Raw genomic sequence first — 46,173 nt, 5'->3', positions numbered from 1 at the left:
GACAGGCCGGTGCCTGGGGCACTTATCACCTGACCGCTCAGGGCGAAACCTCCTGGTTCGGTTTCGCCCAGGCCATCGGCGAAGCGCTGCGGGAACAGGGCAAGCCTTGCGCAAACCTGCTGCCGATGCCCTCCAGCGACTATCCGACACCGGCCGTTCGGCCACTGAACTCGCGCCTGGATTGCAGTCGCCTGCAACGCGAATGGGGCGTCAGTCAGCCTGACTGGCAAACCGCGCTGCGCGAGTGTCTAGACTCGCAATTGTGAGTACAAACTAGCGAATGCTAATTAAAAACCCCACACTTCTCTAAAGGCCTTTTTGAACATTCACAATTTGCGATTTTACTTTAGATTGATGCACAAGCGAGGGGTGAACAGCGCGCTTGGGTACAGCAAGCATGTCATAATTAAAAAACGCGAGTAGAAATTGTAGCCCTGCAAGCAATGGCAATGCAGCTAACATTACTGCACCCGCCGAAGCAAGGGGACCACCGTGCGCTGATATATACCAACGTGAAGCGCCGTAGATTGTGCCAAACAATATCAATATCAAACCTAAAAAAAACTCGAGAGTTGCGAGCGAAAAATCTCTTAAGATATAGCGATATAAAAATCTTTTACTGGCATTCCTGCAATGTTTTAACAAAAATTCAGGAATTACCTTCCTGATATTTAGATTACTTTCCTCATCTGCGTAATGAGCAGCCATTGGAAGATCATAAACCACCGCACCTTGAAGCCCTAAACGGAACAATACATCAGTTTCGAAAAAGTAGCGCTGGCTAATTTTGTGAAAGTGAAGATGCTTGGCAACTTCCGAATGAATAGCAGTATACCCGTTAGTGGGGTCGAACAAATGCCAATAGCCGGTAGAAAGTTTTGTAAAGAACGACAATACAGCATTTCCAAACAAACGAATGAAAGGCATGCCGGTGAGCGATTCCGGGTCAAAAAATCGATTTCCCTTCACATAGTCTGCATCTCCTGAAATAATTGGAGAGACGAAACTAGGAATTAAGGCAGGGTCCATTTGCCCATCACCGTCAATTTTTACAAAAATATCGTAACCATCATTAATCGCAGCACTATAACCCGACATTACTGCACCACCCACGCCGAGATTCATACTATTATAAATAACGTTAACACGAGGATCTTTGCACTCGACTTTAACGTGATCACCAGTGCCTTCGGGACAACAATCATCGACAACATAGATTGCACAAACCTCTGAACCAATACGAGCTATCAGGTCCAAAATATGCTTCTTCGTTTTAAAGCAGGGTATGACAACTGCAATTTGTGCCGACAAGTGTGTGCTATTGAGCATGAGTAGACCCAGCCAGTGAAGTACGACAGCATGATATAATGATCATCAATATAACCATTCTTACTAAGGCCAAATATATTTAAAGACTTCATAATTAGGAGTTGTAGGCGGCAGCTCTAAGTTTTTAAAAAACGCATTCCCCATAGGAACATGAGCGCCGGTCCTTTTTGCATGCAATGCAAATTCGCTGAATAACGGTATTGATTCATCGTCAATGTCCAGCGTCGTTTCTGAATCCGCCGCTCCCCAGAACGCAAACTGGTAAAACAGCCGTGCGGGCTGCCTAACATCTATTTCAATTGTGAATGCCGAAGAACCATCAATCAGCGCCTTTCGCAATCGCGTCGCTGCATGTTGACATGCTTCAGCGGTCGAAAAAAAAGCATGCCCATCATTGGTCATACATTGCTCAACTCGCGTCGGCTGCAACCCGATGCGCTGTAGAAATCCTAAAGGATTGATCTGCCTATAGCAGTAAAATGCATCTTCGCTAACATTTTTTTGTGTGAACGCATTGAGCACAAGCACCCGCTCACTTCCACTCTCCGCTAGTAACAATCCTAAAATCCTATCTAGAAATGAGAACACCGCGCGGGAACTGTCATCGATTTTATTTAAACTTTTCCAATCATGATGCTGGAAGTGCGCTATGAGATTTAAAAATACGAAACATACGTCAGGGTCGTGCTTTTTTCTAAACTTCAAAAACATCCGTGTCGACAACAACTCAAATGCGCCAAATAAAAAACACGTATTAATTCTAGACCCGCGAATATGGCGGAGCAGAAACAAAAAGTCTTTCCACAAGATCCAAAATGGTAGTTGCCTAACAGTAGAAACCAGTGTGATTAGCGCAGCTTTCAGGGCACGCAAAAAAGACAAATCCATGTAATTTTTTGAATAATACACTGGCAATGCGAAAAAGCCGGCAACTGCCTCAGGGAAAGGGAGTTCTGTAAAGTTCCATGGATCTGTAGTAAAGAAATGGTTTAGCTTGGCATCATTGCGTCGAGCGTTCATTACCCCCCACACACCAGTACTGACTCCTTTCTCTCCCAAGCGCTCCCAAATTTGAGCATACTGAAGCTTATCAACATCCCCTAGACGAATAACTTTGTGGACCGAGGAGGGCAGTTCCGAGTGTATCGATACCCATTGACACCAAGGGTCAAGCCCTTCGTGCTCTTTGTCGTGATCGGCATACGTGTCACAATGGGACCAACTAAGAACAGACTTTACATGCTCCAAGCCGAAGCGTTCAGCTGCCTGCTGCAAAAGCCCGACATTAAATTCATTAAGTTCGATCACCAGTGTTCGCTTCATTGTATTAATCTCCATATCAAGAAATACCATGCCGCGAGAGTGCAGCCAAGGAAATGCCTGCCATTATCAACACAGATGATGCCACGTTAAGCCAATCGAACCGCTCCGAAAAAAATAGCGCGCTTGCGATTGGAACTAATAAAAATGTAATAGACATGAATGGATAGGCTTGGGAAAGCGGGACATGTCGCAGCACGTAGATCCAGACCAGCGATGAGATACCATACACTGAGAATGCCAAAAATAGCCATGATACGGTACGAATGGCTAACATACCGCACTCATTCCAGGAACTACTTGCCACCTTCATGAGCACTTGACCGGTCGCAACTGCAACTGCGCAGCCGATGCAAACCAAAATGTTAGCTTGATTCATATATCGCTTTACGCCCTCACCTAAATTAATCAACTCACAACTCAGCACTATCACTTGGCAACAAGCTAAATGCAAGGCTCAAACCCTACCACTTTACAACACTTTGACTAGCAATCATTAATGCTATGACTTAATAAAACCAACCAATTAAGCATGAATAAATTACTACTGAACCATTGCTAGTTTTTTCAAGGCACCATATTAATCTTTTTTTTTATATGAAACCATCCCCAGCATCCCACGGCCCCGCGCATCTCATTGCCAACGCCTAGGTAGCTTGCGCCTTGTCATATCGAGCAAAACTGCCGCGCCGCAGACTTTCTCAAAAGCCGTCCCACTGGCGAGGACCGTGCCAGCGATTTGCATACCACGCACTTCGTCGAAAATGGATCTAATACTTGTAGAATGGAACCACTGCGATTTTCCATCGCTCAAAGTGGTATGCACGATCGACTGGCGAAATCCGCCAGCCGGCCTGCCCTCAAGGAGAGCCCTTATGCCCTGGTATGCCTGGTTGATTCTGGTCGTTGCAATCGGTTCGATCGTTGGCGGTTTAATGATGCTGCGCGACACCGCCACCAAGGTCGATCTGACCGAAGAGCAACGTAAACGCGTCGCTGAACGCAATGCGGAAATGGATGCCAAGGAAGCGCAGGACCGCTAAGACAAAAACCCTGTCATTCACAATGAATGACAGGGATTTGCGTTTCTACTGCTCCCAATCGGCTTTGGCGATTTGCAAGCCATGCAGTCCTTTGTACGCTGCACGCTCCGGCTGACTCCATCCTTCAAGCAACGACTCTTCCAATCGATAAATCTCCACGCCCAGGGGGCGACACACGCTCAGAGGATCCTGCGCGTCCGGTCCCCACATGGCCAGCGACAGATCGCCGCCGGGGCAAGTCGAGAGTGCGCAGAGCAAATCGATCTCCGCAAAAAGCTCAAGGTAATCACCCTTCTTCGCCGGGCAGGCTTTCATGAAATACATGTCGTCGTGGTTGAGGCCGGTGCACTGAAAAATATTCAGCACGTCATGCACGTCAAACTCGGTAAGACCATGGGGCAGTACAGCGCGCGTAAGGTTGGAGTGGCAGTGATGATGGAAATCCTCACCAGTGAGCATTTTGTTCACATAGGGATCACAGCGAGTACCGAGCAAATCGTGCAAGCGACCACCATGTTCATCAATGCCATAACTGGCCAGGCTATCGTCCGTTATGGTCAGCAGTGGACGCAAAAACGGCAGGTTCGACCAGAGTCGGTCATGGGTGCTGACGTGAGCGCCCTGCAACTGCCGGGTCCGCGCGGCCCATAAGCGCTCGCGTGGGTCGTTGGCATTCCAGACGTTGAAGTCGCCCACTTGCGGGCCCACGGGTGTGGTGACACGAAATACATGGCCCGCCGGCACCTTCCAGGCACGGCCAGTGCGGATCGGCACTTCAAATTGTTCGATCAGCGTCCGTCCGCCCTTCTGGTCCCGGATTCGCTGGTAAAAGGGTTTGTCCACCTGCAAGGCGGAGCCCTTACTGACTTGATAGGCCGCAGGATAGTCTTTGTACATCGCAAAAATCCTCGATCAATAGGGCAGAGAAAGATTTAGCTTAGGACCGATTTCGGCGCATCTGTGTGCCTTTCAAACGTAGAAGTACTGTCGCCATCCAATTTGCATTGGTTAAGATGGGCCATTGTTGCGGAGATTCGACATGCGTTACTCGCAGGACCATAAAGCTCAAACTCACCAACGCATCATCCGGGAAGCCGCAGCACGCTTTCGCCGCGACGGAATCAGCGCGACCGGTCTGCAACCCTTAATGAAAGCCCTGGGTTTGACACACGGAGGCTTTTATTCGCACTTTTCCTCCAAGAACGAATTGGTTGAGAAGGCCCTGCAAGCCGCGGGCGAACAACTGGACGCGCACTGTGCCATGCTGTTTGCCGGAGAACGCCCCCTGGACGCGTTCATCGAGAGCTACCTGTCCGAGTGGCATCAAACCTCGCCTCACGAAGGCTGCCCGCTGCCGACCATGTCTTCGGAGCTGGGCCTGCGGGGGCAGCCGAGCCCAACCACCGATGTCGTGCTCAATGCCAGGCTTGAACAAGTGCAAGGCACACTCGAAGGAGATAATGCCGCAAATCAGAGCATTGTTATCATGTCGACGCTGATCGGCGCGCTTTTATTGTCGCGCAGTGTCGAGAACCCCGAGCTGGCTCAGCGGATTCTCGACGTTACTCGCGAATATCTCAAACAATCACAGGCTAACCCTGCCAGCGCTTGAACAATACGCTGGCGTTAACCCCGCCGAAACCGAAGCCATTGGATAGCGCGTATTCGATAGCCATAGGCCGCGCCTTACCGTGAACGATATCGACCCCTTCTGCAGCCGGATCCGGATTGTCGAGGTTAAGGGTTGGCGGCACGATCTGATCGCGAATGGCCAACAACGTGAAGATGGCTTCTATGCCACCCGCAGCTCCGAGCAGGTGCCCAGTGGCCGACTTTGTCGACGTCACCGCAATCTTGTTGTCTGCACCGAACAAGGATTTGATCGCGGCCAGCTCTCCAAGATCGCCGACCGGCGTCGAGGTAGCGTGAGCGTTGAGATGCTGCACCTTCTCTGCTGAAACGCCGGCTTGAGCCAATGCGAGCGACATCGCCCGTCGTGCACCGCTGCCATCTTCGGGACCAGCGGTGAGATGATAGGCATCGGCGCTGGTCCCGTAACCGACCAGTTCGGCAAGCGGTTGAGCACCCCGGGCGAGTGCATGTTCCAGAGATTCGATGACCAGAAGGCCTGCCCCCTCCCCCATGACAAAACCATCGCGACCGCTGTCAAAGGGGCGCGAAGCACGTTCAGGGGTTTCGTTGTAGCCACTGGACAAGGCACGAGCAGCGGCAAACCCGGCGAGGCTGACACGATCGATGGCCGCCTCCGCACCACCACATACCGCAATGTCTGCTTCACCGGTGCGAATCAACCGCGCAGCGTCGCCAATCGCTTGAACACCCGCCGCACAAGCTGTCACCGGGGCACCCAATGGACCTTTGAAACCGTGCTGGATCGACACATGGCCAGCGGCAAGATTGACCAGAAATGACGGAATGGTGAACGGCGACAAACGCCGCGGACCACGGCTGTCAGTGGTACGCACCGCATCGGCAATCGCGCGGAAACCGCCGACGCCTGAACCGATAATGGTTGCAGTGCGCTCCTGAGCATTGGCGTCCTGCGCTTGCCAACCGGCTTGTTCTAGTGCCTGACGCGCCGCCTCCATGGCAAACAAAATGAAGCGGTCCATTTTCTTTTGTTCTTTAGGTGGCGTCGCTTGATTCGGGTCGAACCCAGCTTCGGCGTCTTCGCCAAGGGTCGGCACACTGCCGCCCACTTTCGCCGGCAGATCAGCAACCACCTCATCAGGCAGCTTCCTCAGACCGGACCGCCCGGCCAACAGTCGCGCCCAAACCGCTTCCACACCGCTACCCAAGGGCGACACCAGGCCCATGCCCGTGACAACTACTCGACGATCACTCATACCACTAATACCTCCAGCCGATAATTGACGCGTTACTTGTAACGCACGGCGGCCGTGCTTTGGGAAAGGTTCGGCGCCATTACCAGGCGGGTATTTACAAAATCGTGCCATTGAGCCGCATCAGGCAGCGATGGAATGGTGATCAGTTCACTTTGATCAAGACCCGACAATGCGGCATCGACCATTTCTCCGGCTTCCATGACCATATCCGCTGGTATCTGGCTTGCATCGATGCCCGAGCGCTCCCAGATCTCGGTACGTGTCACACCAGGCAAAACGGCTTGTACCTTGACGCCGGTGCCGTTCAGTTCTGCATTCAACGACTGAGTTAGGCTTAACACATAAGCTTTGCTCGCGCTGTACGTCGCATTGAAACGCTCAGGGAACAACGCGACTACAGAGGCGATATTGATGATTGCCCCCCGGCGCGCCTTGGCAAAACTGGCGGCCGCTGCGGATGCCAAACGAGTGACGGCAGTGACATTCAGCTGGATAAGCTTCTCAAGCTGATCCATGTCGGAATTCGCCAGAAGGCCATCTGCGGCAACGCCTGCGTTGTTCAACAACAGACTGATACTCGAATCGCTACGCAGGCGTTGCTCAACCTTCACCACATCATCTTTGTGTGTCAGATCCGCCTTGAACACTTCGACCTGAACGCCATGTTTAGCGCGCAACGTATTCGCCGCGGCCTCTAGTCGTCTCTCGTCGCGTGCCACCAGCAACAAATCGAAACCACGCGCTGCCAATCGCTCAGCGTAAATTTCACCGATACCGGAAGAAGCACCGGTGATGAGGGCTGTACCTTGGGATTGCGTGGACATCATGACTGTGCTCCTGAAAATGCTTAGGGGAGTAGCCGGAACGTTAAAATACTTCAGCGCGTCCGGAATTTAATTATAGGCATAATTTAAACCGCATATGATAGCCATAATTTTCCATGCGCCGATAAAAGGTGTTTGTTTTCCCGATCGCTATAAACCAGAAGGGCCAGTCATTGACCGGCCCTTGGCGTAGAGCTACAAGCTTAGTTCACCTCAAGCTTTTCGCGGTTCTTGTCCAAAATCGCTTTGCCAATCCCCTTGACCTCAAGCAATTCGTCGACCGACGAAAACGGCCCATTACTCTCACGATATGCAACAATCGCTTTCGCCTTCGCCTCCCCGATACCGGCCAGCTCGCGCTGCAGTGTCAGCGCATCGGCTTTATTGACATCGACTTTGCCAGCTTGCGTGATCGGGGAAACTTCCATCACCAAAGGCGCGGTACCAGCCTCGAGTTTTGCCGCAGGCGCGGCAATTACGGCGATTGAAGCGCTGGTCAATAGGGCGAAAACCAGAGAGTAGAAATAGCCAGTACGCATAAGTGAAGCTCCATAACATCAGTTGAGAAAGCAGCTTTTCCGAAGCTGCTCTCCAAACTTAGGCTATGTCCGCGGCTTGTCAAAAATGCGTCTGTTGCGAGATGTGAAATAATCATAGACGCTCCATGAAATCTACGTGAGCGCTCCATAAACCCGACCGACTTCAAGATGGGTAACGCGCCTAGCTAGGCGATGCCGGCGAGCAGTTCCACGGCAACAGCGCTTCGTAATCTTCAACCGAGGTCGCCAGTGGCAGCCGTTCTACTGCGTGGCGCAGCCACGCATAGGGCTCTTGGCCGTTGGCTTTGGCAGTCTCGACCAAGCTGTAAAGCTGAACACTGGCCGTCGCGCCTTTGGGTGTGTCGCTAAACAACCAGTTCTTTCTTCCGATGACGAAGGGCTTGATCGCACGCTCGGCGGGGTTGTTGTCAATCGGCAAATAGCCTTCCTCGGCGTACCGTTCCAGTTTGCTCCAGTTACTCGCCAGATAGCCGATGGCCTTGCCCAAGGCGATCTGAGACGTAACTTGTGGCTGCGTCTTTTCCATCCAGCTTTTTAACTGAGCCAGCACTGGCAGGCTCCGATCATGACGGCCGGTTTTACGATCATCGTCGCCCGCATCCTTCAGATCACGCTCGACGCCATAAAGCTTGTTGATCAAGTTCAGTGCGATATCCGCACGTCCTGTCTTGCCTTTCGGCTGCACTTTTTGCGCTTCAACAAACCTACGCCGCGCGTGAGCCCAGCAACCTAGACGTTCCACTCCGGCCTGCGCGCCAAGGGCGTTGTAACCGGCGTAATCGTCGGTCATCACGTAGCCACGATAGCTATCGAGCAGGCGTGTCGGCACCTCCTGCGCGCGACTGGTGGAGTAGTCAAAAAGGATCACTGGTATATCTGGCGGGCCGCCGGTTTGCACCCACATCCAGGACTGGCTGCTTGGGTCTCGGTCAGGCTCTTTCAACACCTGTACCCGTGTTTCATCGCAGTGGACAACACGGCTGCCCAACAGGCTATCGCGCATTGCCCAAGTGGGTCAGTTTTGAACCGGTAGGGTGGGTCAGTTTTGCATCGGTACTGACACCTAGCTGAGCGCACTACTCAGATGGGAGTCGGTGGGATTATGGACTGTCCATCACAAACTCGACGATGCCTGTCAAATATGAGCGGAGCAACGATCATGGAATACGACGATAAACTGATTGAAGACGCCGTGCTTGCCCTGTTGGCAACCTTCAGTTCCGACAAAGGCAATGCCTGGAAAGGGTTCGACTTCGAGACCATGAATCGATTGCATGAACATGGTTTCATCGTAAGCGATCCATCACCTACACATTCAAAGCCGTTTATTGAAGCCTGATGCTGCGCTCCCGATTTCTTTCTGGAGCACGTCCGCCATGATGCGACCCGACGCCAAAGTCGAAAAAGTGTACCTCTACCCCAAACCCGTGGATTTTCGAAAATCCATCGACGGCCTTGCCGCTCTGGTCGAGCTGGATATCAAGTTCGCGGTATTCGACCCGGTACTTTTTGTTTTTCTGAATCGCCCCCGTAACCGGGTGAAAATACTCTATTGGGAGCGCAACGGCTTCTGCCTTTGGCTCAAGCGCCTGGAATCCGAGCGATTCAAAACCTCGCCTGATGCGGCCGACGAGGCGATCTTCCTGACAGTTCAGGAACTAAACTGGCTGCTCGACGGTTTTGACCTGTGGCGCAACCGCCCGCATCAGGTTTTGACGCCGCGATTTGTTGCTTGATTGGGTATAATCCGGGCCATGATTTCCATGCCCGACAACCTTCCCGATGACCTGACTGCGCTCAAGCAATTACTTGCTCAGATGCAGTCGAAGGTCGTTCTTCTTGAAGAAGAGAATGCGCTACTTCGTCAACGCTTGTTCGGGCGTAAGTCCGAGCAAACCGCTGATCTGGCGACGCCACAGCTGCCGCTGTTTAATGAAGCTGAAAGTATCGACACGCCGGCGCCCGTTGAAGCTGAGGAAGAAGTTGTTGCCCCGACCAAACGCCGTGGCAAACGCAAGCCACTGTCGGCGGACTTGCCACGTATCGAGGTCATCCACGAACTCCCCGAACACGAACTGACCTGCGTTTGCGGTTACCGCAAACACGCCATCGGTGAAGAAACCAGCGAACAACTGGAGATCGTGCCGATGCAGATTCGGGTGATCAAACATATCCGTAAGGTCTACGGCTGTCGTGGTTGTGAAGTGGCACCGGTCACCGCCGACAAACCCGCGCAACTGATCGAAAAGAGCATGGCCAGCCCCAGCGTGTTGGCGATGCTGTTGACCACCAAGTACGTCGATGGCCTGCCATTGCACCGTTTCGAAAAAGTCCTCGTTCGTCACGGTGTCGATATCCCGCGTCAAACCTTGGCGCGCTGGGTGATCCAGTGCTGCGAACACTTCCAGCCACTGTTGAATCTGATGCGTGATCGGTTACTGGAAAGTCCGATTGTTCACTGCGATGAAACGCGAGTGCAGGTGCTGAAAGAGCCAGGTCGAGACCCGACCAGCCAATCCTGGATGTGGGTGCAAGCCAGCGGCCCACCTGAGAGCCCCGTCATTCTTTTTGACTACACCACCAGCCGAGCGCAGGAGGTGCCGTTGCGGCTGCTCGGCGACTATCGCGGCTATCTGATGACCGATGATTACGCTGGCTATAACGCCTTGAGCGCGCAGCCGGGTATCGAGCGCTTGGCCTGTATGGCCCATGTACGACGCAAGTTTGTCGATGCACAGAAAGTGCAGCCCAAGGGCAAAACCGGTCGAGCCGATGCGGCACTGACGATGATCAACAAGTTGTACGGCATAGAGCGTGTTTTGAAAGAGATGACGGATGAACAGCGCTTTGCCGGTCGCCAGGAGCAGAGCTTGCCGGTGCTCACCCAGTTAAAAAGCTGGCTGGAGAAAACCCAGCCACAGGTCACTGCGCAAAGTGCCTTGGGTAAAGCAGTCAATTATCTGGCCAGTAACTGGAGCCGGCTGGAACGTTATATCGAGGCTGGTTTTTTACCGATCGACAACAATACCGCTGAAAGAGCGATAAAGCCGTTTGTGATCGGGCGCAAGGCTTGGCTTTTCAGCGACACACCCAAAGGCGCCACCGCCAGTGCGCAGATCTACAGTTTGGTCGAGACCGCCAAAGCTAACGGCCAGGAGCCCTATACGTGGCTGCGCCACGTACTGGAGCGATTACCGCAGGCTGAATCGGTTGAAGACATTGAGGCGCTACTACCCTGGAATTGGAGGCCATCATGAGTATCAATATTGATCATCTGAGTGTCGATGAGTTAGTGACGCTGAATCATCACATTATCGAACGGCTGAAGATGTTGGAGTCGTTGGAGGCTCATAAATTAATGATGCAGTTCCATCCAGGAGCACGGGTTAGCTTTGACTCACCCAGTGGTGAGCGCCTGTCCGGGACCGTCATGAAGTTCAATCGCAAGACCGTCACAGTAGTAACCGACACCGGCCAGCGCTGGAATATTTCACCGCATTTGCTTTCCCCGATCAAAAACGTACAAGCGGGGATGGTGGTGAATATCAGGCCACAAAAAATGGAGTAACTGCGCCACGAACCGCCAGCATGATTTGATTCCCCCTCACACGCCGTCTGCTTGGATAGGTGGGGTTTATGGATCAGTTACAGTCCACCGGCTTGGGGTACAGATACACTTTTTCGACTTTGGCATCGGGTCGCATCATGGCGAGCTGGCTCCTGAGGGAATCGGGAGCACAGCATCCGGGATCAGCTAAGCGCTTTGAATGTGGGGTTTATGGAGCGCTTACGTTTCATCGCTGTGGATGACAAGTCCAGATGTTTCCGAGCTTAGAACCTTTATTTATGGCTTCCCTGCAACAATGATAGAGAGAGTCAAACGCGACTAAAACGACCCCGCTCATTTCTGCGCGATCAACACGTAAAATAATGGCGTCATTCCAATACCATCGCGACGCTCATCGTGTATCCCAGCCATATCAAACTATGAAAAATGACATCGTAACGCATTGCGTCATGTGAGCCCCCTATATTTGAAAAACCGACTCAAGACGGTAATAGCCGCATAGTGGGTGAGATTCAATTCCTAAATGAAGTTGTTGAAGAGCCCGCTAACTAACTTCAGTTTTGTGGCCAGATCGAAACGTTGAAGCCAATATAACAACTGAAAGAGTGGTTGCAATGACGCACCAATATACATATCGAAAATCCACTGAAGGCACCGCTATCAACAGACTAAAAAAACAGCCTAATGCAGATATGTTTAGAACAGTGATTTGCGTTTTCTCAATGGAAGCCGGAGTCCTGCTAACCCAAACAAGTATGATTGCCGCGAGCAAGAGCCAAACATAAGGTTTGAATAATTCACTCAGTACAGTTTTGTTAGTCGATATCATGTACTGCTCTAAAACCCCTGCCATCTCGGGATTCATCAACTTAATATTCATATCATTTTTCGCGATACCGTAAAACCATGTGTACCCGGGCAGTGCTTGTGGGGGGCGTAGAAAATAAAAGAACGCCTCAACTCTAACTAAGGCATACTCCAAAGGATATGAGAGAATTGTTTTTTTCCATAATGAATACGTTTCATCATATGGTATATCGACAACCAAACTGCCACTTGGATCATAGCCCTTACCTATAAAACACATCGCACGTTCGTAAAGAATCGGGGGGGCAGAACAGGTTGTTAAATCGTTATCTTTTACCCACGGGAGTAAATTTTGATGGGTTTTTGCAGAGATCGTTGCGATGTCATCCCCCATCAAAAACGTTTCATAATGTTTTTTTTCTGCATTTATAAAACTATATGTCACAGTAAAAACCGTGAGCAAGAAAACACCTGTAAGTAATATTGTAGTAAGGCAGCCCAACCAGATAGGTGCCTTCGGAAAATAATGTCTGAAAGCCAAGAACATTATAGGAATTACTGCGAGAACCGCATTGTGCCTGACCCCAATGGCATAAAATAGAAATGGCATTGAAAGGAGCACCAGCCACATGCTTTTACGACGGGTGAACAATAACCCCGTAGCAATGAGCAGGGAAAATGCCATTCCAACATCCTTCCATAGAACTCCCGCAAAATTGATTACCCAAGGAAGCATAAACAAAGCAGGAATTAGCAGACTCCAAATGGAGTTCCTGAAATTTGCCTGCCAAATAAACACTCCAACCGCTAACAGTGTCAAATGCAAATATAGCAAACTCTGCGGCCCAGGTACCAACTGCATACAAAGATGCCAGACATAAGACATTATAGCGGGATGACTATCAGTATAATGCTGGTCTAACGCGCTTTGGTATTGTACAACTGAATCATAGGACATAAAGCCAGGAGCGAAGCATGCCCAGATCGAGACGATGAGACCAAAGACCAAAAGAAACGAAAGCGCGGGCAGTAATATTTTTTTCATATTTATATTAAAACCATTGAAGTAATAACAAACTAAAATGGCATGCCTGTCGAAAACAGGCTTGCCATGAATCTCTCGAACGGTCATCGTCGCCGATCTCATAACGCAACATGAGGGCACCTTTTTAATATACATGTGGACCTATGAAACATAGTTTTGACTATTCCTTCAATCAAAACGAGAAGCGTGTGACTCGCAAATTTCATAAAAAGCCGAGGTCAAATCTAACTTTGACCTAAGGCTTTAAGTGTCGCTGCTGAAATATCCAATCAACAATCTCTCCCTCTGGAGCATAGCCACTTACAGTTTCCAGCAGAATTTGGCGGACCTTGGTGTAGTCATGCCCAGCAATCGCGGTGAGAAGCCCTGACAGTTGTATTTTAAGTACGTCCCAAGCCAAGTAATCTTCATTGGCACACATAATCATTGGATGATTTGTCGCAATGACATTATCTCCAATCAACAACTCCTCATAAAGCTTTTCACCCGGACGCAATCCGGTGAATTCAATGGATATGTCACCACGGGGATTACTTTCAGATCTAATACTGAGCCCAGACAGATGGATCATTTTTTCTGCAAGCTCGACGATTTTAACCGGTTCCCCCATGTCCAAAACAAAGACGTCGCCTCCCTGCCCCATCGATCCTGCTTGAATCACAAGTTGGGCGGCTTCTGGAATAGTCATAAAATAACGAGTGATTTTTGGATGAGTGACCGTTAACGGTCCGCCTGATTTAATCTGCTTATGAAACAACGGTATCACTGACCCGGAGGAACCGAGTACATTGCCAAATCGGACCATCGTGAACCGAGTTTTGTTAACTCTTGATATCTTGGAATTGTCTGCAAACATCACCGGAGCAAGCTCACGGCTAAGCGCCTGCAAGGTGAGCTCTGCCAAGCGCTTGGTACTACCCATAACATTAGTTGGGCGCACCGCTTTATCTGTGGAAATTAAAACAAAGTTTAATACACCAGACTGCACCGCCGCTTGCGCAGTATTTAATGTACCAAAAACATTATTCAGTATTCCTTCAGCAATGTTATGTTCAACCATCGGCACATGCTTATAGGCGGCAGCATGATAGACTGTTGTAACACTCCATGTCTTCATAGTATCTAATAACTTATCTTGATCACGCACAGACCCTAATATTGGGAGCACCTGAACAGATAATGACTCGCGTCTAACGCGCAACTCTAATTCGGACATAATGGTATATAAATTATATTCACTATGTTCAAATAGCAGTAAAGTAGCTGGAGATAAAGAAAGAATTTGCCTGCATAATTCCGACCCTATCGACCCTCCTGCCCCAGTCACAAGTACCACTTGACCTCTAACACAATGCTCAAGCAGGTCTTCCTGTGCAGGCACGGCATCACGTCCTAGCAGGTCTGCAATATCAACTTCTTGTATATCATCTACTTTGACTCTGCCACTGGCCAGATCCATAAAGCCTGGCACGCTTCTAACATGCAACGGAAAACCTTCTAAATATCCAAGTATTTCTCTCCGGCGCGCGCGCGAACAAGACGGCACTGCTAATAAAATCTCTTGCGCGCCAGTAACGTCAATCATGCGTTGAATATGTCCAGGTTTATATACCTGTAAGCCAGAAATTACTCGATTCGAAATACTCTCATCGTCATCAATGAATGCAACTGGGCGCATCAGACGTCCGATACGCAAAGCCGCTACGAGTTGATTACCCGCCGCACCTGCGCCATAAACGGCTACCTTTGGCAAACCATCGTCCCGGTTAGTAAAAGGCACGTGCTGTGCGGCTGCAAACCAGTCCCCAAGGAAAAACTGGCGCATGGCTAGCCGTAGCCCGCCAATCATGACCAGACTCAACCACCAATAATTAAAAATTATTGAGCGAGGGACGATATTTTGATGGTTACTGTACCAATAAACAGTGAACCCAAGAATTAATGAAGAAAAGCTTACAGCTTTGATAATGGCAATCAGCGCATCGTTACCGAAATAACGCATAACAGCTCGATACATACCAAATCTGACAAATAGTGGAATGGCAACCAAAGGGGCGATAGCGAAAAGCCAGAGATGAGTTGCAACTGGGTTGACCATCTCGTCAATACCGAGTCTTACCATAAAAGCCAGCCACAGCGCGCCCCAGACTAAAATAACGTCGGTACCGACTTGAAGCAATCTTTTGCGACGTCGTGGCAGCGCCAGTAATAAAACTCTTAATTTATCCATCGCCTCTTACTGACCCCTCTGATCAAAATCGAAAACAACACACTATCTACTTAGCCTTGCTATATTATTCTAGGCAAATAAACAACAGAAATAAACCATCAAGATTTTTCTGATGTACCAGAATGATATTTTACCGCCAGCAATACCAATGGTATATACGCAATTATTAACCCAATAAAACCGTCTATATCTAAGAGTATTACGCATATCGCAACGGGTAAGAGCCATAAAATATTGATTGCGCCGACCGTAATGGTGACAGGTAGATGTTTACCGAATTTCCGAGCAGCAAATTGGTAAGCATGGCTACGATGCGCCTCGTATACTTTTTCTCCACGTAACAGACGACGAATTAAAGTGAACGTTGCGTCGACTATGAAAACACCCATCAATATTAACCACACCCAAAGGAGGCTAGGTAACTCCCTTGCGGCCTGAAGCGATAGCACGCCCAGGATGACGCCCAAAAATCCGCTACCGGCATCGCCCATAAAAATTCGAGCAGGAGGAAAATTCCAGTATAGAAATCCTAATACAGCCATGGAAAGAAGGAGTGGTGCCCAGATGAGCTCTTCGTAGCCGGATAACCAGTAGATAACGCAGGCTGACACACAGACACTTATCGCCTGCACACTGGCAACACCATCAATTCCATCCATGAAATTATAGAGATTCAGCATCCAGACGAGGTACAAACCACCAACAAGATTTAATAACCATATTATTTCAAAATCAAACCCAAATATGATTATTGGAGGCATTCCACCTAACCATAGCAAAGCCCAAATTGCAGCGCTGAAATGCCCCAAGAGGCGCCAACGAGCGGCGATATGTCCATGGTCATCAAGAAAGCCCAATACTGCGACTATCAAGCCAGCGCCTGCTAATGCCCACGTGACTGACCAAGATAACCCACCGCCCATAGCCAAAAACAGAAGTCCAACAAGGTAGCTAATAACTATGGCTACGCCACCACCCCGCGGTGTAGGCACAGAATGGGAGCTTCGAGTATTAGGGATATCAAGAACGCTACGATGCAGTGCATAACGTCGCAGGACCCACGTAAGTGTAATGGCGAGGACGCCAACAACCGGAATTAACCAAATCAGCCCAAACATTAAAAACTCCATTAAACACCCAGCCTGGCATTGAAAAAAATGGGTATTTACAGTCCCTTCGTAAAATCGTGAGCAGTTTTAGCAAGCGCTTCATCAACTCCGTATGGCGGTTTCCAATGTAACAGGGAACACGTTTTACTGATATCAACTTGAAGGGACCCACACAACCTTTTCGCTACAGCCGAACGACCGACTAGTGCAGCACACAAATAAAGAACCCAAGACGGCACGGGGATCAATCTGGCAGGTTTGTCAAGAACTTTTCCCATCCGAATTAGAAGCTCCGGCGTGGAGACATCCTCCCCGTCACTTGCTAAAAAAGTTTGATTAGCTGCGTTGGGATGTGAAATGCACGTCGCAATCAAGTCAACTAAATTATCTAGGGCTACCAAACTCCGTTTGTTGCGAATAGACCCAAGAGGTAGCGGAACTCCTCGACGTAACGAAATCATCATACTACGGAAATTCGACTTCACACCTGGCCCATAAATTAGAACTGGGCGAATGATGACAACCTCCATACCTGTCTCTTGGGATAGCTTTCGTAAGCCTTGTTCTGCCTCCATTTTAGAGACACCGTATGGATCGCACGGTGCAGGCAAGTCGTCCGCAGAAAATAACTGTCCAGGCTTGGTGGACTCTCCATTAACTTTAATAGAACTAATAAAAATGAATCTTTTAACCCCACTTTGGGCGGCCGCTCTAGCCAGATTCAGAGTGCCCATTACATTTATTTTTCGAAATTCAACCAATGGATCGGCTGCGGTCTCGTTCATCACATGCACACGAGCGGCGCAATGGATCACTACATCTTGATTATTTACTAAATCCAACCATTCAGATTGATCGTCTAAAGAGTTTATTATTCTAGCGTCCACTTCATTTGGAAAGTTTTCTACTCCAGACCTAACAGCAACGGTGCATTGTTGTTTATCAGATATCAGGCGCTGAAGGACCGATTTCCCTAAAAAGCCTGACGCACCGGTTAACAATACTTTAGACATTCAAATCAATCTCAACGTTAGTAAATCCCGAATATCACGATAAGCATCAAAAGAACCTGATCGCGAAATCTACGACGCATTTTATTTAGATTGGCAAACATAAAATACTTTGGTATCAACCCGCCCTTAATTAAGCAGACTGGTACATCCGGTATCTGATCGGCCAATAAACGCGCGATTTTTGAAATCTCACATCGGTACCATCCCGCTCGAAGTAAGCGGAATCGAGCTCTGATCGCTTTTAGACCGGAATTCGCCCCTACTTGGTTGTTACCATGCTGCCGATAGAGCATTTTCGGGGTAGGATCAATGTACCACTTCAATCCACTTGATCGAAACCACGCGTATATTAACCAGTCATGCAAAGCTACCTTATTAGCGAGGTCCCAGCGCCTTATAAGGAAGTCTTTAAAACACAAAGCGTCGGTAACTTTAAGAACGTAAGTACAACCAGGACCAGCAGCTTCAAACAAAAAATCGTACTTTGTCTGTTTTTGGGCTTTATCAATTAGTGATTTTCGCCCATCAGGCCAAAAGGCGATCACATTCCCGGAGTATCCAGATAAGCCGTCTTTGACAATTTTTTCATGAGCTGTCAACAGCTTGTCTTCAAGCCATACATCGTCTTGATCCGCAAACGAAATATAATCATAACTAGAGAAATCGACATCGCGAATCAAACGGAAAAAGTTTTTGGCAGCCCCGCCAAACTGCTCTCCGACTGGCAAAATTATTATATTTGAATTTGTAGCGGCTAGTTGCCTAAACCAAGATTCGGTTGTATCTGAGGATCGATCAATACTTACGAAAATCGTCACTCTTACGTGGCGCTGAGATAATATCGTCTCGATCTGCGGTGCCAGCCATTTAACACCATTATAAGCAGCCACCAAAACTGCAAAATGTGGAATAGACGGTGAATAACTCAATTACTTTCCCCTAAACTTAAACAGCATTACCCGCAACGGATATTTCATGCGCTCGCAAGTCGCAGCCATTAAGTATTCAAAATATCTCATGTTTTTCTCTACTAACAGACTCTTCAAGACATCTAAATAAGCCACGTGCATTAACTTAAGTGAACCCGATAGCCCGGAAGCACCAATCGGCGCTTTAAACCCCCCAGCCAAGTCCGATGAAAGAAGGGCGAAGGTTCCATTGCAAAGATTTTCATACCAACACTTATAATCATCTACCCTTCGATAACGCTCATCGAATGAGATAAAGCATTCGCGACGAGCCATAACCGTGGGAGTGAAAAACGGGTTACCCAAAATAAAATTATTACGATTTATACTGGTATGCTCAGAAGATACGGTAGCTTGAAAGTTCTGATTATACAGATTAAACATGTAACCATGCCCGGAAAGAAACATCTCGTTTTTTTCCATCACAGAATATTGAAGTTTTATTTTTTCAGGGTGCCAAACGTCATCAGAATCTAAGAAAGCTATATACTTACATTTACTGTGTTTGATACCAGTATTTCTTGCATGAGCTGCACCACGATTAACATCCGACTCTATTAAAACAATATCGATAATACTCTTGTAATCCAAAACTAAAAGCTTTAGCTTATCTACCGCCGGGCTTCCGTCGTCAACTATTATTAGCTCGCCAACTGAAAGCGTCTGACTCACAACTGAATCTATACTGCGCTTGATAGTATCGAGCGCGTTATAATGCGGCATTATTACGGAAACAGAAGCTTTCATTTTCTCTCCCAATAGAACTGATACGGGATGAATGGTGATTCTCCGCTATCAACACCATCAATCATATTTCTTGATTTTGAAACGAAGCCTAGAATTCCAATAAAGAAAACAAGACATAAAAATATTGCCCTATTGCGAGAATACATCACTGAACATCTAGGCACAGTGCATAGAAGCGCAAAAAGGGTTAAAAACTGAAACCGCAGGCCAGCATAACTAAACTTCGCCAATACAAAAAATGCTATTTCCAACACAAATAAGAAAGTTAAATAAACAACATTCCTAAATGACAGCACTACCATTGATATATATATCATGGCAAATAATAACAGAGGCGCTAAGCCAGATAATCCACTAGGCGCCTCAAGTTCGCCATAAGCTGAAAATTTAAAGAGCAAGCGATCAAAAAATATTAATAGCAAAATCCCCGCGCACAAACCTCCCATTATCAAGTGTTTAACGCTCAGCCGACGCGCCATTAGCAGTACTAAGAGTACAAAACCTGATAGATGAAAAGAGATGGAGAGCAAAGTCATTATAGCAAATGTCTTTTTCTTACTACTCTCGAAAGAATCATATGCAATCTTCGCCAGACAGAATGAGACTCCATATCGAAGGCCGTTCATGGTCATATCATAGAAGAAAATTGGAAACACCAGCAAAGCAAATACTAAAACATCATCCTTAGTTCGTGAGAACGCATAAATAACCAGCGCACAGACAAACCATGAAATAGCTACAACAACTGCTTTACTTGAAAAGCCTAAGTAAAGTAGTGCTTTCGAAAAATATTCAAAGCCTATTTCGACCTCGCTAATTCCTGCTGAGTCCCCGAACTCAGTGGAAAAACTATCTATAATTCGCATATATGACGCGGTATCAGTGCCTACATCGCCACGCAGAACAACAATGAAAAAAGCAGGAACCAGACATAAAAACAATAACTTACGATTATCCAGACCTGCAATTTTCCCTAACCCAACAGTAACAATTAAATACAGGTAGGGCGCGAAGTAAGGTATTAAATCCAATGTCACATAATCACCATGAATCACCAAATATATATATAGGTTTATGCGTTGAATACTTCAAACTACGAATAGGCCATATTTACAAACTACAATATCACCGCACCATTTTTATCAATAAGCCTAGATCGACATTAAGACAAATTGAGCTTGATACTTTTCTTTTTCAAATACAGTTCGAAAGCAAAACTTGCATCTAAGGACGTTTCAAGATTGTAAATAACATCAACTTCTTTCTTAATGTAGCGGGCTTTTATTCTGTTAATCACTCGCGAAGCGCCCCATAAAAATTCTGTACCGACCGATGCCAGAATTTTCATTGAAAATTTCAACACCCCAAATTCGGCGAAAAGATTTTTAAGCGCGACTGAGTTCTCACGGTAAGACTTTGGGTGATACACAAAGCATTTCAATATCAAGCGGCTAAAGTTTGGATCAACTTTTTCTCCACCTATCCTTTCCACCTGCTCTATAGCCTGCAAGAGGGAATAAGACCAAACCGTTGGAACTGAATAAAATTCAGGAATTCGACTATCCCATACTAAATTTTTGAATGGAGCTATATGTGGATTATCCCTCAACTTCCCATAATGCGCCCCTGAATTACTTTGTCCCGTTGTACTGAGGCCCGAGGCACCTGGTATAATTACTGGATAGTCTATCCATTTACAATTTTTAGCTTCGTTAGAAATAAGAAAAGAACTATAGATATCAGGGCTTACTCCCCCAAACAAACTTCCATACTTTTTAACAATACTAGAAGCCAACGAAGAAGAGATCATCCCCGCATACGCCCTTGGCATATCAAAGACACCGCCCCCAAAATTATCTAACGCGTAAGATATGGATTTTGAAATATCATGATTACTAACGGCGCCAGTAAATGGGCTGACATGAAGAGTGCCCGAGTATGAATCACCTCTAGTGGCATGCGTATAGTCGTGCCAATAATACAGGGCTGAGAAATTAAATTTGAGGGAGTCAACTTTATTCAAACTTGCCCACTTCGCAACCTCGACAATTTCCTTAGTCACGAAATCATCATCACCTATAAATACTAAATACTCGCCATCGCAGGAATCCAAACCAAGGTTGAAATTTTCTACTACGCTGATTCCTTGCTCTGATCTAACTAACTTAAGTCGAGATTCGGGATAAAGGTTCAAAAAGTTTGGAGTTATTTCATCTATCGGACTGGAGTCACATACGACAATTTGAACGTCATCCGGTAACGCCAATAGAGTTTTGATAGTTTGAACCGCGCAACTTGCCCGGTTGTGTGTAGGTACAATAATACTAAGAAGTGTCATAGATTAAGAGTCGAGACTGTCTTGGATATAAGGAAGTGTCAATAGCAGGGATTTGATTTGCTCAATATCTAACAAGTTTGTATTGTGTGACGTATAGTCGTCTACATCATTTGCACTTGGCTGACCTTGAACTATAAATTTATCATAATTCAGATCCCGGTTATCGGCTGGAACTCTAAAATAACGCCCCATATCGACTGCTTTGGCCATTTCTTCACGTGACACTAACGACTCGTAAAGTTTTTCTCCATGTCGCGTACCGATGATATTAACTTCTGTATCGCTTTTAAAAAGCTCCTTCAACGCAATTGTCAAATCCCCAATGGTACTTGCGGGCGCTTTTTGGACAAAGATATCACCTTGCTCTCCATGCTCAAACGCGTGAAGGACCAAATCCACAGAGTCTTCTAAAGACATTAGAAACCTGGTCATATTAGGATCTGTAACTGTGAGCGGGAGGCTTGATTTTATTTTGTCCACAAAAAGCGGGATTACGGAGCCTCGCGAAGCCATCACATTGCCGTAGCGAGTTGCACAAAGCACTGGCCCCCCCTCGCGAACTGTACGAGATTTGGCAATTAATATTTTTTCACCCATTGCTTTGGAGATTCCCATCGCATTAATTGGATATACAGCTTTGTCCGTGCTTAGCAAAACCACTCGTTTGACATTATTATCAATCGCAGCGTTCAATACATTTTCGGTACCCATAACATTAGTCAGCACAGCTTCCATGGGATAGAACTCACATGAAGGAACCTGCTTAAGCGCTGCGGCATGGAAAACGTAATCTACATTGGCCATCGCACGATTAATACTGTCATAATTCCGAACATCACCAATATAAAATTTAATCTTCGGATTGTTTAGTGCAATTCGCATATCTTCTTGTTTTTTTTCATCTCTGCTAAAGACAATAATTTCTTTAACATTGGTGTCCAAAAACCTTTTAAGCACTGTATTACCAAATGAACCAGTGCCACCGGTAATCATTAATACTTTGTTGTCAAACATAGTTAACTCCATAGTTCAAAACAGCAAAAAACTAGAAAATCCGATAATCGAAACAAACACGGTCGTAAGGGACACCGCTATAATTCCTGCATATCGAGCGTATGGCCTCGTCTCTGGGAGAATAATAGCTCTGCACCAAGACCCTAACGTCGAAAAAGCATGATAAAGGGAATAGATTATACAAATTGCTTCTACGTTTTGCTTCTTAGCTGCAAAGGTAACCAAACATAGGGTTATTATAGTCAGACACGCAGAAAAGATAGCTTGGAAACGAAAATCTTTCGCAAATACTAATAAGTTATAGGGAACAAAACCCAAAGCTCCCACTGCTAATCCAGGAAGTAATATTTCTACGTATCTAGATAAAATGACATTATCGCCACTTTCTCCGACCCAAATATCAATAATTGGCGCGCGAAACCACCATAATACTAGGGTTGGTAATGCTGTAACTAAAAAGATCGAATAGACGAACCTACCAGTCAACTGTTTAGCACTAGCACTGAAACCGTTCACCGCCTCCTTCAGAAACAAGGGTTGGAAGTACTGACTGACAGGACTTGCCAATATAGAGATGGGCGTCATGCACAAGAGACTTGCCAAGTAATATGGAGATACGCTTGCAGCGGAAACAAACATAGAGATTATGGGTTTGTCCAATTGAGTCACTGCGGCTCCCGCAGCTGAAAACAACACAAGAGCACTACCTGCACGGGTTAACGCTAACGCATCCGAAAATTTCGGCCACTGCAATTCAGGATCAGACGATTCGTTTTCTGATATTTTTTTCATACAGTAAATACGTGACACCCACCAATGGATGAAACCGAAAATTAATTGCGTGATAATGAACGCCTGCAAAGATGCAGAGTGAAATGATAGAACATACGCAGTGGCACAAGCGCGAGCAGCTACACCTATAACCTGTACAAAACTTCCGACGGCATAATCGCGATTCGCGATTAACAATGAATAATACAGATTTTGCAATACGAGCAACAAAAACAATAATACGACGCCGCTTATGACAACTGATCCCGTACCGATAAACCAGCCTAAATTACTGGCGAGCAAGGCTCCAAAAAGTATAATCGCGTAGAATACTGATAAACTTAGCTCCGCAGTGCGAATTAACTTTATACACGAGCTTTCTCTGCTCGAAGCGACAGCAACTTCCCTGCCGACTAAAGTTGACATTCCCAGGTCCATCATCACCAACAGAGCCTGTAGTGACAAAATAACGGCTACAACTCCAAATTGCTCAGGACCTAACAAGCGATTGTAAAGTGGTAAAAAAACAAACGCCACTAACAGACTCGAAGTTTTCCCAGCATATAACATCAGCATATTGCCGATAGCAGCGTTGCGTAATCTCATGCATCATTCACATTTTTGTCGGCCATTACGAGAGAACTCGCTTTTACCAGAGCGTTGGCAATTTGTTCTATTTCTTGCTCTCCCAACCACCAACCACATGGAACACCGATGATGTGATTTTGAAGATAATCAGTATTGGGTAATTGTATTTTTTTCGTAACACCGAAACCGCTATAAATGTCGTTACGTTGATGTATTGCCGAAGCCATAATACCTTGGCTCTTAAGGAAAGATATGACTTCATCGCGATTGTACGCAAAAAGCAGAAAGACCCAATAAGCAGGTGTTCCATTTTCAATTATAGAAACAGGCTCAATACCTTCTATATTTTCAATCAGTGACCGCAACTTTCTTACATTTTCCGTCGTTTTTTCATACCTGTTCTTCACCGAATCTAACTGAGCGCATCCTAAGGCACAACACAAATTATTAAGGGTTATCCCCCAACCAATCTCAGGAATATCCGAAGCAGCATTTATTTCGCCGTCAATCCCGCGAAACGTGTTGAAATTAATACCAAACCGTCTCAGCTTGCGAGCTCTATCTGCCATTTCATTATTTTTACATACTAACGCACCGCCCTCCGCAGTGTTTATTTGTCTATTTGGATAAAATGAGAAAATAGCAAAGTCACCGTGTGATCCAACTAACGTGGAATCCCGAGCCGCAAAAAGCGCGTTATCACAGTCTTCAATCAAAATTATATTATGTTTTTTACACAGTGCTGCGATCTCTCGAGCAGGCCCCGGATAGCCAGCTACATGGTAAAGGATAACTGCTTTGGTTCTTGGGGATATTTTTGATTCTAAATCCGCTATGTCCATTTCTACAGTCATCGGCTTAAAATCAACCCAAACTGGAGTCGCATGACACTGAGCTATAGCCGAATTTGTCGATAGACATGCAAAAGCGCAAGTCAGCACCTCATCGCCTTCACTAACTTCGGCCAAGTGTAAGGCCAGAAACAGCGCACTCGTCATGTCTATAGTTGTGACGACGTTTGGTAACCCTACCAAATCACTAAGCCTCGTCTCAAATTGACTGACAAACTCTCCGCTTGCTAGCCTACCGGATCGTAAGACATCCAAGGCAACCATTTCCATTGCAGGAAGATTGACAACGCCATAAAGCGGGATTGTTTTTGTCATATCAACCTCCGTTTAACCACGCTTTAACGTACTAACAATGCGTTCCCTGTCTTCGTCCGACACCCACCAGCCACATGGGATATGTACTAGTCGATCATAAAATATTTCGAGTTCTGGCATAGGAGTTACAAATGGTTTGAAAACCGAATGCAAATGATTTGGACGATGAAGTTTGGAAGCCATAATCCCCTCCGATGTCAGGAGTCGCTCAACCTCATCCGAGTCATCTGTAAGTAGAGTGTATAGCCAGTACGCTGGTTTACTTAGCGAATCAACACTCGCTGGAGCCATGCCCGCTATATTGTTAAGCATTTGATCGAAATACCGACCATTATCGTAATGTCGCTGCAGTATCGGTGAAATTCCATCCAACTGATTTAAACCAATCACCGCAGTCACATTGTTCATATTATATTTAAAACCGACAGTGGTGATATCTACTTCGGTACGGGGTACACCTTTCGATAGACCAAACCAGCGAAGACGACGGGCCTCACTGACTTTTCCAGGGTCTTTCATGGCAAGAATGCCACCGTCTATAGTTGTCATATGTTTGATAGCCTGGAAGGAGAATATTGCATAGTCCCCTACGCTACCAATCGGTTGGTTATCATATGCTGCGCCGAGAGCGTGAGCACAGTCTTCGATCAAAGACAAACCATATTGGTCAGCTAGTTTTCTGAGTTCGTTCAAGCGAGCAGGGTACCCTGCATAATGAACTACGCAAATCGCCTTTGTGCGTTGTGTTATCAAAGACTCAACAGAACTCGGGGATAAATTACCCGTAGTAGCATCGACGTCTGCGAAGACAGGCTTCGCGCCCACTTGCAAAATTGTGGTGTTTGTCGGCTCAGCAGTCATTGAGGTAGTAATCACCTCATTTCCAGGTCTGACACCGGAAAGTAGAAAAGCCAAATGCAGAGCAGCAGTACCGCTACTCGTGGCCAGCACATTAGCTAGTCCAAATTGCTGCGAAAATCTTTCCTCAAATCGATAGACGAATTCTCCCTCCGCAATCATACCGCTGTACAGTACTGATTCGAGGGATGGCATCAGCTTTTCACGCGGCGGCATAGCCACTTTAACTAACGGTATAGAAGGACGGGAATTTGACATAGTTTAGACTCGATCAAGAAATTCAATAGTGTTTAATAGTGTTATCGATGGTTTTTTCAAATTCTTGACCATACGCACGGCTGCTGGCATGAGGTCAATTTTAAACTGTCTCTTCCGCAACTCCTCAACTAATGCATCGCCCTCTGATATATTTACTCCCCACTTATCAGGCAACGCACACTCTACCAGATCGGCAACATCTTCTTTCCGGCCGATCCACTTCACCAGCGTCACGTCGCCATCCAGGGATTCAACAATGACCACTTTTGCGTGTTCAGTTGAGATCAATCTGCCGCCAATTGAAAACGGGGGTAGACCTTGCTGATTTTGAATACCCGTTGAATCGGGCCAACCTTCGCTGGTAAAAGCCATTGTAATGATAGACTTCTTACCCCTTAGAGCGCATCCAAAGAAATCCTGCCCATCGATAACGAAATCCTGACCAATATATACGTTTGGCTTTTGTGTCCATAGAACAAGTGCGTGAAGGTGTAGGTTCTGCCCGAGCTTCGTCGCTTCCAATAACAACCGCGAACTTTGATTCTTACCCCGCCAGTCTTCAGCGACACATACTAAACCTACGAACCCGACCTGTTGATGCATCGAAACATCGACCGTCTTTATTACTAAGGCGCCAATTACCTTCTCTCCTTTCGGAAAATGCGCGTCGAGTAAGCTGATACAAAAAACATTGTCAGTACTGTCTATCCATGGAAAGTGAGCGGGCAAACTAACACCGCGTCCTCTTGATGCAAAGAATACTTCCCATAGGAGTTCTCGAGCAGGTGCAGGAACACCACTTGTAACAACCACTTTAAGACTTGAAGGGTCAGTCACAAGCTTCAACTCCTGATTGACAATGAAAAACCACTCGGGACTTCGATTTTAAATGAGAGCAGTACATTAGCTAAAGACCATCAACAAAAGTGTGTAAGATTTTTCTTAGACTACAGCATCACAAATTGAACTGGCTCGACAGGAAATTATCCGGTGTGCATTAAGACATTTTACCACATACATCTCGAATAACAGCCCTTCAACGCTTATTGACTTCGATACAAATAACTGCTAAACAGACGAGGTGAGTTGATTCAGACACGCTACCGCCCCAGGATTTAACGTTGATTTCCTGAAAACGCCGCCTCACCATTTACACGCACCTACGTCACAACGATCCTGATAAGCCTCTGACGCTTTCGATGCTTGCCAGAGGTACGGTAATTTGCTGCTGGCGATTCAGAAGGTTTATCAACAGAATAACCCGTTCATCTCCATCCAACGCCATAAAAATTGCATCGACGTCAGTGAAGCCGTTTTCCATGATTCGCACGTTATCGCCTGACTGTAGCTCCGATTGCAAGGCGGTTTCTCCCCGCGCTTGAAGGTGCTTAACGATGCCTTCACTGACTGCCACTGGCAGTCCACCAAATGCCACCACACGGCTCATCCCGCGGGTCGAGCGCAGAGGTGCCCAGTTTGACTCTGCCGGCAGATTGATAAACAAGTAACCTGGAAATAATGACCCCACTTCCCAGCGGTGTTGTCCACGAATCAACCTCTGATACCGACATTTTGGGCGAAAGACTTCGTAACCCTGACGCGACAGATTATCCTCAGCACGCTCGTCTTGGCGCGGCTTGCACTGCACGAGATACCAGTTTTTACACTGAGCACAGCTTGAAGCGGCCTTCGCGGAAAAAATTTTCATCTCCAATCCATCACTGACATCACTTCAATTCATTGCGTACTAACTGCGGAAACACGTCAAGCATTCCCCGCTGTTCGGTGCTAGCCTAGACTACCAAGCGGTGGGGCCGTGGTAGTTATTTCCACTTTCGTCACCATTGACTTCTGATAGCGAAGGCATTTCTGAAAATCGGGCTAGAGCACTCGTTTGCCGCGCGCCGCGTAACGATCGACAACCAGCAAACAAGCCTTCGATAAATTCTACCAGACCTTGCTGATTTTCACGCACGAAGTAGCCGTCAATCGCGCTCTCACCGCAACGATGGGCTAGCGCTCACGGCCTAGTTAAAAATGCTTTCGAACCATGCTTCGAATTAGCTTTTCCCTGCTTGCACTTGGTCTAAACCGGCAGTAAGAGTGCATTATGGCACTTCTTCGCCGAGCAAAGCATCTACCCCCATCGAGGGTCACTCACCGGCGCACATGCTGCTATCTGGGGTACATCGAACGACCGTCGCTTATGACGCGGCCAGCGTATGCATGTTTTTGCGGTTTGCCGACGAGTTATCTGGCGGAAGATTTACTAGACCGTCGCTCGCTATCCATACGCTTCGCTCCTGCATTCAGACTACCTGATAAAATTTGATAAACAGAAGCCCGCGGGTCAACCCAGTATTTACCAGGCTAAACCACGGACTTAGGGGATACGCGATTCACGACTAGATGAGCTTTAGTATTTGCCGATGTGCAGGAGGTCTAGCACGCGTTGCTGTTCACAGACGTAACTTGACACCAAGTAAACACTCCCCGCACTAGCTTTCCACTTTTAGAAATGCGTGCATCCTTGCAGAATTAGCTAACAGCTAAATACCATTGGCGTTGTGTTTTTTAAGAAAACTACGCATCAAAACAACTACACATCCAACGAAAATACCGGCAAGTAAACCTAACAAAATGATGAGTATTTTCTTGGGCTTGACTGGAGCAGTTGGCTGAGCGACCAATCCATCTTGCCGAAATACAGAAACTTTGTACTCGCTGGCTTCCAACCCCTTGTAAAAGCTATATTTAGCCTGGAGTTCTCTTAACCCTTTGATAAACGAGTCATTGGACTGCCGGCTTTCTATATTTTTCAACTCGGCTTCCAATGCTTTACTCCCTCGCATATACGCAAAGTCGCCGGACATATTGCCCGCAAGCTTCGAGGAACTCTCTCCCGTAAATGTCACAGAATTTTCTATCCCGCTTGCCTTCGCGACAGCCAACGCCTCTTTCAACTGGTTAGTGGCATCTTCTCTTACTTTCTTACCCGACTCTTGCAGTGAAGTTATTTCCAATTGCATGTTTCTAGCTAAAACAGCCGCTTCTTTAATAGCACTGTTAACGACTTCGCGCTCAGCTCGTTGCCCTGCATAACTCACATAAAGACTAGCCCATTCAGTGATTTTCTCGGGATTCTCCCCCTGAATAGAAACAGACCAACGCTCATTAAGCTCTTTTCCAACGGGAGCAATATTCAAACTTCTAGAAAATTCATCATAAATGTTTCCCGGCAATTTATCTCCATCACTTAGTTTCAGCTCTGGACTGTAATACTTTCGAAAAAAAGATTGGCGAAGATCTTCAGACTGCAAATTACTCAAAAAAACCTTATATACATCGACGACTGTAAAAGAGCCAAGGCCTGACTCTCGGGTGCGCCCATAGTTTAGATTGGCAATATCATTTAAAGAAGGAGGTGATATATAATATTTAGCCTCATACACTGGTGTCGTGATGTACGCATAGAGAGCAGCAACAAATGCAAAAGAAAATGCGACCCAGAACACCAACCACTTCTGCACCCAAAGAACCTTCAAGAGCTCTAACAAGTCAACTTCACTTGAACGCTCATCACCATTGTTATTTTGCATAAAGTACATCGCCCTTCAATTTTTCCATTCTGAAATTTATTACTGCTATTTTGCTAGCTGCCTACATGGTTAAATCCCACACAGAAAAAATGTGGCGGGATACGACCAAGGGATATAAATGCAGGCTACCAGTATAGAGTTTCGCTGTCAGAATGCATGTAATTTCTGTTTTCTATTCGGTGCGCGAGATTTTTTGTTTTACCCGCGCGCGAGCCACCCAACTCAAAATCACCCCAATCCCGACGCCAATCAGCAAAGCTGACACGATATAAAGAGCAAACGGAAGCGAGGGAGAAGACCAGCCGAAAAACAGCAGCGACGCTGGATGATTATTTTCAATGACGAAAACGACAACCACTATCGCCAATGCCAATGTCAGCGCGCCAGTCATTGCTCGAATCGCACCGTGCACTTTAAAGCGTCTACCCGCCCTCAATGCACCTCCTCCTCATCTTCATTCACCCGATCCCTAAGTTCCTTCCCCGGCTTGAAATGCGGGACAAACTTGCCATCCAGGCTAACCGACTGACCGGTCTTGGGATTACGCCCCACTCGCGGTGCGCGATAGTGCAGAGAGAAGCTGCCAAAACCACGGATCTCGATACGATCACCAGTGGCCAGACATTGAGACATTTGCTCAAGCATGGTCTTGATGGCCAGCTCCACATCCTTGGATGAGAGCAGCCCTTGATGGGTGACAATTCGTTCGATCAACTCCGACTTCGTCATATTTTTCCCTTCTTTTTCAAGCAGCTAGGAAAAGCGCTTCAAAGGTTTTAGCATGCCCAGAGGAATTTGAACAGCCCAGGGTTTCACATATCTTTGCCAACAATACCCTTCCTCATTTCAGCAAACCTCAACACCAATCAGCCTCATCGACAGATAACCAACATGGTGCGCGTCAGATAACCTGCGGGATTAAAACCGAAAGGGAATTCATCCTCATCCTTGGCATCATCGGATCTTGCCATGATCTTGTAGCCTGTCGCCTTACACTCTTTTTCCGCGCGTTTACGACACTTCTCCCATCCAGAACCCAACCCTGAGCAATCTATCTCTAACCCACTGACTCCACGTACCGCATGGGTCTTGGCATTCGTGCCACAGCCCACCAATGCCAATACTGCGATTGCGACAATGAGCTTGTTCATTCACTTCCTTATGGCAGGCGCCCTGCCCGGCTTTTGTTCGCCTGAGCTACAGACTAGCTGCAAATAAGCGATTGATCCGATTAAAGAAAGAGACAACTCAGAACGGTCATTGGTTTCAAGGGCAGCCACCCCGGCGTGAATACACCAACAGGCTCACCAAATCCCGGGCACAAAAAAGGGCGACCGAAGCCGCCCTTTTTCTATGGTCTGACAGAACTTAGTTCTGTTTTTCCATTTGTGCACGCAACAGGTCGCCCAGAGTGGTAGGACCAGCAGCAGGAGCATCCGAAGCTGGCTTGTCGCGCAGGCTTTGGATTGCTTCTTTCTCTTCAGCATCGTCTTTCGACTTGATGGAGAGCTGGATTACACGGCTCTTGCGGTCAACGCTGATGATCTTGGCTTCTACTTCCTGGCCTTCTTTCAGAACGTTGCGCGCGTCTTCAACGCGGTCACGGCTGATTTCAGAGGCTTTCAGAGTCGCTTCGATATCGTCGGCCAGAGTGATGATGGCGCCTTTAGCGTCAACTTCTTTCACGATGCCTTTAACGATTGCGCCTTTGTCGTTCTCTTGAACGTACTCGGAGAACGGATCGCTTTCCAGTTGCTTGATACCCAGGGAGATGCGCTCGCGCTCTGGGTCAACCGACAGGATAACGGTGTCCAGCTCGTCGCCCTTCTTGAAGCGGCGAACGGCTTCTTCGCCCACTTCGTTCCAGGAGATGTCGGACAGGTGAACCAGACCGTCGATGCCGCCGTCCAGACCAATGAAGATACCGAAATCGGTGATCGACTTGATGGTGCCGGAGATTTTATCGCCCTTGTTGAACTGGCCAGAGAAATCTTCCCATGGGTTAGATTTGCACTGTTTGATGCCGAGGGAGATACGACGACGCTCTTCGTCGATGTCCAGAACCATAACTTCCACTTCGTCGCCGACTTGTACGACTTTCGAAGGGTGGATGTTTTTGTTGGTCCAGTCCATTTCGGAAACGTGTACCAGACCTTCAACGCCTTCTTCCAGCTCAGCGAAGCAGCCGTAGTCGGTCAGGTTGGTTACACGAGCGGTAACGCGAGTGCTTTCTGGGTAACGGGCTTTGATAGCAACCCATGGATCTTCGCCCAGTTGCTTGAGGCCCAGGGAAACACGATTGCGTTCGCGATCGTACTTCAGAACCTTGACATCGATCTCGTCGCCAACGTTGACGATTTCGGAAGGATGCTTGATACGCTTCCAAGCCATGTCGGTAATGTGCAGCAGGCCATCGACGCCACCCAGATCGACGAATGCGCCGTAATCGGTGAGGTTCTTGACGATACCTTTGACTTGTTGGCCTTCCTGCAGGGATTCCAGCAGAGCTTCACGCTCAGCGGAGTTCTCGGCTTCGAGGACGCTACGACGGGAAACGACAACGTTGTTGCGTTTCTGGTCAAGCTTGATGACCTTGAATTCCAGCTCTTTGCCTTCCAGGTGCGTGGTGTCGCGCACTGGACGAACGTCAACCAGAGAACCTGGCAGGAACGCACGGATGCCGTTAACGTCGACAGTGAAGCCGCCTTTAACCTTACCGTTGATAACGCCCTTGACCACTTCTTCGGCTGCGAAGGCTGCTTCCAGAACAATCCAGCATTCAGCGCGCTTGGCTTTTTCACGGGACAGCTTGGTTTCACCAAAGCCGTCTTCAACCGAGTCCAGAGCAACGTGAACTTCGTCACCGACGTTGATAGTCAGTTCGCCAGCATCGTTGTAGAACTGCTCAAGCGGGATGAGTGCTTCAGACTTCAGGCCAGCGTGAACGGTTACCCAGCGAGCTTGGTAATCGATATCAACGATAACACCGGTGATGATGGAGCCTGCCTGAAGGTTCAGGGTTTTTAGGCTTTCTTCAAAGAGTTCCGCAAAGCTTTCGCTCATTTTAATTCCTGATGATAAGGGCGAAGAATACGCCCATCTCCACATCCCAGACGACGTGGGTTACGTTCATTTAAAGAAACAGCGCAGGACTATGACTGGTCCCCTGCGAAGTCTCTTGGTCACCCGGCGATATCGCGGAGTGCGATCTCGCTCATGATGCGTTCCAGCACCTGATCGATGGATAATTCCGTGGAATCCAGCTGTATGGCGTCAGCCGCCGGCTTGAGCGGGGCTACCGCTCGCTGGGTGTCACGCTCATCGCGTGCACGTATCTCATCTAGCAGACTCGACAGACTAACACCATCGACTTTGCCCTTCAACTGCAAGTATCGACGGCGCGCACGCTCCTCGGCACTGGCAGTGAGGAATATCTTCAGTGGCGCGTCGGGGAAAACCACCGTGCCCATGTCGCGACCATCAGCTACCAGGCCCGGCGGCTCCTGAAACGCCCGCTGGCGCTGCAGCAGTGCGTCGCGCACCGCCGGCAACGCGGCCACTTGCGAGGCCCATGCGCCAACCTGTTCATTGCGCAAATCATCAGTGACATCGTCACCTTCGAGAATGATTCGCTGCGGATGACCTTCCGTCGCTCCGACGAACTGCACGTCCAGATGAGCGGCCAGAAGCTTGAGCGACTCTTCATTGGTCAGGTCGACGCCATGATTACGCGCAGCGAATGCCAGCAGACGGTACAGCGCACCGGAGTCCAGCAGGCACCAGCCCAGGCGCTTGGCCAGAATCCCGGCAATAGTGCCCTTGCCCGAGCCGCTAGGCCCGTCGATGGTGATGACCGGTGGCTTGATATTCACGACTGAGCCTCTTGTGCAACACGGATACCGACCTGAGCGCACAGCGCGAGGAAGTTCGGGAACGACGTCGCGACGTTGGCACAATCATGGATGCGAATCGGTGCAGTGGCGCGCAGCGAAGCAACGCTGAAGGCCATGGCGATCCGGTGATCGCCGTGCCCGTGCACTTCGCCGCCGCCGATCAGGCCGCCGTCGATGATAATGCCGTCCGGGGTCGGTTCGCATTTGACGCCCAGCGCCAACAAGCCATCGGCCATGACCTGGATACGATCAGACTCCTTGACTCGCAGTTCCTCGGCGCCGCGCAATACGGTACGCCCTTCGGCACAGGCCGCAGCCACGAACAGCACCGGGAATTCGTCGATGGCCAGCGGAACCAGCGCTTCGGGAATCTCGATACCCTTGAGTTTAGCTGCACGTACGCGCAGGTCAGCCACAGGCTCGCCGCCGACTTCACGCTGGTTTTCCAGGGTAATGTCAGCCCCCATCAAACGCAGAATGTCGATCACGCCGGTACGGGTCGGGTTGATGCCGACATGCTCAAGCACCAGTTCCGAACCTTCGGCGATCGACGCGGCGACCAGGAAGAACGCGGAAGAAGAAATATCGCCCGGTACTTCAATGTGGGTCGCCGTCAGCTTGTGGCCGGATTCGACCGAAGCGGTAGCACCGTTGACACTGACCGGGTAGCCGAAGCCACGCAGCATGCGCTCGGTGTGATCGCGAGTCGGAGCCGGCTCGGTAACAGTGGTCTTGCCTTCGGCGTACAGGCCAGCCAGCAGCAGGCAGGATTTAACCTGGGCACTGGCCATCGGCATGGTGTAAGTCAGGCCTTTGAGCTTGTTGCCGCCACGGATGGTCATCGGCGGACGACCCTCGGCGGCGGTCTCGATCACGGCGCCCATTTCACGCAGCGGATTGGCCACGCGATTCATCGGACGCTTGGACAGCGAAGCATCGCCGGTCAGCGTACTGTCGAAGTCCTGCGCAGCGAGCAGGCCCGACAGCAGACGCATCGAGGTGCCGGAGTTGCCCAGATAGATCGGACCCGGCGCAGGCTTCAAGCCATGCAGGCCGACACCATGAATGGTCACGCGGCCATGGTGCGGACCTTCGATCACTACACCCATGTCGCGGAAGGCTTGCAAGGTCGCCAGAGCGTCTTCGCCCTCGAGGAAGCCTTCGACTTCGGTGACGCCTTCGGCCAGGGAGCCGAGCATGATCGAACGGTGGGAAATCGATTTATCGCCCGGTACACGAATCCGCCCAGTCAGGCGGCCACCAGGTTGTGCCAGGAAAATCAGGTCGTTGGAGTTCATAGCGTCCACATAAGCCCGGCGTGCCAGGATTTTACTGAAATGTTCGCGGGCAACCCGGGCGCGAGTGAACACGCCCAACAATTGGTGCCCATCCCCTGCATCGACCGCGTCGCGCAAGGCGTCGAGGTCGCTGCGAAATGTATCGAGTGTGCGCAGGACAGCTTCGCGGTTGGCGAGGAAGATGTCGTGCCACATGACCGGATCGCTACCCGCGATTCTTGTGAAATCGCGGAAACCGCCGGCAGCGTAACGGAAGATCTCAAGGTTTTCATTGCGCTTGGCCAACGAATCGACCAGACCGAACGCCAACAAGTGCGGCAAATGACTGGTCGCCGCCAACACTTCGTCGTGACGCTCGACCTGCATGTGCTCGACATCGGCGCCCAATTCGCGCCACAAACGGTCGACCACGGCCAGCGCGGCGGGATCGGTTTGATCCAGCGGCGTGAGAATCACTTTATGACGACGGAACAGCTCGGCGTTGGAGGCTTCCACCCCGCTCTGCTCGGAGCCGGCAATCGGATGCCCCGGCACGAAACGCGACGGCATGCCGCCAAACGCCTCAGTTGCCGCACGCACCACGTTGCCCTTGGCGCTGCCGACGTCGGTCAGAATCGCTTGCCCCAGGTCCATGGCGGCCAATCGGCCGAGCATTTTTTCCATGGCAAGGATTGGCACGGCGAGTTGAATGACGTCGGCGCCCTGGCAAGCAACGGCCAGGTCTTCTTCGCAGCGATCCACCACACCCAACTCAACCGCCAGTTTGCGCGACTGCGGGTCGAGATCGACCCCGACCACTTCGCGGCACAGACCGCTTTCACGCAAACCCTTGGCAAACGAACCACCGATCAGCCCAAGACCGACCACCACCAGGCGACCGATCATAGGTTCAGCAGATGGCAGTGCAGTGACATCAACCACGAGCCAAAACCTTGGTCAGCGCTTCGAGGAAGCGGCTGTTTTCTGCCGGCAGACCGATGGTGATGCGCAAGTGATTCGGCATGCCATAGTTGGCCACCGGACGCACGATCACGCCTTCGCGCAGCAAACCCTGGAAGACCGGCGCCGCCACTTGCCCCAGATCGACGCAGATGAAGTTGCCCTTGGACGGAATCCAGCTCAACCCCAACTCACGAAAACCCGCTTGCAGTTGCTGCATGCCGGATTCGTTCAGGCGACGGCTTTCAGCCAGGTACTCGGTGTCTTGCAGCGCAGCGCACGCCGCGGCTAGGGCCAGGCTATTAACGTTGAACGGCTGACGCACGCGGTTCAGCACATCCGCGACCACCGCAGTGGACAAGCCATAACCGACCCGCAACGCCGCCAGACCGTAGGCCTTGGAGAAGGTGCGCGAAACCAGCAGGTTCGGGTAAGCCGCCAGATAGTCCAGGCCATCCGGCAAGTCGCTGCCTTCGGCGTATTCGATGTAGGCCTCGTCCAGCACCACCAGCACGTGCTCCGGTACATCCTGCAGGAATTCGTCCAGCGCTTCGGCGTCGAACCAGGTCCCGGTCGGGTTGTTCGGGTTGGCGATGAAGACCACACGGGTATTGGCATCGATCGCGGCCAGCATGGCCGACAGATCATGGCCCCAGTCTTTGGCCGGGATCACTTTTGCCTGGGCGCCAACGGCTTGGGTCACGATCGGATAGACCGCAAACGCGTGCTCGCTGAACACGGCGTTCAAGCCCGGCGCCAGATAGGCGCGCGCGACCAGCTCCAGAATGTCGTTGGAACCGTTGCCCAACGTCACCTGATTGAGCTCGACGCGGCACTGATCGGCCAGCAGGGTCTTGAGCGCAAAACCGTTGCCGTCCGGATAACGGGTCAGTTCGGCCAGCGCTTCGCGAATGGCTGCCAGGGCCTTGGGACTGGCGCCCAACGGGTTTTCGTTGCTGGCCAGTTTGACGATGCTGGCTGGATCGATGCCCAGCTCGCGTGCCAGTTCGTCCACAGGCTTGCCCGGAACGTAAGGCGAAAGTTGTTGCACGCCCGGCTGTGCCAGAGCGAGGAAGTCACCACTCATTTGCTACCCCTTAGAGAACTGCTTTCGGGTAGGAACCCAGCACTTTGAGTGCCACTGCTTCCTGACTGATCTTTTCCAATACACCTTTGATCAACGGATCACGGTGGTGGCCGACGAAGTCGATGAAGAACACGTAGGTCCATTTACCGCTGCGCGACGGACGCGTCTCGATTCGCGTCAGGTCGATGCCGTTGTCGTGGAACGGCACCAGCAACTCGTGGAGCGCACCGGGCTTGTTGCTCATGGAGACGATGATCGAGGTCTTGTCGTCGCCGGTCGGTGGCACTTCCTGGCTGCCGATCATCAGGAAGCGTGTGGAGTTGTCCGGGCGATCCTCGATTTTCTCGGCCAGACGGGTCAGCCCGTACAAGCCAGCGGCCATGTCGCCGGCAATCGCCGCCGAGTTCCACTCACCCTTGACCCGCTTGGCCGCTTCGGCGTTGCTGGACACCGCCACGCGCTCGACATTCGGGTAATGCGCGTCCAGCCATTTGCGGCACTGGGCCAGCGACTGGGCGTGGGAATAGATGCGGCTGATGCTGTCAGTCTTGGTGTTTTCGCCGACCAGCAAGTGGTGGTGAATCCGCAACTCGACTTCGCCACAGATCACCATGTCGTGTTCAAGGAAGCTGTCGAGGGTGTGGTTGACCGCGCCTTCGGTGGAGTTCTCCACCGGGACCACGCCAAAGTTCACCGCACCGGCCGCCACTTCGCGGAACACTTCGTCGATTGCCGCCATCGGCTTGCTGATCACGGCGTGACCGAAGTGCTTCATGGCCGCGGCTTGGGTGAAGGTGCCTTCAGGGCCGAGGTACGCCACTTTCAACGGCTGTTCGAGGGCCAGGCACGAGGACATGATTTCGCGGAACAAACGCGCCATCTCTTCGTTGCCCAGCGGCCCCTGGTTACGCTCCATCACGCGCTTGAGCACCTGAGCTTCGCGCTCAGGACGATAGAACACCGGCACTTCGCCTTCGGCCAGCGAGGCCATCTTTACTCGCGCAACTTCCTGGGCGCAGCGTGCGCGCTCACTGATCAGCTCCAGGACCTTGGTGTCCAGAGCATCAATGCGAACGCGCAGTGCCTTGAGTTCTTGCTCAGACATTAACCGTGTTCCTTCTCGAACTCTGCCATGTACGAAATCAGTGCGTTGACCGCAACGATGTCGACGGCGTTATAGATGGAGGCACGCATGCCACCCACGGAACGGTGACCCTTGAGGTTCAACAGGCCACGTTCTTCGGCACCTGCCAGGAATGGCTTGTCGAGACGATCGTCAGCCAGGCGGAACGGCACGTTCATCCACGAGCGATCCGACTTGTTGATCGGGTTGCTGTACAAGCCGCTGGCGTCAATGAAATCGTACAGCGTGCGCTGCTTCACTTCGTTGAGTTTGCCGATGGCTTCAACACCACCCTGCTCTTTCAGCCACTCGAATACCAGACCGGACAGATACCAGGCCAGGGTTGGCGGTGTGTTGTACATCGAGCCGTTATCGGCCGCGACCTTGTAATTGAGCATGGTCGGGCACAAGGAACGGGCGTGACCCAACAGGTCTTCGCGAACGATGTTCACGACGATGCCGCTCGGGCCGATGTTTTTCTGTGCGCCGGCGTAGATCATGCCGAAGCGCGAAACATCGATTGGACGCGAGAGGATGTCCGAGGACATGTCGGCGACCAGCGGAACGTCACCGGTTTCCGGGACCCAATTGAATTCCAGACCGCCTATGGTTTCGTTCGGCGCGTAGTGAACGTAGGCGGCTTCGGCAGACAGGTTCCATTCGTTCTGACCGGGAATTGCGAAATAGTCGTAAGGCTTGGCGGTAGCGGCAACGTTGACGTTTCCGTAGCGCGAAGCTTCTTCGATGGCTTTCTGCGACCAGATACCGGTGTCGATATAGTCGGCCGTGCCACCCTCCGGCAACAGGTTCAGAGGGATCTGAGCAAATTGCTGGCTGGCGCCACCTTGCAGAAACAGCACTTTATAGTTCGAGGGGATATTCAGCAGATCACGCAGATCCTGCTCGGCCTTGGTGGCGATGGACACGAACTCATCACTGCGATGGCTCATTTCCATGACTGAAAGACCCTTGCCGTGCCAATCAAGGAGTTCACCCTGGGCGCGCTGCAGGACAGCTTCGGGAAGTGCCGCAGGACCGGCACAGAAGTTATAGGCTCTCTTGCTCACATCCAATCTCGCTCTGATTTGGTGGGTCATGCAAACATATCAATCGACACAAATCCAATGTGGGAGCGGGCTTGCTCGCGAAAGCGGTGTAACAGGAGACATTTGTGGTGAATGTCAGTCCGTCTTCGCGAGCAAGCCCGCTCCCACAAGGGATCTTCGTGGGTGTCGATATTTTCAACAGGGACAAACAACAAGGGGGCGAATTTTCATCCGCCCCCTGCTTGCCCGCTTATTCCTGCGGTTCTTCGTCGGCTGCGGCGTCGAGTTGCTGGTCTTCAACAACGTCGTCGATCACGACTTCGCCGTCGAACACCGCACCCTCTTCACCTTCCAGCTCTTCGCCTTCGACTTCCGACGGCTCCTGAACCCGTTCCAGACCGACCAGCGTTTCATCACTGGCCAGTTTGATCAGGGTTACGCCCTGGGTGTTACGACCCAGGCTGGAGACTTCGTCGACTCGGGTACGAACCAGGGTGCCCTGGTCGGAAATCAGCATGATTTCCTCGCCGTCGAGCACCTGGACTGCACCGACCAAACGGCCGTTACGGTCGTTGCTGACCATGGCGATAACGCCCTGACCACCACGTTTGTACTCAGGGAACTCGGAGATCGCCGTGCGCTTGCCGAAACCACGGGCCGAAGCCGTGAGGATCTCGCTGCCTTCTTCCGGGATCAGCATGGAAATCAGCTTCTGGCCTTCCGGCAGACGCATGCCGCGGACACCGCGAGCGGTACGGCCCATGGCGCGAACGTCGGTTTCCTTGAAGCGAGTGACCTTGCCGCCGTCGGAGAACAGCATGACTTCGCGCTCACCATCGGTAATGGCGGCAGAAATCAGTACGTCACCTTCGTCCAGCTCCAGCGCGATCAGGCCCACGCTGCGTTGACGGCTGAAGGATTCCAGCGGGGTCTTCTTCACGGTGCCTTTGGCAGTGGCCATGAAGATGAAGTGACCTTCGGTGTATTCCTCGACCGGCAGCATGGTGGTGATGTATTCATCACTGTCCAGCGGCAGCAGGTTGACCAGCGGACGTCCACGGGCAGCACGAGACGCTTCCGGAATTTCATAGGTTTTCAGCCAGTACACTTTGCCTTTGCTGGAGAACAGCAGCAGCGTGGTGTGGCTGTTGGCGACCAGCAGGTGAGCAATGTAGTCCTCATCCTTGACGCCGGTAGCCGATTTGCCTTTACCGCCACGACGCTGAGCCTGGTACGCAGCCAATGGCTGGGTCTTGGCGTAGCCACCGTGGGAAATGGTCACGACGCGCTCTTCTTCCGGGATCATGTCACCCAGGGTCAGGTCGAGACGGGCATCGAGAATCTCGGTGCGACGCACGTCGCCGTATTCGGCACGGATCACTTCCAGCTCTTCGCGGATCACTTCCATCAGGCGCGTGGCGCTGCTGAGGATGCGGATCAGTTCGCCGATCTGGTTGAGGATCTCTTGATACTCGGCCAGCAGCTTTTCGTGTTCCAGACCGGTCAGACGGTGCAGACGCAGTTCCAGAATGGCTTGCGCCTGTTCCGGCGACAGGAAGTACTTGCCTTCGCGCAGACCGTATTGCTCGTCCAGGGTCTCTGGACGGCAAGAGTCGGCGCCAGCACGCTCAACCATTGCGACTACGGCGGAAGATTCCCACGCAGTCTTGATCAGCGCTTCCTTGGCTTCCGACGGCGTCGGCGACGCCTTGATCAGGGCGATGACCGGGTCGATGTTCGACAGGGCAACCGCTTGACCTTCCAGGATGTGACCACGTTCGCGTGCTTTACGCAGTTCGAACACGGTACGGCGGGTAACGACTTCGCGACGGTGACGAACGAAGGCTTCCAGCAGGTCCTTGAGGTTCAGGATCCGCGGACGGCCGTCGATCAGCGCAACGATGTTGATACCGAATACGGCTTGCAGCTGGGTCTGGGCGTAGAGGTTGTTGAGGATTACCTCAGGCACTTCGCCGCGACGCAGCTCGATCACGACGCGCATACCGTCCTTGTCGGACTCGTCGCGCAGTTCAGTGATGCCTTCGAGCTTCTTCTCTTTTACCAGCTCGGCGATCTTCTCGATCAGACGGGCCTTGTTCAGCTGGTAAGGGAGTTCGGTGATGACGATCTGCTGACGGCCACCGACCTTGTCAATGTCTTCGATCATTGAGCGGGCGCGCATGTAAATGCGCCCGCGACCGGTGCGGTAGGCTTCGATGATGCCGGCGCGACCGTTGATGATCGCGGCGGTCGGGAAGTCCGGACCCGGGATGTATTGCATCAGCTCATCGATGGTCAACTCAGGGTTGTCGATGAGGGCCAGGCAACCGTCGATGACTTCACCGAGGTTGTGCGGCGGGATGTTGGTCGCCATGCCCACGGCGATACCGCTGGAGCCGTTGACCAAAAGGTTGGGAATACGGGTCGGCATGACCGCCGGGATCATTTCGGTGCCGTCGTAGTTCGGCACCCAGTCCACGGTTTCTTTATGCAGGTCAGCCAGCAGCTCGTGCGCCAGCTTGGTCATGCGCACTTCGGTGTATCGCATGGCGGCGGCGTTGTCGCCGTCCACGGAACCGAAGTTGCCCTGACCGTCTACCAGCAGGTAGCGCAGCGAGAATGGCTGTGCCATCCGAACGATGGTGTCGTACACCGCGGTATCACCGTGAGGGTGATACTTACCGATCACGTCACCGACAACACGGGCAGATTTCTTGTACGGCTTGTTGAAGTCGTTGCCCAGCTCGCTCATCGCGAACAGCACACGCCGGTGCACGGGCTTCAAGCCATCGCGCGCATCCGGCAGGGCCCGCCCGACGATTACGCTCATCGCGTAGTCGAGGTAGGACTGCTTCAGCTCGTCTTCGATATTGACCGGGAGGATTTCTTTGGCCAGTTCGCCCATGAGAAGCTCGATTCCTTTTTCTGGTGAAACCTCGTCACATCCATATGGGACGAACGAAGCTCGCCGCTGCAGGCTGAGTGCCATGCACCGACTTACGACAAATCAACAAGATGAACCATGGATTTGCGCAGTAAAGACAACCCCGTGGGACTGCCTCGGAAAACGCCGGATGTTATCACAAGAGCCGCCACGCACCTATCCCCCAGATGCGCATGGAGTGTAGTTAGTTGACTGGTGGCAGGCTTAACGGGGACGAGAGAGGCTTAGAGGCATTTTGAATGCAAAATTTCGGGAGGAATGAAAGCTATTTGGTGTCAGTTAATGCCCATTCGCGGGCAAGCCTCGCTCCTACATTGAATCGATGCCGCTCGCAAAAGATGCGACCGACGCGATCTATCGTTGGTGCGAGGCTTGCCCGCGAAGGCAATTAACAGGCACCAGATATCTTCAATGCAGGCGCTTACGGCACATCAACTGCGCCATTTTCGCGGTATCCGGACGCTCGACGATGCCTTTTTCGGTAACGATCGCATCGATCAGGTCCGCCGGGGTCACGTCGAATACCGGGTTGAACGCATCGACATCCGCCCCGACCCGCTTGCCACCCACTTCCAGCAACTCGCGGCCATCGCGCTCTTCAATAGGAATCTCGTCGCCGCTGGCCAGGTTCATGTCGATGGTCGAACTCGGCGCCACCACCATGAAGCGCACGCCGTGGTGCATGGCGTTGACCGCCAGCTGATAGGTGCCGATCTTGTTGGCCACGTCGCCATTGGCGGTAATCCGGTCGGCGCCGACGATCACCCAGGTCACGCCTTTGGTTTTCATGATGTGCGCGGCGGCGGAGTCGGCGTTGACGGTCACGGGAATGCCTTCATTGGCCAGTTCCCATGCAGTCAATCGCGAACCTTGCAGCCATGGGCGGGTTTCGTCGGCGTAGACGCGCTCGACCATGCCTTCGATAAAGGCTCCGCGAATCACCCCCAGCGCCGTGCCGAAGCCGCCGGTGGCCAGCGCGCCAGTGTTGCAGTGGGTCAGGATTGCCTGGGCGTTGCCCTGGTGCTTGCGGATCAGGTCCACACCGAGTTGCGCCATGGTCAGGTTGGCTTCGCGATCGCTTTCATGAATGGCGATGGCTTCCGCTTCAAGCAACGACAACGGATCGGCGTGATGCTTCAAGCGTTCAAGCCGATCACGCATGCGACCCAAGGCCCAGAACAGATTGACCGCGGTCGGACGGGAATCGGCGAGCAGCGCGAAATCTTCTTCCAGCGCCGCCTGCCAGTCGCCACCCTCGGCGAAGCGGGCACGGGCCGCCAACACCACGCCATAGGCGGCACTGATGCCGATGGCCGGAGCGCCGCGCACCACCATCGAACGAATGGCCTCGGCCACGCCAGCGGCGCTGGTGTAGGCGATCCACGTTTCCTCGAACGGCAAAACACGCTGATCCAGCAGGTACAGGGCGCCATCACGCCAATCGATGGCCTTCACCTTCTCCGCAGCCAACAGTCGATCGCGCATCCCACACCCCGCACTCATGAACAAAAGCCGCCGATTATAGCGATCCCCCCGCGAAGACGCTCGGGTATACTTCGCCATCCTTTACAAAAGCACTGGAACCGACCTTCGATGCCGAACACTGCCGCTGCGCTCGACCTGTTATTGCTGCCGACCTGGCTGGTACCCGTCGAACCCGCTGGTGTTGTCCTCAAAGAGCACGGCCTGGGCATTCGCGACGGGCGTATCGTGTTTATCGGCCCACGGTCGGCTGCGCTGAAGCTTAACGCAACTGAAGTGCGTGAGTTGCCGGGCATGTTGCTCAGCCCCGGCCTGATCAATGCCCACGGCCATGCGGCGATGACGCTGTTCCGGGGCCTGGCCGACGATCTGCCGCTGATGACCTGGCTGGAAAACCACATTTGGCCCGCCGAGGCCAAATGGGTCGATGAAGCTTTCGTGCGCGATGGCACTGACCTGGCCATCGCCGAGCAGATAAAAGGTGGCATCACCTGCTTCTCTGACATGTATTTCTTCCCGACGGTTGCCAGCGAGCGGGTGCATAACAGCGGTATTCGCGCGCAGATCGCGATTCCGATCCTCGACTTCCCGATTCCAGGCGCCAGCACGGCGGACGAGGCCATTCGTCAGGGCGTCGAATTGTTCGGTGATCTCAAGCACCACGAGCGCATCAAAGTCACGTTCGGCCCCCATGCGCCCTACACCGTGGGCGACGAAAACCTGGAAAAAATCCGAGTAATCGCCGAAGAACTGGACGCCTCGATTCACATGCACGTCCACGAAACCGCTTTCGAAGTGCAGCAATCGGTCGAGCAGCGCGGTGAACGCCCACTGGCTCGACTCGGGCGGCTGGGCCTGCTCGGGCCGCGCTTCCAGGCCGTTCACATGACCCAGATCAGCGATGAAGACCTGGTGTTGCTGGTAGAAAGCAACACCAATGTGATTCATTGCCCGGAATCCAACCTCAAGCTGGCCAGCGGCTTCTGCCCGGTCGAGCGCCTGTGGCAGGCCGGTGTCAATGTTGCCGTCGGTACCGATGGCGCGGCCAGCAATAATGACCTCGATTTGCTCGGCGAAACCCGCACTGCCGCGCTGCTGGCCAAGGCTGTCGCCGGCTCGGCCACCGCGCTGGACGCCCATCGCGCGCTGCGCATGGCCACGCTCAACGGCGCCCGCGCGCTGGGGATAGAGGCCGAAGTCGGTTCGCTGGAAGTCGGCAAAGCTGCGGACATCGTAGCGTTCGATCTGTCGGGCCTCGCGCAGCAACCGGTCTACGATCCGGTTTCGCAGCTTATATACGCCACCGGCCGGGACTGCGTGAAACACCTGTGGGTCGCCGGCAAGCAACTGCTCGACGACCGTCGCTTGACCCGCCTCGACGAAGAACAGCTCTGCGCCACTGCCAAGGCCTGGGGTCAACGCATCAGCGGCCACACCGAATAGTAAGCCCCCCGGACTGAACACCGGGGCAACAGGATTTTTCAAGTTTTAGAGGACTTAAACCATGAGCAACGTCGACTACGCCGAAATCGCCAAATTCGAAGCCCTGGCCCATCGCTGGTGGGACCGCGAAAGCGAGTTCAAACCGCTGCACGACATCAACCCGCTGCGGGTCAACTGGATTGACGAACGGGTCAGTCTGGCCGGCAAGAAAGTCCTCGATGTGGGCTGCGGCGGCGGCATCCTCAGCGAAGCCATGGCTCAGCGCGGTGCTACCGTCATGGGCATCGACATGGGCGAAGCGCCGCTGGCGGTCGCGCAATTGCATCAGCTGGAATCCGGCGTGAGCGTCGAATACCGGCAGATCACCGCCGAAGCGCTGGCAGAGGAAATGCCCGAGCAGTTCGACGTGGTCACCTGCCTGGAAATGCTCGAGCACGTGCCGGATCCGTCGTCGGTGATCCGCGCCTGCTTCAAAATGGTCAAACCGGGCGGCCAGGTGTTCTTCTCCACCATCAACCGCAATCCGAAGGCGTATCTGTTCGCCATTGTCGGCGCTGAATACATCATGAAGCTGCTGCCACGCGGCACTCACGACTTCAAGAAATTCATCCGCCCTTCCGAGTTGGGTGCCTGGAGTCGCATGGCCGGCCTGACCGTCAAGGACATCATCGGGCTGACCTATAACCCGCTGACCAAGCACTACAAACTGGCGGCCGATGTGGACGTCAACTACATGATCCAGACCCTGCGCGAGGAATAAGCCGATGCGAATCAGAGCAGTCCTTTTCGACATGGACGGCACGCTGCTCGACACCGCGCCGGACTTCATTGCCATCTGCCAGGCGATGCTGGCCGATCGCGGCTTGCCGCCGGTGAACGACAAACACATCCGCGAC

Annotated in this window: 43 protein-coding genes and 1 pseudogene (1 of these 44 cut by a window edge); 10 read left to right on the top strand and 34 right to left on the bottom strand. The window is 51.0% G+C overall.

The genetic code is table 11. The features are described 5' to 3' along the window. Nucleotides 1-266 (top strand): sugar nucleotide-binding protein (locus EYC95_RS17005; protein ID WP_165557468.1); only part of this gene is annotated, 266 nt, incomplete at its 5' end. A gap of 40 nt (nt 267-306) precedes the next feature. Here the strand turns inward: EYC95_RS17005 and EYC95_RS17000 are convergent. The 3 genes from EYC95_RS17000 to EYC95_RS16990 all read right to left on the bottom strand — a co-directional run bounded on the left by EYC95_RS17000 (nt 307) and on the right by EYC95_RS16990 (nt 3,028). Next, a complete protein-coding gene (locus EYC95_RS17000; protein ID WP_131061395.1) occupies nt 307-1,329 on the bottom strand; it encodes a glycosyltransferase family 2 protein in 1,023 nt (340 codons plus the stop codon). Between the two features lie 63 nt (nt 1,330-1,392). Beyond that, complete coding sequence (locus tag EYC95_RS16995) at nt 1,393-2,652, bottom strand: hypothetical protein (RefSeq protein ID WP_131061394.1); 1,260 nt, start codon at nt 2,650-2,652, stop codon at nt 1,393-1,395. A gap of 16 nt (nt 2,653-2,668) precedes the next feature. Further along, complete coding sequence (locus EYC95_RS16990) at nt 2,669-3,028, bottom strand: EamA family transporter (RefSeq protein ID WP_131061393.1); 360 nt, start codon at nt 3,026-3,028, stop codon at nt 2,669-2,671. Between the two features lie 496 nt (nt 3,029-3,524). Here EYC95_RS16990 and EYC95_RS16985 point away from each other — a divergent pair, with 496 nt between their 5' ends. Continuing rightward, nucleotides 3,525-3,692: a DUF2897 family protein gene (locus EYC95_RS16985; RefSeq protein ID WP_081744012.1), complete on the top strand. Its 168-nt coding sequence runs from the start codon at nt 3,525-3,527 to the stop codon at nt 3,690-3,692. Nucleotides 3,693-3,737: 45 nt separating this feature from the next. On the opposite strand, the gene EYC95_RS16980 is transcribed toward EYC95_RS16985, so the two are convergent. Next, nucleotides 3,738-4,589 carry a DUF1989 domain-containing protein gene (locus tag EYC95_RS16980; protein ID WP_131061392.1) on the bottom strand — a complete coding sequence of 284 codons (852 nt, stop codon included), beginning with the start codon at nt 4,587-4,589 and terminating at the stop codon, nt 3,738-3,740. Nucleotides 4,590-4,731: 142 nt separating this feature from the next. On the opposite strand from EYC95_RS16980, the gene EYC95_RS16975 reads away from it, so the two are divergent. After that, nucleotides 4,732-5,304, top strand: coding sequence for a TetR/AcrR family transcriptional regulator (locus EYC95_RS16975; RefSeq protein ID WP_131061391.1), 573 nt, complete (start codon nt 4,732-4,734; stop codon nt 5,302-5,304). Here the strand turns inward: EYC95_RS16975 and fabF are convergent. From fabF to EYC95_RS16955, 4 genes and pseudogenes are all read right to left on the bottom strand, one after another. Next, nucleotides 5,285-6,559 (bottom strand): beta-ketoacyl-ACP synthase II, encoded by a 1,275-nt coding sequence (gene fabF / locus EYC95_RS16970; RefSeq protein ID WP_131061390.1) that lies wholly within the window; start codon nt 6,557-6,559, stop codon nt 5,285-5,287. The two genes, EYC95_RS16975 and fabF, sit on opposite strands and share 20 nt — an antisense overlap. 32 nt (nt 6,560-6,591) lie before the next feature. Further along, nucleotides 6,592-7,386 (bottom strand): SDR family oxidoreductase, encoded by a 795-nt coding sequence (locus EYC95_RS16965; RefSeq protein WP_131061389.1) that lies wholly within the window; start codon nt 7,384-7,386, stop codon nt 6,592-6,594. Nucleotides 7,387-7,586: 200 nt separating this feature from the next. Further along, nucleotides 7,587-7,922 carry a helix-hairpin-helix domain-containing protein gene (locus tag EYC95_RS16960; RefSeq protein WP_131061388.1) on the bottom strand — a complete coding sequence of 112 codons (336 nt, stop codon included), beginning with the start codon at nt 7,920-7,922 and terminating at the stop codon, nt 7,587-7,589. 181 nt (nt 7,923-8,103) lie between these two features. Then, nucleotides 8,104-8,946, bottom strand: a pseudogene (locus EYC95_RS16955) (IS66 family transposase); the annotation flags it as partial. 156 nt (nt 8,947-9,102) lie between these two features. Here EYC95_RS16955 and EYC95_RS16950 point away from each other — a divergent pair. From EYC95_RS16950 to EYC95_RS16935, 4 genes are read left to right on the top strand one after another with little or no spacing between them, the layout of a single operon-like run. Next, on the top strand, nt 9,103-9,282 hold the full coding sequence (locus EYC95_RS16950; protein WP_131061387.1) for a DUF6429 family protein: 180 nt from the start codon (nt 9,103-9,105) through the stop codon (nt 9,280-9,282). Beyond that, on the top strand, nt 9,272-9,679 hold the full coding sequence (tnpB, locus tag EYC95_RS16945; RefSeq protein ID WP_256656965.1) for an IS66 family insertion sequence element accessory protein TnpB: 408 nt from the start codon (nt 9,272-9,274) through the stop codon (nt 9,677-9,679). The genes EYC95_RS16950 and tnpB overlap by 11 nt, the downstream gene beginning before the upstream one ends. An 18-nt stretch (nt 9,680-9,697) precedes the next feature. Next, a complete protein-coding gene (locus tag EYC95_RS16940; protein WP_131061386.1) occupies nt 9,698-11,200 on the top strand; it encodes an IS66 family transposase in 1,503 nt (500 codons plus the stop codon). After that, entirely contained in the window at nt 11,197-11,511 is a 315-nt protein-coding gene (locus EYC95_RS16935) for a hypothetical protein (RefSeq protein ID WP_131061385.1), read from the top strand. The genes EYC95_RS16940 and EYC95_RS16935 overlap by 4 nt, the downstream gene beginning before the upstream one ends. A 544-nt stretch (nt 11,512-12,055) precedes the next feature. Here EYC95_RS16935 and EYC95_RS16930 read toward each other — a convergent pair. From EYC95_RS16930 to mtnA, 26 genes are all read right to left on the bottom strand, one after another. Then, nucleotides 12,056-13,450: a hypothetical protein gene (locus EYC95_RS16930; protein ID WP_131061384.1), complete on the bottom strand. Its 1,395-nt coding sequence runs from the start codon at nt 13,448-13,450 to the stop codon at nt 12,056-12,058. A gap of 148 nt (nt 13,451-13,598) precedes the next feature. Beyond that, a complete protein-coding gene (locus EYC95_RS16925) occupies nt 13,599-15,593 on the bottom strand; it encodes a nucleoside-diphosphate sugar epimerase/dehydratase (protein ID WP_131061383.1) in 1,995 nt (664 codons plus the stop codon). A gap of 98 nt (nt 15,594-15,691) precedes the next feature. Next, a complete protein-coding gene (locus EYC95_RS16920) occupies nt 15,692-16,711 on the bottom strand; it encodes a glycosyltransferase family 4 protein (protein WP_131061382.1) in 1,020 nt (339 codons plus the stop codon). A gap of 47 nt (nt 16,712-16,758) precedes the next feature. Further along, on the bottom strand, nt 16,759-17,715 hold the full coding sequence (locus EYC95_RS16915; RefSeq protein ID WP_131061381.1) for an SDR family oxidoreductase: 957 nt from the start codon (nt 17,713-17,715) through the stop codon (nt 16,759-16,761). Nucleotides 17,716-17,732: 17 nt separating this feature from the next. Continuing rightward, nucleotides 17,733-18,644: a glycosyltransferase gene (locus tag EYC95_RS16910; RefSeq protein WP_256656964.1), complete on the bottom strand. Its 912-nt coding sequence runs from the start codon at nt 18,642-18,644 to the stop codon at nt 17,733-17,735. Next, a complete protein-coding gene (locus EYC95_RS16905; protein ID WP_131061380.1) occupies nt 18,645-19,430 on the bottom strand; it encodes a glycosyltransferase family 2 protein in 786 nt (261 codons plus the stop codon). Then, nucleotides 19,427-20,467 (bottom strand): EpsG family protein, encoded by a 1,041-nt coding sequence (locus EYC95_RS16900; RefSeq protein ID WP_165557467.1) that lies wholly within the window; start codon nt 20,465-20,467, stop codon nt 19,427-19,429. Before EYC95_RS16900 ends, EYC95_RS16905 begins: the two co-directional genes overlap by 4 nt. 125 nt (nt 20,468-20,592) lie before the next feature. After that, the gene (locus EYC95_RS16895; protein ID WP_131061378.1) at nt 20,593-21,768 is read right to left on the bottom strand and encodes a glycosyltransferase family 2 protein; all 1,176 of its coding nucleotides are present in this window, start codon (nt 21,766-21,768) and stop codon (nt 20,593-20,595) included. 3 nt (nt 21,769-21,771) lie between these two features. Continuing rightward, on the bottom strand, nt 21,772-22,782 hold the full coding sequence (locus EYC95_RS16890) for a polysaccharide biosynthesis protein (protein WP_131061377.1): 1,011 nt from the start codon (nt 22,780-22,782) through the stop codon (nt 21,772-21,774). Nucleotides 22,783-22,797: 15 nt separating this feature from the next. After that, a complete protein-coding gene (locus EYC95_RS16885; protein ID WP_131061376.1) occupies nt 22,798-24,159 on the bottom strand; it encodes a lipopolysaccharide biosynthesis protein in 1,362 nt (453 codons plus the stop codon). Then, nucleotides 24,156-25,307 carry a DegT/DnrJ/EryC1/StrS aminotransferase family protein gene (locus tag EYC95_RS16880; protein WP_131061375.1) on the bottom strand — a complete coding sequence of 384 codons (1,152 nt, stop codon included), beginning with the start codon at nt 25,305-25,307 and terminating at the stop codon, nt 24,156-24,158. The genes EYC95_RS16885 and EYC95_RS16880 overlap by 4 nt, the downstream gene beginning before the upstream one ends. A 12-nt stretch (nt 25,308-25,319) precedes the next feature. Continuing rightward, nucleotides 25,320-26,423 carry a DegT/DnrJ/EryC1/StrS aminotransferase family protein gene (locus tag EYC95_RS16875; RefSeq protein ID WP_131061374.1) on the bottom strand — a complete coding sequence of 368 codons (1,104 nt, stop codon included), beginning with the start codon at nt 26,421-26,423 and terminating at the stop codon, nt 25,320-25,322. Between the two features lie 3 nt (nt 26,424-26,426). Next, a complete protein-coding gene (locus tag EYC95_RS16870; RefSeq protein WP_165557466.1) occupies nt 26,427-27,260 on the bottom strand; it encodes a GNAT family N-acetyltransferase in 834 nt (277 codons plus the stop codon). A 328-nt stretch (nt 27,261-27,588) separates the two neighbouring features. Then, a complete protein-coding gene (rfaH, locus tag EYC95_RS16865; protein ID WP_178083840.1) occupies nt 27,589-28,131 on the bottom strand; it encodes a transcription/translation regulatory transformer protein RfaH in 543 nt (180 codons plus the stop codon). Nucleotides 28,132-28,972: 841 nt separating this feature from the next. Next, nucleotides 28,973-30,022 (bottom strand): LPS O-antigen chain length determinant protein WzzB, encoded by a 1,050-nt coding sequence (locus tag EYC95_RS16860; protein ID WP_131061372.1) that lies wholly within the window; start codon nt 30,020-30,022, stop codon nt 28,973-28,975. Between the two features lie 172 nt (nt 30,023-30,194). Then, nucleotides 30,195-30,413: a lipopolysaccharide assembly protein LapA domain-containing protein gene (locus tag EYC95_RS16855; protein ID WP_131061371.1), complete on the bottom strand. Its 219-nt coding sequence runs from the start codon at nt 30,411-30,413 to the stop codon at nt 30,195-30,197. Nucleotides 30,414-30,454: 41 nt separating this feature from the next. Next, nucleotides 30,455-30,751, bottom strand: a complete 297-nt coding sequence (gene ihfB, locus EYC95_RS16850; protein ID WP_131061370.1) for an integration host factor subunit beta — start codon at nt 30,749-30,751, stop codon at nt 30,455-30,457. 143 nt (nt 30,752-30,894) lie between these two features. Then, the gene (locus EYC95_RS16845) at nt 30,895-31,173 is read right to left on the bottom strand and encodes a hypothetical protein (protein WP_131061369.1); all 279 of its coding nucleotides are present in this window, start codon (nt 31,171-31,173) and stop codon (nt 30,895-30,897) included. 217 nt (nt 31,174-31,390) lie between these two features. Continuing rightward, nucleotides 31,391-33,085, bottom strand: a complete 1,695-nt coding sequence (rpsA, locus tag EYC95_RS16840; protein WP_131061368.1) for a 30S ribosomal protein S1 — start codon at nt 33,083-33,085, stop codon at nt 31,391-31,393. A 119-nt stretch (nt 33,086-33,204) separates the two neighbouring features. After that, nucleotides 33,205-33,894 carry a (d)CMP kinase gene (gene cmk, locus EYC95_RS16835; protein WP_131061367.1) on the bottom strand — a complete coding sequence of 230 codons (690 nt, stop codon included), beginning with the start codon at nt 33,892-33,894 and terminating at the stop codon, nt 33,205-33,207. Further along, entirely contained in the window at nt 33,891-36,098 is a 2,208-nt protein-coding gene (locus EYC95_RS16830) for a bifunctional prephenate dehydrogenase/3-phosphoshikimate 1-carboxyvinyltransferase (RefSeq protein WP_131061397.1), read from the bottom strand. Before EYC95_RS16830 ends, cmk begins: the two co-directional genes overlap by 4 nt. Nucleotides 36,099-36,126: 28 nt before the next feature. Beyond that, on the bottom strand, nt 36,127-37,239 hold the full coding sequence (hisC, locus tag EYC95_RS16825; RefSeq protein ID WP_131061366.1) for a histidinol-phosphate transaminase: 1,113 nt from the start codon (nt 37,237-37,239) through the stop codon (nt 36,127-36,129). A 10-nt stretch (nt 37,240-37,249) separates the two neighbouring features. After that, nucleotides 37,250-38,344, bottom strand: coding sequence for a prephenate dehydratase (gene pheA, locus EYC95_RS16820; protein ID WP_028620536.1), 1,095 nt, complete (start codon nt 38,342-38,344; stop codon nt 37,250-37,252). Further along, nucleotides 38,344-39,429, bottom strand: coding sequence for a 3-phosphoserine/phosphohydroxythreonine transaminase (serC, locus tag EYC95_RS16815; protein ID WP_131061365.1), 1,086 nt, complete (start codon nt 39,427-39,429; stop codon nt 38,344-38,346). Before serC ends, pheA begins: the two co-directional genes overlap by 1 nt. A gap of 229 nt (nt 39,430-39,658) precedes the next feature. Further along, nucleotides 39,659-42,313, bottom strand: coding sequence for a DNA gyrase subunit A (gene gyrA, locus EYC95_RS16810; protein ID WP_131061364.1), 2,655 nt, complete (start codon nt 42,311-42,313; stop codon nt 39,659-39,661). Between the two features lie 447 nt (nt 42,314-42,760). After that, a complete protein-coding gene (gene mtnA, locus EYC95_RS16805; RefSeq protein ID WP_131061363.1) occupies nt 42,761-43,837 on the bottom strand; it encodes an S-methyl-5-thioribose-1-phosphate isomerase in 1,077 nt (358 codons plus the stop codon). Nucleotides 43,838-43,945: 108 nt separating this feature from the next. Here mtnA and EYC95_RS16800 point away from each other — a divergent pair, with 108 nt between their 5' ends. From EYC95_RS16800 to mupP, 3 genes are all read left to right on the top strand, one after another. Further along, nucleotides 43,946-45,277 (top strand): TRZ/ATZ family hydrolase, encoded by a 1,332-nt coding sequence (locus EYC95_RS16800; protein WP_131061362.1) that lies wholly within the window; start codon nt 43,946-43,948, stop codon nt 45,275-45,277. 61 nt (nt 45,278-45,338) lie between these two features. Next, nucleotides 45,339-46,037 (top strand): bifunctional 2-polyprenyl-6-hydroxyphenol methylase/3-demethylubiquinol 3-O-methyltransferase UbiG, encoded by a 699-nt coding sequence (gene ubiG / locus EYC95_RS16795; RefSeq protein ID WP_131061361.1) that lies wholly within the window; start codon nt 45,339-45,341, stop codon nt 46,035-46,037. A gap of 4 nt (nt 46,038-46,041) precedes the next feature. Next, nucleotides 46,042-46,173 carry the 5' end (the start) of an N-acetylmuramic acid 6-phosphate phosphatase MupP gene (mupP, locus tag EYC95_RS16790; protein WP_131061360.1) on the top strand. 540 nt of this gene lie beyond the right edge of the window, so only the first 132 of its 672 coding nucleotides appear in the window; its start codon is at nt 46,042-46,044; its stop codon lies off the right edge, out of view.

This window comes from Pseudomonas sp. BGI-2 (assembly GCF_004310295.1).
Taxonomy (GTDB): Bacteria; Pseudomonadota; Gammaproteobacteria; order Pseudomonadales; family Pseudomonadaceae; genus Aquipseudomonas.
Note: the sequence above shows the minus strand (reverse complement) of the source record. Positions and strands in the feature narration are given on the sequence as shown.

What these genes read in the sequence shown, in the direction of transcription:
- EYC95_RS17000 (WP_131061395.1), bottom strand. Translation starts at nt 1,329, where the DNA reads ATGCTCAATAGCACACACTTGTCGGCACAAATTGCAGTTGTCATACCC.
- EYC95_RS16995 (WP_131061394.1), bottom strand. Translation starts at nt 2,652, where the DNA reads ATGAAGCGAACACTGGTGATCGAACTTAATGAATTTAATGTCGGGCTT.
- EYC95_RS16990 (WP_131061393.1), bottom strand. Translation starts at nt 3,028, where the DNA reads ATGAATCAAGCTAACATTTTGGTTTGCATCGGCTGCGCAGTTGCAGTT.
- EYC95_RS16985 (WP_081744012.1), top strand. Translation starts at nt 3,525, where the DNA reads ATGCCCTGGTATGCCTGGTTGATTCTGGTCGTTGCAATCGGTTCGATC.
- EYC95_RS16980 (WP_131061392.1), bottom strand. Translation starts at nt 4,589, where the DNA reads ATGTACAAAGACTATCCTGCGGCCTATCAAGTCAGTAAGGGCTCCGCC.
- EYC95_RS16975 (WP_131061391.1), top strand. Translation starts at nt 4,732, where the DNA reads ATGCGTTACTCGCAGGACCATAAAGCTCAAACTCACCAACGCATCATC.
- fabF (WP_131061390.1), bottom strand. Translation starts at nt 6,559, where the DNA reads ATGAGTGATCGTCGAGTAGTTGTCACGGGCATGGGCCTGGTGTCGCCC.
- EYC95_RS16965 (WP_131061389.1), bottom strand. Translation starts at nt 7,386, where the DNA reads ATGATGTCCACGCAATCCCAAGGTACAGCCCTCATCACCGGTGCTTCT.
- EYC95_RS16960 (WP_131061388.1), bottom strand. Translation starts at nt 7,922, where the DNA reads ATGCGTACTGGCTATTTCTACTCTCTGGTTTTCGCCCTATTGACCAGC.
- EYC95_RS16950 (WP_131061387.1), top strand. Translation starts at nt 9,103, where the DNA reads ATGGAATACGACGATAAACTGATTGAAGACGCCGTGCTTGCCCTGTTG.
- EYC95_RS16940 (WP_131061386.1), top strand. Translation starts at nt 9,698, where the DNA reads ATGATTTCCATGCCCGACAACCTTCCCGATGACCTGACTGCGCTCAAG.
- EYC95_RS16935 (WP_131061385.1), top strand. Translation starts at nt 11,197, where the DNA reads ATGAGTATCAATATTGATCATCTGAGTGTCGATGAGTTAGTGACGCTG.
- EYC95_RS16930 (WP_131061384.1), bottom strand. Translation starts at nt 13,450, where the DNA reads ATGACCGTTCGAGAGATTCATGGCAAGCCTGTTTTCGACAGGCATGCC.
- EYC95_RS16925 (WP_131061383.1), bottom strand. Translation starts at nt 15,593, where the DNA reads ATGGATAAATTAAGAGTTTTATTACTGGCGCTGCCACGACGTCGCAAA.
- EYC95_RS16920 (WP_131061382.1), bottom strand. Translation starts at nt 16,711, where the DNA reads ATGTTTGGGCTGATTTGGTTAATTCCGGTTGTTGGCGTCCTCGCCATT.
- EYC95_RS16915 (WP_131061381.1), bottom strand. Translation starts at nt 17,715, where the DNA reads ATGTCTAAAGTATTGTTAACCGGTGCGTCAGGCTTTTTAGGGAAATCG.
- EYC95_RS16905 (WP_131061380.1), bottom strand. Translation starts at nt 19,430, where the DNA reads ATGAAAGCTTCTGTTTCCGTAATAATGCCGCATTATAACGCGCTCGAT.
- EYC95_RS16895 (WP_131061378.1), bottom strand. Translation starts at nt 21,768, where the DNA reads ATGACACTTCTTAGTATTATTGTACCTACACACAACCGGGCAAGTTGC.
- EYC95_RS16890 (WP_131061377.1), bottom strand. Translation starts at nt 22,782, where the DNA reads ATGTTTGACAACAAAGTATTAATGATTACCGGTGGCACTGGTTCATTT.
- EYC95_RS16885 (WP_131061376.1), bottom strand. Translation starts at nt 24,159, where the DNA reads ATGAGATTACGCAACGCTGCTATCGGCAATATGCTGATGTTATATGCT.
- EYC95_RS16880 (WP_131061375.1), bottom strand. Translation starts at nt 25,307, where the DNA reads ATGACAAAAACAATCCCGCTTTATGGCGTTGTCAATCTTCCTGCAATG.
- EYC95_RS16875 (WP_131061374.1), bottom strand. Translation starts at nt 26,423, where the DNA reads ATGTCAAATTCCCGTCCTTCTATACCGTTAGTTAAAGTGGCTATGCCG.
- rfaH (WP_178083840.1), bottom strand. Translation starts at nt 28,131, where the DNA reads ATGAAAATTTTTTCCGCGAAGGCCGCTTCAAGCTGTGCTCAGTGTAAA.
- EYC95_RS16860 (WP_131061372.1), bottom strand. Translation starts at nt 30,022, where the DNA reads ATGCAAAATAACAATGGTGATGAGCGTTCAAGTGAAGTTGACTTGTTA.
- EYC95_RS16855 (WP_131061371.1), bottom strand. Translation starts at nt 30,413, where the DNA reads ATGACTGGCGCGCTGACATTGGCATTGGCGATAGTGGTTGTCGTTTTC.
- ihfB (WP_131061370.1), bottom strand. Translation starts at nt 30,751, where the DNA reads ATGACGAAGTCGGAGTTGATCGAACGAATTGTCACCCATCAAGGGCTG.
- EYC95_RS16845 (WP_131061369.1), bottom strand. Translation starts at nt 31,173, where the DNA reads ATGAACAAGCTCATTGTCGCAATCGCAGTATTGGCATTGGTGGGCTGT.
- rpsA (WP_131061368.1), bottom strand. Translation starts at nt 33,085, where the DNA reads ATGAGCGAAAGCTTTGCGGAACTCTTTGAAGAAAGCCTAAAAACCCTG.
- EYC95_RS16830 (WP_131061397.1), bottom strand. Translation starts at nt 36,098, where the DNA reads ATGATCGGTCGCCTGGTGGTGGTCGGTCTTGGGCTGATCGGTGGTTCG.
- hisC (WP_131061366.1), bottom strand. Translation starts at nt 37,239, where the DNA reads ATGAGTGGTGACTTCCTCGCTCTGGCACAGCCGGGCGTGCAACAACTT.
- pheA (WP_028620536.1), bottom strand. Translation starts at nt 38,344, where the DNA reads ATGTCTGAGCAAGAACTCAAGGCACTGCGCGTTCGCATTGATGCTCTG.
- gyrA (WP_131061364.1), bottom strand. Translation starts at nt 42,313, where the DNA reads ATGGGCGAACTGGCCAAAGAAATCCTCCCGGTCAATATCGAAGACGAG.
- mtnA (WP_131061363.1), bottom strand. Translation starts at nt 43,837, where the DNA reads ATGCGCGATCGACTGTTGGCTGCGGAGAAGGTGAAGGCCATCGATTGG.
- EYC95_RS16800 (WP_131061362.1), top strand. Translation starts at nt 43,946, where the DNA reads ATGCCGAACACTGCCGCTGCGCTCGACCTGTTATTGCTGCCGACCTGG.
- ubiG (WP_131061361.1), top strand. Translation starts at nt 45,339, where the DNA reads ATGAGCAACGTCGACTACGCCGAAATCGCCAAATTCGAAGCCCTGGCC.